This is a genomic window from Ferdinandcohnia sp. GQ5, from assembly GCF_059759275.1.
The window spans coordinates 1-57671 of sequence record NZ_JCAXEW010000015.1 but is presented as its reverse complement, the minus strand read 5'-3'; the positions used below and the strand labels follow the sequence as shown (position 1 = coordinate 57671).

General features: G+C 37.0%; 55 protein-coding genes. 41 read left to right on the top strand and 14 right to left on the bottom strand.

The window, feature by feature from the left end:
• The first annotated feature begins 76 nt into the window (after positions 1 to 76).
• Together AC6CHV_RS17855 and AC6CHV_RS17850 are read left to right on the top strand one after the other, a co-directional pair.
• Positions 77 to 742 carry a dienelactone hydrolase family protein gene (locus AC6CHV_RS17855; protein ID WP_498079347.1) on the top strand — a complete coding sequence of 222 codons (666 nt, stop codon included), beginning with the start codon at positions 77 to 79 and terminating at the stop codon, positions 740 to 742.
• Positions 732 to 1157: a DoxX family protein gene (locus AC6CHV_RS17850; protein ID WP_341332085.1), complete on the top strand. Its 426-nt coding sequence runs from the start codon at positions 732 to 734 to the stop codon at positions 1155 to 1157. Before AC6CHV_RS17855 ends, AC6CHV_RS17850 begins: the two co-directional genes overlap by 11 nt.
• A gap of 36 nt (positions 1158 to 1193) precedes the next feature.
• Here AC6CHV_RS17850 and AC6CHV_RS17845 read toward each other — a convergent pair whose 3' ends face one another.
• Positions 1194 to 2147, bottom strand: coding sequence for a metallophosphoesterase (locus tag AC6CHV_RS17845; RefSeq protein WP_341332084.1), 954 nt, complete (start codon positions 2145 to 2147; stop codon positions 1194 to 1196).
• Between the two features lie 501 nt (positions 2148 to 2648).
• Between AC6CHV_RS17845 and ltaS the strand changes: the two genes are divergently transcribed.
• The 7 genes from ltaS to AC6CHV_RS17810 all read left to right on the top strand — a co-directional run bounded on the left by ltaS (position 2649) and on the right by AC6CHV_RS17810 (position 11283).
• A complete protein-coding gene (gene ltaS, locus AC6CHV_RS17840; protein ID WP_341332083.1) occupies positions 2649 to 4604 on the top strand; it encodes a lipoteichoic acid synthase in 1956 nt (651 codons plus the stop codon).
• A 122-nt stretch (positions 4605 to 4726) separates the two neighbouring features.
• Positions 4727 to 5014, top strand: coding sequence for a YhdT family protein (locus AC6CHV_RS17835; RefSeq protein WP_341332082.1), 288 nt, complete (start codon positions 4727 to 4729; stop codon positions 5012 to 5014).
• Complete coding sequence (gene panF / locus AC6CHV_RS17830; protein WP_498079346.1) at positions 5011 to 6471, top strand: sodium/pantothenate symporter; 1461 nt, start codon at positions 5011 to 5013, stop codon at positions 6469 to 6471. Before AC6CHV_RS17835 ends, panF begins: the two co-directional genes overlap by 4 nt.
• A 193-nt stretch (positions 6472 to 6664) precedes the next feature.
• Positions 6665 to 7852, top strand: a complete 1188-nt coding sequence (locus AC6CHV_RS17825) for an enolase C-terminal domain-like protein (protein WP_498079345.1) — start codon at positions 6665 to 6667, stop codon at positions 7850 to 7852.
• 63 nt (positions 7853 to 7915) lie between these two features.
• Positions 7916 to 8605 carry an FCD domain-containing protein gene (locus AC6CHV_RS17820; protein WP_498079344.1) on the top strand — a complete coding sequence of 230 codons (690 nt, stop codon included), beginning with the start codon at positions 7916 to 7918 and terminating at the stop codon, positions 8603 to 8605.
• Between the two features lie 177 nt (positions 8606 to 8782).
• Positions 8783 to 9841 (top strand): tartrate dehydrogenase, encoded by a 1059-nt coding sequence (locus tag AC6CHV_RS17815; protein WP_498079343.1) that lies wholly within the window; start codon positions 8783 to 8785, stop codon positions 9839 to 9841.
• A gap of 116 nt (positions 9842 to 9957) precedes the next feature.
• Positions 9958 to 11283, top strand: a complete 1326-nt coding sequence (locus AC6CHV_RS17810) for a 2-hydroxycarboxylate transporter family protein (protein ID WP_498079342.1) — start codon at positions 9958 to 9960, stop codon at positions 11281 to 11283.
• 240 nt (positions 11284 to 11523) lie between these two features.
• Here the strand turns inward: AC6CHV_RS17810 and AC6CHV_RS17805 are convergent, their stop codons facing one another.
• Positions 11524 to 11964, bottom strand: coding sequence for a cell wall hydrolase (locus tag AC6CHV_RS17805; RefSeq protein ID WP_121445095.1), 441 nt, complete (start codon positions 11962 to 11964; stop codon positions 11524 to 11526).
• A 220-nt stretch (positions 11965 to 12184) separates the two neighbouring features.
• Between AC6CHV_RS17805 and AC6CHV_RS17800 the strand changes: the two genes are divergently transcribed.
• The 3 genes from AC6CHV_RS17800 (at position 12185) to AC6CHV_RS17790 (ending at position 15026) form a co-directional block, all read left to right on the top strand.
• Positions 12185 to 12673: a PH domain-containing protein gene (locus AC6CHV_RS17800; protein WP_498079341.1), complete on the top strand. Its 489-nt coding sequence runs from the start codon at positions 12185 to 12187 to the stop codon at positions 12671 to 12673.
• Positions 12673 to 14274, top strand: coding sequence for a PH domain-containing protein (locus AC6CHV_RS17795; RefSeq protein WP_498079340.1), 1602 nt, complete (start codon positions 12673 to 12675; stop codon positions 14272 to 14274). The genes AC6CHV_RS17800 and AC6CHV_RS17795 overlap by 1 nt, the downstream gene beginning before the upstream one ends.
• A gap of 98 nt (positions 14275 to 14372) precedes the next feature.
• Positions 14373 to 15026, top strand: coding sequence for an NAD(P)H-binding protein (locus tag AC6CHV_RS17790; RefSeq protein ID WP_498079339.1), 654 nt, complete (start codon positions 14373 to 14375; stop codon positions 15024 to 15026).
• Between the two features lie 169 nt (positions 15027 to 15195).
• On the opposite strand, the gene AC6CHV_RS17785 is transcribed toward AC6CHV_RS17790, so the two are convergent.
• Positions 15196 to 16179 (bottom strand): Gfo/Idh/MocA family oxidoreductase, encoded by a 984-nt coding sequence (locus tag AC6CHV_RS17785; protein ID WP_498079338.1) that lies wholly within the window; start codon positions 16177 to 16179, stop codon positions 15196 to 15198.
• Positions 16180 to 16510: 331 nt separating this feature from the next.
• Between AC6CHV_RS17785 and AC6CHV_RS17780 the strand changes: the two genes are divergently transcribed.
• The 4 genes from AC6CHV_RS17780 (at position 16511) to AC6CHV_RS17765 (ending at position 20576) form a co-directional block, all read left to right on the top strand.
• On the top strand, positions 16511 to 17821 hold the full coding sequence (locus AC6CHV_RS17780; protein WP_498079337.1) for a purine/pyrimidine permease: 1311 nt from the start codon (positions 16511 to 16513) through the stop codon (positions 17819 to 17821).
• Between the two features lie 111 nt (positions 17822 to 17932).
• The gene (locus AC6CHV_RS17775) at positions 17933 to 18736 is read left to right on the top strand and encodes an ABC-2 family transporter protein (RefSeq protein ID WP_121445090.1); all 804 of its coding nucleotides are present in this window, start codon (positions 17933 to 17935) and stop codon (positions 18734 to 18736) included.
• A gap of 3 nt (positions 18737 to 18739) precedes the next feature.
• On the top strand, positions 18740 to 19549 hold the full coding sequence (locus AC6CHV_RS17770) for an ABC-2 family transporter protein (RefSeq protein ID WP_498079336.1): 810 nt from the start codon (positions 18740 to 18742) through the stop codon (positions 19547 to 19549).
• A gap of 19 nt (positions 19550 to 19568) precedes the next feature.
• On the top strand, positions 19569 to 20576 hold the full coding sequence (locus AC6CHV_RS17765; RefSeq protein WP_121445088.1) for an ABC transporter ATP-binding protein: 1008 nt from the start codon (positions 19569 to 19571) through the stop codon (positions 20574 to 20576).
• A 191-nt stretch (positions 20577 to 20767) separates the two neighbouring features.
• Here AC6CHV_RS17765 and AC6CHV_RS17760 read toward each other — a convergent pair whose 3' ends face one another.
• Complete coding sequence (locus AC6CHV_RS17760; protein ID WP_498079335.1) at positions 20768 to 22129, bottom strand: nucleoside recognition domain-containing protein; 1362 nt, start codon at positions 22127 to 22129, stop codon at positions 20768 to 20770.
• Between the two features lie 210 nt (positions 22130 to 22339).
• Here AC6CHV_RS17760 and AC6CHV_RS17755 point away from each other — a divergent pair, with 210 nt between their 5' ends.
• The 7 genes from AC6CHV_RS17755 to AC6CHV_RS17725 all read left to right on the top strand — a co-directional run bounded on the left by AC6CHV_RS17755 (position 22340) and on the right by AC6CHV_RS17725 (position 27980).
• Positions 22340 to 22492: a hypothetical protein gene (locus AC6CHV_RS17755; RefSeq protein ID WP_165918078.1), complete on the top strand. Its 153-nt coding sequence runs from the start codon at positions 22340 to 22342 to the stop codon at positions 22490 to 22492.
• 211 nt (positions 22493 to 22703) lie between these two features.
• Positions 22704 to 23966 carry an ammonium transporter gene (locus tag AC6CHV_RS17750; RefSeq protein ID WP_498079334.1) on the top strand — a complete coding sequence of 421 codons (1263 nt, stop codon included), beginning with the start codon at positions 22704 to 22706 and terminating at the stop codon, positions 23964 to 23966.
• Positions 23967 to 24030: 64 nt separating this feature from the next.
• Complete coding sequence (locus tag AC6CHV_RS17745) at positions 24031 to 25002, top strand: DUF294 nucleotidyltransferase-like domain-containing protein (RefSeq protein ID WP_498079333.1); 972 nt, start codon at positions 24031 to 24033, stop codon at positions 25000 to 25002.
• A 15-nt stretch (positions 25003 to 25017) separates the two neighbouring features.
• Positions 25018 to 25746: an exonuclease domain-containing protein gene (locus tag AC6CHV_RS17740; RefSeq protein WP_498079332.1), complete on the top strand. Its 729-nt coding sequence runs from the start codon at positions 25018 to 25020 to the stop codon at positions 25744 to 25746.
• 144 nt (positions 25747 to 25890) lie between these two features.
• Positions 25891 to 26856 (top strand): bile acid:sodium symporter family protein, encoded by a 966-nt coding sequence (locus tag AC6CHV_RS17735; protein ID WP_121445083.1) that lies wholly within the window; start codon positions 25891 to 25893, stop codon positions 26854 to 26856.
• A 125-nt stretch (positions 26857 to 26981) separates the two neighbouring features.
• Positions 26982 to 27422: a GNAT family N-acetyltransferase gene (locus tag AC6CHV_RS17730; RefSeq protein WP_440274537.1), complete on the top strand. Its 441-nt coding sequence runs from the start codon at positions 26982 to 26984 to the stop codon at positions 27420 to 27422.
• Positions 27423 to 27461: 39 nt separating this feature from the next.
• Positions 27462 to 27980 carry a hotdog domain-containing protein gene (locus tag AC6CHV_RS17725; RefSeq protein ID WP_121445081.1) on the top strand — a complete coding sequence of 173 codons (519 nt, stop codon included), beginning with the start codon at positions 27462 to 27464 and terminating at the stop codon, positions 27978 to 27980.
• A 46-nt stretch (positions 27981 to 28026) separates the two neighbouring features.
• Here the strand turns inward: AC6CHV_RS17725 and mscL are convergent, their stop codons facing one another.
• Both mscL and AC6CHV_RS17715 read right to left on the bottom strand, forming a co-directional pair.
• The gene (gene mscL / locus AC6CHV_RS17720; RefSeq protein ID WP_121445080.1) at positions 28027 to 28404 is read right to left on the bottom strand and encodes a large conductance mechanosensitive channel protein MscL; all 378 of its coding nucleotides are present in this window, start codon (positions 28402 to 28404) and stop codon (positions 28027 to 28029) included.
• A gap of 70 nt (positions 28405 to 28474) precedes the next feature.
• Entirely contained in the window at positions 28475 to 28774 is a 300-nt protein-coding gene (locus AC6CHV_RS17715; RefSeq protein WP_498079331.1) for a hypothetical protein, read from the bottom strand.
• 173 nt (positions 28775 to 28947) lie between these two features.
• Between AC6CHV_RS17715 and AC6CHV_RS17710 the strand changes: the two genes are divergently transcribed.
• The gene (locus tag AC6CHV_RS17710) at positions 28948 to 29397 is read left to right on the top strand and encodes an SRPBCC family protein (RefSeq protein ID WP_341332063.1); all 450 of its coding nucleotides are present in this window, start codon (positions 28948 to 28950) and stop codon (positions 29395 to 29397) included.
• A gap of 157 nt (positions 29398 to 29554) precedes the next feature.
• Here AC6CHV_RS17710 and fdhD read toward each other — a convergent pair whose 3' ends face one another.
• Complete coding sequence (gene fdhD / locus AC6CHV_RS17705) at positions 29555 to 30364, bottom strand: formate dehydrogenase accessory sulfurtransferase FdhD (protein WP_341332062.1); 810 nt, start codon at positions 30362 to 30364, stop codon at positions 29555 to 29557.
• Positions 30365 to 30755: 391 nt separating this feature from the next.
• On the opposite strand from fdhD, the gene AC6CHV_RS17700 reads away from it, so the two are divergent.
• From AC6CHV_RS17700 to AC6CHV_RS17685, 4 genes are all read left to right on the top strand, one after another.
• Positions 30756 to 32021, top strand: a complete 1266-nt coding sequence (locus tag AC6CHV_RS17700; RefSeq protein ID WP_341332061.1) for an L-lactate MFS transporter — start codon at positions 30756 to 30758, stop codon at positions 32019 to 32021.
• 62 nt (positions 32022 to 32083) lie between these two features.
• Complete coding sequence (locus AC6CHV_RS17695) at positions 32084 to 32446, top strand: Na-translocating system protein MpsC family protein (protein WP_341332060.1); 363 nt, start codon at positions 32084 to 32086, stop codon at positions 32444 to 32446.
• A 441-nt stretch (positions 32447 to 32887) separates the two neighbouring features.
• Positions 32888 to 35251, top strand: coding sequence for an FdhF/YdeP family oxidoreductase (locus tag AC6CHV_RS17690; RefSeq protein ID WP_498079330.1), 2364 nt, complete (start codon positions 32888 to 32890; stop codon positions 35249 to 35251).
• Positions 35252 to 35345: 94 nt separating this feature from the next.
• Positions 35346 to 35777, top strand: a complete 432-nt coding sequence (locus AC6CHV_RS17685) for a hypothetical protein (RefSeq protein ID WP_341332058.1) — start codon at positions 35346 to 35348, stop codon at positions 35775 to 35777.
• 722 nt (positions 35778 to 36499) lie between these two features.
• On the opposite strand, the gene AC6CHV_RS17680 is transcribed toward AC6CHV_RS17685, so the two are convergent.
• Entirely contained in the window at positions 36500 to 37552 is a 1053-nt protein-coding gene (locus AC6CHV_RS17680; protein WP_341332057.1) for a YeiH family protein, read from the bottom strand.
• A 311-nt stretch (positions 37553 to 37863) separates the two neighbouring features.
• On the opposite strand from AC6CHV_RS17680, the gene recQ reads away from it, so the two are divergent.
• Positions 37864 to 39651, top strand: coding sequence for a DNA helicase RecQ (gene recQ, locus AC6CHV_RS17675; RefSeq protein ID WP_341332056.1), 1788 nt, complete (start codon positions 37864 to 37866; stop codon positions 39649 to 39651).
• A 42-nt stretch (positions 39652 to 39693) separates the two neighbouring features.
• On the opposite strand, the gene AC6CHV_RS17670 is transcribed toward recQ, so the two are convergent.
• A complete protein-coding gene (locus AC6CHV_RS17670) occupies positions 39694 to 39924 on the bottom strand; it encodes a hypothetical protein (RefSeq protein WP_341332055.1) in 231 nt (76 codons plus the stop codon).
• Between the two features lie 321 nt (positions 39925 to 40245).
• Here AC6CHV_RS17670 and AC6CHV_RS17665 point away from each other — a divergent pair, with 321 nt between their 5' ends.
• A complete protein-coding gene (locus tag AC6CHV_RS17665) occupies positions 40246 to 40746 on the top strand; it encodes a hypothetical protein (protein ID WP_440273356.1) in 501 nt (166 codons plus the stop codon).
• A gap of 107 nt (positions 40747 to 40853) precedes the next feature.
• Here AC6CHV_RS17665 and AC6CHV_RS17660 read toward each other — a convergent pair whose 3' ends face one another.
• Together AC6CHV_RS17660 and AC6CHV_RS17655 are read right to left on the bottom strand one after the other, a co-directional pair.
• Entirely contained in the window at positions 40854 to 41414 is a 561-nt protein-coding gene (locus tag AC6CHV_RS17660; RefSeq protein ID WP_498079329.1) for a thioredoxin family protein, read from the bottom strand.
• A gap of 75 nt (positions 41415 to 41489) precedes the next feature.
• The gene (locus AC6CHV_RS17655) at positions 41490 to 41768 is read right to left on the bottom strand and encodes a hypothetical protein (protein ID WP_498079328.1); all 279 of its coding nucleotides are present in this window, start codon (positions 41766 to 41768) and stop codon (positions 41490 to 41492) included.
• A gap of 338 nt (positions 41769 to 42106) precedes the next feature.
• Between AC6CHV_RS17655 and AC6CHV_RS17650 the strand changes: the two genes are divergently transcribed.
• The 9 genes from AC6CHV_RS17650 to AC6CHV_RS17610 all read left to right on the top strand — a co-directional run bounded on the left by AC6CHV_RS17650 (position 42107) and on the right by AC6CHV_RS17610 (position 53196).
• Positions 42107 to 42514 (top strand): VWA-like domain-containing protein, encoded by a 408-nt coding sequence (locus AC6CHV_RS17650; protein ID WP_099353639.1) that lies wholly within the window; start codon positions 42107 to 42109, stop codon positions 42512 to 42514.
• A 157-nt stretch (positions 42515 to 42671) separates the two neighbouring features.
• Positions 42672 to 44054: a cation:dicarboxylate symporter family transporter gene (locus AC6CHV_RS17645; protein ID WP_498079327.1), complete on the top strand. Its 1383-nt coding sequence runs from the start codon at positions 42672 to 42674 to the stop codon at positions 44052 to 44054.
• A gap of 82 nt (positions 44055 to 44136) precedes the next feature.
• Positions 44137 to 44889 carry a VOC family protein gene (locus AC6CHV_RS17640; RefSeq protein WP_498079326.1) on the top strand — a complete coding sequence of 251 codons (753 nt, stop codon included), beginning with the start codon at positions 44137 to 44139 and terminating at the stop codon, positions 44887 to 44889.
• Between the two features lie 317 nt (positions 44890 to 45206).
• The gene (locus AC6CHV_RS17635) at positions 45207 to 46481 is read left to right on the top strand and encodes an ATP-binding protein (protein WP_341332048.1); all 1275 of its coding nucleotides are present in this window, start codon (positions 45207 to 45209) and stop codon (positions 46479 to 46481) included.
• 138 nt (positions 46482 to 46619) lie between these two features.
• Complete coding sequence (glcT, locus tag AC6CHV_RS17630; protein WP_498079325.1) at positions 46620 to 47462, top strand: glucose PTS transporter transcription antiterminator GlcT; 843 nt, start codon at positions 46620 to 46622, stop codon at positions 47460 to 47462.
• 202 nt (positions 47463 to 47664) lie between these two features.
• Positions 47665 to 49698: a glucose-specific PTS transporter subunit IIBC gene (ptsG, locus tag AC6CHV_RS17625; RefSeq protein ID WP_440273353.1), complete on the top strand. Its 2034-nt coding sequence runs from the start codon at positions 47665 to 47667 to the stop codon at positions 49696 to 49698.
• 150 nt (positions 49699 to 49848) lie between these two features.
• Complete coding sequence (locus AC6CHV_RS17620; RefSeq protein ID WP_498079324.1) at positions 49849 to 50799, top strand: AAA family ATPase; 951 nt, start codon at positions 49849 to 49851, stop codon at positions 50797 to 50799.
• Positions 50799 to 51989 (top strand): DUF58 domain-containing protein, encoded by a 1191-nt coding sequence (locus AC6CHV_RS17615; protein WP_498079323.1) that lies wholly within the window; start codon positions 50799 to 50801, stop codon positions 51987 to 51989. The genes AC6CHV_RS17620 and AC6CHV_RS17615 overlap by 1 nt, the downstream gene beginning before the upstream one ends.
• The gene (locus tag AC6CHV_RS17610; protein ID WP_498079322.1) at positions 51979 to 53196 is read left to right on the top strand and encodes a hypothetical protein; all 1218 of its coding nucleotides are present in this window, start codon (positions 51979 to 51981) and stop codon (positions 53194 to 53196) included. The genes AC6CHV_RS17615 and AC6CHV_RS17610 overlap by 11 nt, the downstream gene beginning before the upstream one ends.
• A 42-nt stretch (positions 53197 to 53238) precedes the next feature.
• On the opposite strand, the gene AC6CHV_RS17605 is transcribed toward AC6CHV_RS17610, so the two are convergent.
• The 3 genes from AC6CHV_RS17605 to AC6CHV_RS17595 form a co-directional block, all read right to left on the bottom strand.
• Entirely contained in the window at positions 53239 to 53364 is a 126-nt protein-coding gene (locus AC6CHV_RS17605; protein WP_257215775.1) for a hypothetical protein, read from the bottom strand.
• A gap of 75 nt (positions 53365 to 53439) precedes the next feature.
• Positions 53440 to 54207 (bottom strand): alpha/beta fold hydrolase, encoded by a 768-nt coding sequence (locus tag AC6CHV_RS17600; RefSeq protein WP_498079321.1) that lies wholly within the window; start codon positions 54205 to 54207, stop codon positions 53440 to 53442.
• 100 nt (positions 54208 to 54307) lie between these two features.
• On the bottom strand, positions 54308 to 55105 hold the full coding sequence (locus AC6CHV_RS17595; RefSeq protein WP_498079320.1) for a Cof-type HAD-IIB family hydrolase: 798 nt from the start codon (positions 55103 to 55105) through the stop codon (positions 54308 to 54310).
• Positions 55106 to 55606: 501 nt separating this feature from the next.
• Between AC6CHV_RS17595 and AC6CHV_RS17590 the strand changes: the two genes are divergently transcribed.
• Positions 55607 to 55873 carry a phosphocarrier protein HPr gene (locus AC6CHV_RS17590; protein WP_099353628.1) on the top strand — a complete coding sequence of 89 codons (267 nt, stop codon included), beginning with the start codon at positions 55607 to 55609 and terminating at the stop codon, positions 55871 to 55873.
• On the top strand, positions 55873 to 57591 hold the full coding sequence (gene ptsP / locus AC6CHV_RS17585) for a phosphoenolpyruvate--protein phosphotransferase (RefSeq protein ID WP_341332039.1): 1719 nt from the start codon (positions 55873 to 55875) through the stop codon (positions 57589 to 57591). The genes AC6CHV_RS17590 and ptsP overlap by 1 nt, the downstream gene beginning before the upstream one ends.
• Positions 57592 to 57671: the final 80 nt, after the last annotated feature.

The following is a 57671-nucleotide window of genomic DNA, read 5'->3' as shown; positions in this document are numbered from 1 at the left end:
AATATTTTATTTCTATAAAAATATTACTCGATTAGATTACTAATTAGTAAATAACATCCAAGGAGGGGGACATTACTTGAATTCACCATTTACCTATGAACTTCGCCATCCTACAACAATTGATCCCGATAAAAAATATCCTGCTCTATTTTTAATGCACGGTATGGGGAGCAATGAACAAGATCTTCTTTCGTTAGTAAAAGGGTTGGAGGATATTTTTTATATATTTAGTATTCGTGGGCCATTAGCACAGCCACCAGGTTATGCATTCTTTACAATTGAGGGGTATGGCAAACCGCACAGAGAGGTATTCGACAAAAGCATTGGTCAACTAAAGAATTTTCTTGACTATGCTTCGAAAAATTATTCGATTGATCAAGAAAATATATATTTATTAGGATTTAGCCAAGGTGCCATTGTTTCAATGACATTAGGGCTCGCCTTAGGAAATCGTATTAAGGGTATTGTTACATTGAGTGGGTATATTCCTGCCTTCGTTAAAAAGGACTATGATATACAACCCGTCGAAAACCTTTCTATCTTCATTTCTCATGGGGAAAATGATCCTGTTCTTCCTTTTGAATGGGGAGTGGAGAGTAAGGAGTTTTTTGAAAAGCAAAGGGCAATTGTAAGTTTTCATTCTTATCCAGAAGGACATACCGTTTCATTACAAAATTATCGTGATTTAATTGAATGGATAACTAACATTCTAAAAAATGGGGGAAATACAAATGGAAAATAAATTTGAATTAGGTCAATTAATTATTAGAGTGGTTTTAGGTATTACGTTTTTTATTCATGGGCTAGATAAGTTCCAAGGAGGAGTTGAAAATACTGCTGGTTGGTTTGAGAGCATAGGAATTCCTGGTGTTGTGGCTTATGGTGTAGCAATTATTGAATTTGTTGGAGGACTTATGTTAGTTCTTGGCTTATTTAGTCGAATCGTTTCTATTCTTTTTGCTGTAGTCATGGTTGGAGCCATTGTGAAAGTAAAACTTGCAATAGGGTTTCTAGGAAACGGTCAGATGGCAGGTTATGAATTAGACCTAGCGTTTCTTGCAATGGCTATGATGCTCGCAATAACTGGTTCTAAGGCACTTGCTCTTGACCAATTTATTGGTAAAGGGAAAGAGAATAAGACAACATCAGTAAACTAATTAAAAGAAGCATTACCTCCTGTGAGGTAATGCTTCTTACTTAAACTTTACATTGATTACGACAACTTCAGATCTTGTTCCAAGCCTGAGGGGAGGACCCCATGTACCGAATCCAGATGACACAATTGAATTTAACTCTTCTTTTTTCAACAAGCCGTAATCATTTTCATAAAGCAGGTTGGTTAGTAGATTTCCAGGAAATAGTTGTCCTCGATGAGTATGACCAGACAGAATTAAGTCGATTCCGCTTTTCATGGCTTCATCAAGTTCATTTGGTTGATGGTCTAACATAATCAATGGTTTAGAATGTTCAAGGTGTGCAATAAGCTCGTTTATTCCAGCGCGATCATCATCAGTATCATCATTTCTTCCTATTAGATAAAAATCATTTTCTATCATGGTAACTTCATCTGTTAAAACCTCAATCCCGTGCTTTTCCATTTCTTCGACAATTTTTTCATCATCATTACCGTAATAATCATGATTTCCAAGTGTAGCATATACTCCAAGCGGTGCCTTGATTTCCGTCATGATTTTACCCATATTCTTCTGTAAAAATGGTTCAATATGATCGTCGATTAGATCACCAGGGATTAACACGATATCTGGACTAGTTTCTTCTACTAAATGGGCGAACTTTTTAAGATGGTTTTCACCAACAATACTACCCAGGTGAAAATCTGAAGCCATTAAGATTTTCAAATTGTCCCGTTCAGAGCTTTTGTTAATCGTAACTTCATAGTTCCTCTCAACTGGACTCCATGCATAGTAAGTTCCGACACTCAAAATAAGGACATACGTAAAAATTACACCAAAGCCAATTATGCGAATACCTTTCTTTTTAAATAGGAAGAATAATAGAATTGCAATGGGCAAAAGGACGAGTCCATAGCCTGTTAATGTTAACCAATAATAACCAATTGTCTGTAAGACTGCAGAGGAAGTTGAGTAACCCACAAAAATGCTTAATGATAAAACAAGTATAACCAATATGTATGTCTTTTTATGTCGAAATGAAAATGAGTGTTCAAGCCAGTTCCATCCCATATACCCAAAAAAGAAGCACATACCACAATAAACTAAGAGAAATAGGAAAATTGCAAGAAAAAACATAGTTCGAATAGCCCTTTCCAAATAAAGTAATTTCTATTACAGTAGTATAATTGAAAGAGATTGTTTCGTCTTTCAATTTGCTCTTTTTTGTAAAGGAAAAGTGGTCATAATTTTGAAGGATCTAACGTATTTTATAAAAGTTTGTAAAAATGGTGTACAGGCTGGATTGTAAGGGGATACATAAGTTGCAAGAAAATTTCGGGGTTTTTTAGGACTCTTGACATTTTAAAGAAACGTAGTAAAGTAAGTGAATGTACCGCAAATGTAAATTTTATTACGTATGTTAATAATTTGTTCATATTTACTTGATAGAATGGTTTTTGAGTTTTCGTAGAAGAGATAATAATTTTTTTGTTTATATCGAAGGTAGGTGCAATCATGAAAAAGAACATTCTAAAACGTGGTCAAAATATCTTCACTAGCTTTTTTGGCTTTTATTTATTAGCAGTTTTTCTCCTATGGATGAAAACATTTATTTCACAATCAACTGAATTTAACTTAAATATTGATAACTCTTTACAGACATTTCTATTATTATTAAATCCACTTGGATCGGCTTTATTTTTCTTAGGTTTTTCATTTTTGGGTAAAGGGAAGAAAAGATATAGAAGACTTCTTATTATCTATTTTCTAATGTCATTCCTTTTATACGCTAATATTATGTATTACCGATTCTTTAGTGACTTTATTACATTGCCAACATTGTTTCAAACTCAAAACTTTGGTGATGTAAGTGGAAGTATTACTTCTCTTTTAAAACCATATGATTTCTTGTTCTTTGTTGACTTTTTTGTATTGGTAGCACTTATGGTCTTCAAAGTTATCAAGGTTGAAACAACAACAAGCTTGAGAGGAATTAAAGTGGCTGCATTATTCGCTTTTGCGATTTTGATTTCAGCTGTAAACCTTACTCTTGCAGAGGCTGATCGTCCACAACTTTTAACACGTGGATTTGACCGCCACTACATTGTGAAATATCTTGGTATGTACAACTATACCATTTATGATGCTGTTCAAAGCACAAAAGCTTCAACTCAAAGAGCGTTAGCAGACAGCAATGACAGTATTGAAGTGATTAACTATACGAAGGCAAACTATGCTGAACCGAATCCGGAGTATTTTGGAGTAGGTAAAGGGATGAACGTTATTTACCTTCACCTTGAATCCATGCAGAACTTTTTAATTGACTACAAGGTGAACGGGGAAGAAGTAACGCCATTTCTTAACTCACTAACTAAAGAAGAAAATACAATGTATTTTGATAATTTCTTCCATCAAACTGCTCAAGGTAAGACTGCAGATGCGGAGTTTATTCTTGAAAACTCAATGTATGGTCTACCGCAGGGTTCAGCCTTTACAACAAAAGGTATGAACACATATCAAGCGGCACCAGCAATTCTTGGTCAGCAAGGCTATACGTCAGCTGTGTTCCACGGTAACTCAGGAAGCTTCTGGAACCGTAATGAAATTTATAAGTCTTTTGGCTATAATCACTTCTTTGATTCAAGCTTTTATCAAATGAATTCAGAAGATCTTGCTGAATATGGACTTATGGATAAGCCATTTTATGAACAGTCTGCGGATTTAATAGATACATTACCGCAACCATTTTACTCAAAATTTATTACAGTAACTCATCACTATCCGTACAAAATCAGTGAAGAGGATGCAACTATTGCGCCTCATACAACAGGTGATCGTTCTGTTGATGGATATTTCCAAACTGCACGTTATGCAGATGAAGCTTTAGAGCAATTCTTCAATGACTTAAAAGAAAAAGGATTATACGATAATTCGATAATCATTATGTATGGTGATCACTATGGTATTTCTGAAAACCATAATAAAGCCATGAAGCAAGTATTAGAAAAAGAAGAAATAACTGCTTTTGATAATGCATCTCTACAGCGAGTACCATTGTTTATTCGTGTTCCAGGAATGGAAGGTGGAGTTAAGCATCAATACGGTGGTCAAATCGACCTTCTTCCAACACTTCTACACTTACTTGGAATTGATACAAAAGAGTATGTTCAATTTGGAACTGATTTATTATCTGAACAGCATGATCAAGTAGTACCATTCCGTAATGGTGATTTCGTAAGTCCAACTATTTCATCAGTCGATGGTAAGTTTTATGATTCTACGACTGGAGTTGAAGTTGCAGAAGATCAATTAGATTCTGCAAAGAAACTTCAAGACATCGTTGAAGAAAAATTAGCCACTTCTGATAAAGTTGTAAATGGTGACTTGTTACGTTTCTATACACCACCAGGTTTTGAACCTGTTGATCGTTCAGATTACAATTATTTAATTGATGAAGAATCAGCTGAATAATAAGTAGAAGCTACCTAAGGATCGTTCTTAGGTAGCTTTTTTGATGGCAAAAGGGGATTTTGGGGCAGTATAGAGGATATGAAAATATGTCAATGTATTGATAATCGTAAGGAGAAGTCGTGATGAATAAGAGTAAACATTCAGGTGATAGTAGATACAAGGTTGCTAAAAAAGAGGCAGTTATTGGGATAGGACTAGCGGTTTTTAACTTCCTATGGTGGTTTGGTTTTGCATATGGTCTAGGGTCAAAGCCTGTTAAAGAGTATACATATATTTTGGGTTTGCCTAGCTGGTTTTTTTACAGTTGTGTGGTTGGTTTTTTAGTTGTTGTTATGTTAGTCATCATTCTTGTAAAAATGGTATTTAAAGAGGTACCGTTTGATGAAAACGAGGGAGGTGACTCCTTATGAATTGGGGAGTATTGATACCTTTCATAGCTTTATTAGTGATTATTTTTATTGTGGGTATATATGCAGCAGGCCGTTTAAAAGAGAGTACTGGATTTCTCCAAGATTATTTTCTTGGGAGTCGGGAGTTAGGTGGATTTGTACTTGCAATGACAATGGTCGCTACCTATGGAAGTGCCAGTAGCTTTATTGGCGGCCCTGGCGCTGCTTACACGATGGGGCTAGGATGGGTACTACTGGCGATGATACAAGTAGTTACCGGTTATTTTGTTCTTGCGATTTTAGGGAAAAAATTTGCGATTGTTGCACGAAAAATACATGCTGTTACACTCATTGATTTTTTAAAGGAGCGATACAAATCAAAATGGGTGGTTTTGCTATCAGCAGGCAGTATAATTATCTTTTTGTTTGCGTCAATGTCCGCCCAATGGGTAGGTGGGGGAAGATTAATTGAATCGTTAACAGGTTTGTCCTATACGAGTTCATTGTTCATTTTTGCAATTTCCATTTTAATTTATGTAACGATTGGTGGATTTCGAGCTGTAGCTTTAACAGAGACGATACAAGGGATCATCATGTTTATTGGGACTTTAATCATCCTAATTGGAACAATTATCGCTGGCGGTGGTGTACCAGCGATAATGAAAGAGCTGGTATCTGAAAATCCAAGTCTCGTATCACCGTTCGGCCATGATGGCTCCCTTACTCCCTTATATTTATCATCCTTTTGGATTCTTGTAGGGATTGGAGTTGTTGGATTGCCACAAATAGCTGTCCGAGCTATGTCGTACAGGCATTCAAAGGCAATGCACCAAGCGATGATAATTGGGACCATAGTTGTTGGATTTATTATGCTTGGTATGCATTTATCAGGGGTATTCGCAAGAGCCATTATTCCGGGGGTTGACGTTCCTGATACGGTTATGCCATTGCTTGCAATGGAAGTATTACCGCCTTGGTTAGCTGGAGTTGTTCTCTCTGCACCAATGGCAGCAATTATGTCTACCGTTAACTCCATATTATTAATTGTAGGTTCTTCGATTGTAAAAGATATCTATCTGAACTACATAAAACCAGATGCAACAGATTTAACAGTTAAAAGACTGAGTATGTCGGTCACAGGGTTGATTGGAATTCTTGTCTTTTTATTAGCAATCAACCCTCCTGATCTACTCATTTGGTTGAATTTGTTTGCGTTTGGTGGTCTTGAAGCAGCTTTTATCTGGCCAGTTGTACTTGGTTTATATTGGAGAAAAGGTAATAAATATGGGGCTATTTCTTCCATTCTTGTAGGAGTGGGAAGTTATATTCTAATTCATACAATCTCACCAGAACCATTTGGTATGCATTCAGTTGTCCTGCCAGTACTATTCTCCCTCATTTCGTACATTGGTGTGAGCTTACTGGTGAAGGAAAAAGACCTCGAACATTTATGTAATATGAGTGCGAAGTTTTATTAATCAAGAAGTTGTTTATTAAAAGATGTTGACTATTATATAGGTCAAGATCTTTTTTTATTTGGAATCAATCTAGTATAAAAATATTCTTTAAAGAAAAAAGGAGACGGTCGACCAAAATATTATTTTCAAAAAGGATATTGCTTTAATACTGTCGAAATGAATTAATAACAAGTTTCCAAAGGAGGAGAAAAAGGTGAAGATTACAGATGTTCAAGTTATACCAGTCAATCGTTTTCTATATGTAAAAGTATTAACTGATGAAGGGATTAGTGGAATTGGTGAATCAGGTGCTTGGGGGTTTCTAGATGCTTCATCTGAAGTTATTAAAACATTCAAATCTTATTTAATTGGAAAGGATCCACTACAAATTGAGCATCATTGGCAGTATATGTACCGAAGCTTTCATTTTAGAGGTGCAGCTATTATGGGGGCAATTAGTGCAATTGATATTGCATTATGGGATATAGCAGGAAAACAGTTCAATGTACCCACGTATGTCTTATTAGGAGGGAAATGTAGGGACAAAGTTAGAACATATTACCATGTTAGTGGAGAGACAACAGAAGAATTGATTGCTGATGTTTTAAAGGCGAAGGAGTTGGGATATACTGCTGTTGGCCATTTATCGCCTTTTCTTGATGAGCCTCGTAGTAAACCATATTTCCTACCATATGCTAAGATGATTAGTGACGCTGCGGAACGAGTCAGATTAATTCGTGAAGCAGTTGGTAACGAAATGGATTTATGCTTAGAATTACATAGAAGAATGAAGCCAGCTGAAGCTGTAGCTTTTGCAACAGAAGTTGAAAAATACCATCCATTTTTTCTGGAGGATCCAATTATTCCAGATCACTTTGATTCAATGGGATGGATAGCAAACAAAGTAAATGTACCAATTGCAACTGGAGAACGGATTCACACTATACAGGAATTTGAAATGCTCTTATCTCGTAATGCAATGGCTTATGCGAGAACAAGTGTATGTATATGTGGAGGGATTACTGGTACCAAAAAAATTGCAGCATTAGCTGAGGCACATGGTGTTCAGATTGTTCCACATAATCCGCTAAGTCCTGTAAGCACAGCAGCCTGTTTACAAGTATCAATTTCAACTGAAAATCTTGCCTTATTAGAATTACCTGATCATGAAGGATTAGCTGCAACTGAGAGGTTCACTAGTTCAAATGGCACAAAACAGAATAGCTTTAGACAAAGTGATATGGTAACATGGGTACCAAAGGCTACTAATGGATTTATTGAAGCGCCTACAAATCCAGGTTTAGGAATAGATTTAGTTGAAGATGTATCAACTAAATTTCCTTATAGTCGAAGAGATATAAATACGAGGCTCCATATTGATGGTTCCATCGTCGATCAATAACTAGAGGTTGGGATACTAGGGATAAATAGTATTCCTCCTTTTCTGTAAAAGGGGAAATAGGAAATGAGTGATTTTTCAATAGAAAAACCAGTGCCATATTATGAACAGTTTTATCACACTATAAAAAAAATGATCTTTGAGGGTAAATTTAAACCCGGGGAGCGTATTAATGAAACACAATTAGCCAAAGAATTCAATGTAAGCAAAAGCCCAATACGTGAGGCAATCCGCATATTAGAAAAAGAAGGACTCGTAATTGTTAATGAAAAATCAAGAGTTATAGTGTATGAACCTACTTTGAAAGATGTTGAAGAAATATATTTTTGTCGTAAAGCACTTGAATCTTTTGCTGTTGGATTAGCAACGGAGGTTGCTACCGACCAGGAAATTGAAGAGATTGAAAACACATTAAAAGAAACTGAGAATGCCATAGTGCTAGAAAAAAGCCCAGAATTGATTATCTCTCTAAATGAAATGTTCCATCATTTAATTATTGAATGTACAAGAAATAGTAGACTAAAAAAACAAATTGATGAATTAAAAGGGCTAATGAGGTACTTTCGTATACTAAATTTTGAGGGTGAAGATCGGGCAAGAACAATATTGAATCAACATCTTGAGATTTTTAAATATGTAAAATTAAGAGACAAGGAAAGTGCAGCTCGTGAAATGATTAACCATTTGGAGTTAGATACGAAGCACTTATTTGAGGTATTTGATCGAAAGTCCGGATTATTTATATCAGAAAAGTAGCAGTAAAAAGCCGTGCCGTCGGGTAAGGCTTTTTATTTTGGATAAAAAAATAAAATTTTAGAAAAAGTCAAAAAACTATTGTATCCTTTTATAAATTCTTGTAGAATCAAATTATTAAGAAGATACAGTCGACTGTCGTCTTAATTTCGAAGACTTACATAACGGGAGGCAACAAACATGAAAAGTTTAAAAATAGCATCAATACCTGGAGATGGAATTGGAAAAGAGGTTGTGCCTGCTGCCATCGATGTGTTGAAAGCGGTATCAGAAGTCCATGGCGGTTTGAAGTTTGAGTTTACTGATTTTCCATATAGCTGTGAATATTATCTGGAACATGGAAGTATGATGCCGCCTGATGGAATGGAAAGACTCAAGGATTTTGATGCCATTTTTCTAGGTGCGGTAGGAAACTTAAAGCTTGTTCCAGACCATATTTCACTCTGGGGATTATTAATTAAAATCCGTAGAGAATTCGAACAAGTCATCAATATTCGACCTGCTAAGCTTCTAAATGGAATTCGTTCTCCATTAGTAAATCCAAAGGATTTTGATTTAATCGTTGTTCGTGAAAATAGTGAGGGTGAGTATAGTTCAGTTGGGGGAAGAATTTATCAAGGTGAAGATGAGATTGCGATTCAAAATGCCATTTTCTCAAGACGAGGTACTGAACGAGCAATGCGCTATGCATTTGAATTAGCCAAAAAGCGAAAAAAGCATGTGACTAGTGCAACAAAATCAAATGGAATCTATCATTCCATGCCATTCTGGGATGAAGTTTTTAAGGAGGTTTCAAAAGATTATTCAGAAATAGGAACCGATTCACAGCATATTGATGCTTTGGCTGCGTTCTTCATTACTCATCCGGATAAGTTCGATGTTATTGTTGCTAGTAACCTGTTTGGAGATGTTTTGACAGATCTTGGTGCTGCAATAATGGGTAGTATCGGTATTGCACCTGCAGCCAATATAAATGTTAATGGAAAATATCCTTCCATGTTTGAACCGGTCCATGGGTCCGCACCTGATATTATTGGAAAAGGTATTGCTAACCCAATAGGTCAAATTTGGACCGCGAAAATGATGTTAGATCATTTTGGTGAAGAGGAACTTGGTTCTCAAATGTTAAGTGTAATTGAGAGTGTTACAAGTGATGGCATTTTAACACCTGATCTTGGCGGAAAACATAATACGGCTAGTGTTACGACTGAAATTATTAAAAGATTAAAAGCATTGTAGACGTAAAGATGTGCATGATCTCTCATTTGGGGATGGGAGATTCTTAATTAGATTATTATGATAGCGCTAACAATAAGTGTTTTGAAAAATCTAACCTGGAAGATAGGGGTGTTGGTATGAGCAATTTAAACGTTGAGTTAGGTGCAAAGTTGAATACAAACAAGATTAAAATTCTAGGAATTGATTTACCTATATTTTTAGGGGTTGCAGCTATTGTATTAATTGGAGTCTATATGGAGATTCTTCCACAGAACATCGCAAGTGGAATGGCAGTTGCAATGGTTTTAGGCGGCCTTTTCATGTGGATAGGTGATAAAATTCCCGTATTTAATACTTTCGGTGGTGGCCCGATATTATGTATTATTTTACCAGCCTTATTCTTATATTGGGGATGGTTACCAGAAAGTTTAGCAGTACTTACAGATAATTTCTATAATGAGTTCGGGTTTGCGGAGTTAGTTGTAACTGGATTAATTGTAGGTAGTATCTTAAGTATGGATAGGGATTTATTAGTAAAAGTAGGTGTGAGATTTTTTGTTCCATTAATTGGGGGAGTCATTGCTGCATTAGGTGTTGGTGGGATTGTTGGGCATTTATTAGGATTTGGATTTGCAGAAACAATCTTTTTTGTTGCTGGGCCAATTATGGGTGGTGGAATGGCTGCAGGTGCTGTACCAATGTCTGAAATTTATGCAGCGAGTGGAAATGGTGACCCAGGCTATTATTTAGCAAAATTAGCACCAGCGGTTATGGTAGGTAATATGATTTGTATTTTAATAGCGGGTGCCTTCAATGGATTAGGTAAGAGAAAAAATATGCCCAAATGGTTTTCGGGTGATGGCAAAATGTTACGAGTGAGGAATGAAAAAGTAGAAGGTGCGGAGAAGGAATCTAAGTTTCCTATTTCAATAAATAATTTAATTATTGGAATTGTAATTGCACTAGCATTATACATTTTTGGCCGAGTTGTAGCTGATATAATCCCTACTTTCCATTCATATGTTTATATTATTTTAGGGGCAGCATTACTAAAAATATTTAATGTTCTTCCTAATCATATTAATGATGCTGCTGGTGAGTGGTATGAATTTATTTCTTCAGCATGGGTTCCAGCAGTTTTAGTAACAATCAGTGCTGGGATGATTGACTTTAAAAGTGTTCTTGAATTAGCTACGGATCCAAGTTATATGACATTAACAGTCTTAACAGTTATATTAGCTGCAGTTGCTGCTGGATTTGTAGGTATGTTTGTTGGCTTTTATTTTGTAGAATCTTCAATTGCAGCCGGTCTTGGAATGGCAGATATGGGTGGTTCCGGGGATGTTGCGGTACTTAGTGCAAGTGAGAGAATGGGATTAATGCCTTTCTTACAAATCTCATCCCGTATAGGCGGGGCTTTAGTGCTAGTCATTTTATCAATTTTAGCTCCTATTTTGTTATAATATCTTGTTAAATGTGAGAACGCTGCTTTGTTTAAGTAGCGTTTTCAATCATTTTAATACAGTCCAAAGGGAACTACTGTAATTGCATTAGCCGGTGCAATATCACGTAATATGTCAACTTTACATGAACTAGAATTACATATAAAAATTTCGAATCATTATCCAGCCCAATCTTACGATTGACAAATTCCGTTAAAGCACTCAAAAATCTTTTAAAAAAACCCCCACGATAAATGGGGGTTAACCGCGATAAACACTATCACATGTATTTGCCTGTGGTTCGTAATAACAATGGTCTTTGAATTGTCCTGCAAATGGTTGACCGTACCAGGTAGGTGGACATGGAGCATATGGATTAAAATACCAAAGTGAATACTTTGAAGGATGCTCTCGCCAAAAAGTTAAGGTTTGCCTTGCCAATTTTCTTTCAACCTCTCTTGCGGGGTTATAGAATAGATTCCCTTTTTGTACCGCTTCAAAGGAAAAATTTCCTCCTTGTACTTGATAAATCACGTCCCTAATTGTTCTTACATCTTTAAAATCTAAACAATCCGCTACAGCTCGATTGACAATGACGTTACCAACCATAAGCATGCCTTGGCGACCTTCGCCTTCAGCTTCTGCCCTCATCATCCTTGCTACTAAATCAACGTCTTTGTTTGTATGTTTTACTCTTGCCATTTTCCATCACCTCTACAAAAATTGTATGAAAACTGACTCAAAAGATGTCGGTTTTCAATAAATTTAACTCCAATTTCCAAACTGAGAACCCACTGGTCACCAAAAATATGCTATTTTTGTTTATTGATTCAACTTCTATAAAAATAGGAAATAATGAAACTTTATTGATATTGTTATCGTAAATATGTTGAATACGATTTTTCATAAGGAGCTGCTAGAAGTGAGTGATGTAAAATTAGAAAATCAATTATCCCCCGCTTTTCCAAAAATTAGAATAATATCTGAATCGATTTCGAATAGTATCGGATTTTTGGTGCTGGGATTATTGTTCTGGTTGAATTATTATTTTTCCTGGCCAAATTGGGCCTTTTGGATTTTGATTGCTTTGCTCGCGTTTGCCATCCTCGGAGCGATTTGGTCATTTATTGAACCCCACTTGAATTATCGTAACTGGAGTTATCAATTTGATGATGAATACCTTCAAATGCGTTATGGAGTTCTAACGAAAGAATGGGTGACCGTGCCAATGACGAAAATCCAGTCCGTTTCGACAATTCAGGGTCCCATTCTGAAAAAATATCATGCACGTTCCATTAAAATCGAAACAATGGGTTCATCTCATACAATACCTGCTTTGGAAGAGGGAATTGCTCTCGAATTAAGAGAGAGATTAGCAGATTATGCAAAGTTAAAGGAAGCTGATGAATAATGAAATACCATCCACTCGGTATTGGTTTCAAGATCTATCAACTAATGAAGAACAACTTCATCTTGTTGGTACTATTGTTTGTTATTCAAAGGGATTCAGACTCTTGGTACTTTGTATATGGAAGGTATGCGTTTTTAGTGTTTGTTTTCTTGCGATTGCTTTACATAGTAGCTAGTTGGTTTGTGGAAAAATATGAGTGGAAAGACCGTACATTCCATATTCATAAAGGACTTTTTGTGAAGCGTACAAGCACTATTCCGTTTTCAAGAATCCAAAACGTCACACGAAAAACCACCTTCTTTCATAAAATTGTTGGTTTGACATCTCTTACATTTGAAACCGCAATGGACGGAGAAGATGATTCCATCCATTTTGACGTTATATCAAAAAAACATGCCGATTTTCTAATTGACCTTGTTCAGCCTGGTAAGGAGCAGACGGGAGAGTCACAACTTAAAAATGTAAAGTCAATTCATGAAAATCATGCACTAGTTGATAAAGATGAAAAGTTAGTAGAAAAATACGATGATGTTGTACAAGCATTCGTAGAAAGTGGACAACAAAATGACTTGGAAATAAGCCGTCATGTTCATTTTTCGCCAGAAAGGAAGGACCTATGGAAGGCTAGTTTTACATCCCTAAGCTTCCTAGCTATTATTCCGATTATTTTTGCTGGACTGGATACGTTAAGTACATTCTTACCTGATACCAATCAGCTGGAAGGAGTACTTGAGGTCTTGCTTGCAAGTAAATGGCTATTTGTTATTGTTCTGATTATTGCTATCATTATTGCCGTTACATTTGGTGTGGCACGAACATTTATCCGGTATGGAAAATATGAAATTTCTTCAGATGCACGATATATCTTTATAGACCGAGGGGTACTTGATGAAAGTTATTTTGCGATTGAAAAAATGAAAATTCAGGGTCTAGAGATAAGGCAAACGTTGTTGAAGCGAATATTTGGGTTAGCGGAAGTAAAATTAATCAGTTCTGCGAATCCAAATAAAGGCGATGAATCCATCAATGTGAATTCACTTTACCCATTTTTACCTCTCCAAAAAGCATATGAATTAATTGAAGAATTGCTACCAATCTATCAGGTGAAATTAAGTAAATTAGAAAGGTTACCTCGTAAATCGTTATGGGTAAAATTACTGAAACCAAGCTGGTTATGGCTTATAGTAACAATTGGTTTATTTTACTTTAAACCTGAACTTTTTGATATTAAGCAATTCTGGTGGATCTTGTCTGTTGTCTTCCTATGCATCATTGTCTTGCAAAGGTTTCTTGATTATCATCATACGAGATATGCTGTAAATGAGACCCAGGTACAATGGTGGCAAGGTGGACTAACAAGTCGCATGTTTATAACCAAAAGAAGACATTTGATTGAAATGTCCTACTCTCAATCTAGATTACAAAAACTTTTCCAAGTTGCTTCCATTACAACGATGAATCGTTCAATCCCAACACATATTGAGACCATTAAAGATATTCCATTACCGTTTGCTCAAGCATTTGAAGAATGGTACTTAAAGCGTCGGGAAGATGTTGATCTTGTTGAAGAACAAAGTAGCAACCAAACGGTATCTAAATAACCGGGGAAACCGTCCATTGAAATCAGAAGCCCTTTCATTTGCTATCTATTTCCTAACTTGTAATAATAAAGGAAGTGAAAAAGAAAGGGGCTAGATTGATGAAAGTTTGTGTAGTTGGTGCTAATGGTCAAATTGGAAAACAAGTGGTGGAGCTTTTAAAGGAAAGTAGTGAGCATACCCCCATTGCGATGGTGCGTAAACAAGAGCAAGAAGCCCATTTTGATAACTTAGGTGTTGAAAATGTTTTAGCAAGTATTGCAGATAGTGTTGATAAAATAGCAGAGGCCATTTCAGGCTCTGATGCGATTGTGTTTACTGCAGGCTCAGGTGGACATACAGGTCCTGATCAAACCCTGCTAATCGACCTTGATGGTGCTGTGAAGACTGTTGAAGCAGCAGAAAAGGCTGGCGTTAACCGCTTTGTGATGGTAAGTGCATTAGGTGCGAATCAACGTGAAAAATGGAATGAGGCAATTCGTCCATATTATGTAGCAAAGCACTATGCCGATCGAATACTTGAACAAAGTGATTTAACCTATACAATCGTTCGACCTGGTGGTTTGCTGAATGAAGAAGGCACTGGGAGGATTTCAATTGGGGAGAATTTGACAAGAAATACAATTCCTCGTGCGGACGTAGCAAAAGTGATTGTAGCTTCCTTATCTGAGGAAAATACATATTATCAATCATTTGATCTTGTAAGTGGAGATATTCCGATCGAAGATGCATTGAAAAATGTAAAAGGTGATTAAAAGAGACGCTTGCGACGGTTCGGTCGCAAGCGTTCGTTTTTTATTTCTAATTTTAGGCTCCACCAGTTCTCTAGTCAAAGACAATTGCTTCGGAGGGTAACAAGAATCTTTTGTCAGCACTTGTCATACCTTATATTTGTCGCCAACAAGCTCGGGCTCTGTACTTTTATCATTTATCAGCAGGAAATACTAACCCAATTTGCTTACGAGCTTCCTCTAATATTTCCATAACTGCAATCGAATTTGCATACGTGTTTACGTTGGACTCTAAGGAACCATTTTTAATAAGGTCGATAAATTCTTTTGTTTCGTAATACATAGTGTGCTGTTCTGGGATCTTAGAGATATCTTCAACTCGACCGTCACGATAGCGGATTTCTACTTTTTCAGGTTCTGAAATTTTATCGATGAGAATACTAGCCTGTTCACCCTGTATTTCAGAAGGGATATAGGAATTTGTAATTTTTGAAAACATTACCGTACCTTCCATGTCTTTATAATGGGCAAGTATGGCTCCTTCCCCATCGACACCAGAATTGAGCATAAACCCACTTGCTTTAATTGAATCTGGCTTTCCGAATAATTGTACCATTGGATAAATACAATACACGCCAATATCCATTAATGAACCATTTGAAAATTCAGGTTTAAAAGCATTTAATACATTTCCTTCCTTATAAGCATCGTAGCGGGATGAATATTGGCAATAGCTTGCGAAATAACGACGTACAGGTCCGATTTTATGTAAGTTCTCCCGAATGCTTGAATAGGATGGAAGAAAGCCTGACTTGAGTGCCTCCATTAACAACACATTATTTTCTTTTGCGGCCTTAATCATTTCCATTAGCTCACTCGTATTTGAGGCTATTGGCTTTTCACAAAGAACATGTTTTCCGTGTTTCAAAAGACTAATTGCATAAGAGGCGTGAAAGGAAGTGGGGCTTGCAATGTATACAGCGTCTAGTAAGTCAGATTTCGCCATTTCCTCAATTGAAGTAAAGGTATAAGGTGCATGGTGTTTATTAGCAAATACCTTTGCTCGCTCCTCCGTTCGTGAATAGACAGCTGTTAATGAAAAATCCTCAATTGTATTTGCTGCTCCTAAAAATGAATCTGTAATCCAGTTAGTTCCGATAACTCCAAAACGAATCATAAATTTTCCTCCAAAAGTAAAGTATATATATTCATTATAGCAAACATGCAAATTTATAAAATAATGGTAAAATGGGAGAGCACATAACTTTATTCAGCGGAAGTCCACAATTTGCTGAGATTAATGCAGAAAGAGTTACAAGGTGGTCAAACCGATAGTGAATAAAGTTATGGCCTCCGGCGGATGCCACGATTTTTCGGGGTAATTTTTCGAGCAGTAAGTCCAAAGACTAAGAACGCCACATCGTGTGGCAACGTCTTTATGAACCACTTCCTGTGGGCCTAAAAATCGGGCGCAAATACGCCAAGGCGCATTTGATAGTAGGATAGGGATGAGAAATTTGAAAGTTTTTTTTAGTTCATTACAATGGCTAGCCTTTATCATTGCTAGTTCTATAGTAGCACCAATTGCAATTGCGGCCCTATATGGAATGGACCCAGTTGAGACAGCGAGTTTTGTCCAAAGGACCTTCCTCGTATTGGGATTATCCTGTTTAATACAAGTGTATTTTGGACACCGTTTGCCGATTAATGAAGGACCTGCTGGTTTATGGTGGGGTGTATTTATTATCTATGCAAGCTTGGGTCCGACATTATATGGTTCAGGTGAAGAAACACTTCGGGCAATTGAAGCAGGTATTTTAGTGAGCGGGGTTCTTTTTATGCTCTTAAGTATTTTCGGGATTATTGATCGACTATCGAAATTATTCACGCCAGTTGTAACAGGCACTTATTTAATTTTACTTTCACTACAATTGAGTGGTTCCTTTTTAAATGGCATTTTCGGTGTTGGGTACCGTGGTGTAGAAACGGTTAACTTAAAAATCGCAGGTATTTGTTTATTTATTATTCTATTTACCTTTGTTTTTGCCGAAAAAGGACCTCGTGCTTTAAGACAATACTCCGTTTTAATCAGCTTGGCCCTTGGTTGGATTATTTTTGCTGTACTTGGATTAATCGAACCAACCAATGTTGCGTCAAATAAATGGATAGAGGTACCTAAAATCTTTCCTTTCGGTCAGCCGATCTTTGATAGTGGAATGATTACGACCTCAATCCTTGTGACACTGTTGCTTTTAACCAACCTTATAGCTAGTGTAAAGGTCGTTGAACAAGTGCTTCAGTCACAAAATGTATCATTAGAAAAAACTAGATTTCGTCCTGCAGGTTTTATGGCAGGAATAAACCAGATGATAGCTGGACTCTTCTCTGCGGTTGCACCTGTTCCGATATCAGGGGCTGCGGGCTTCATTGCCACTACGAAAGTTAATACAAGACTCCCATTCATTGTTGGAAGTTTCATCTTGGTCGGTATTAGTTTCCTTCCGAAAGTTATGAACTTCGTTTCAGGTTTGCCTGCACCAGTGGGATATGCAACGGTTTTTATCATTTTTGCTAACCTTATGCTTCCGTCTTTAGCAATGTTTGAAACTCTAGAAAACAAATATCAATCCAGACTGATAATCGTTTTTTCATTATTCGTTGGGGTAGGTGCAATGTTTGTTCCTTCAGAAGCGTTTACGGATGTACCACCCATTTTAACCTCAATCTTGAATAATGGTCTCGTCCTTGGAACTGTTGTGGCAGTCTTGATTGAACAAACCGTTTCAAGACTTGGGTCTAAAAAGAAAGAAAGAGTCTAGTCGGAAGTAGTAGAATTATGCTACTATAAAGAAAAATCAGTTAAAAAAGGTAAGGGAGTTCGTCATACTCTACTTTTATCTTGTGTTTCATAGTTTACTAGAGGTGAATGAATGGATACGGTAAAAATGTATACGGCTTTTACGAAGAAAGCCTTTATGAGATCAGCTGCATATCGCTTTGACGTATGGACAAGGCTGGTTTCAAATATCATCTTTTTGTTAATGTGGATGTCAATTTGGTTTGCGCTTTATGCTGGCAAAGAAGAGGCGAGTGGAATCTCCCTAACCGCAATGCTTACATATGTTGTTGTTAGTCAGTTTTTAACGGCAGTCAATGGTGCCGGAACGCCGCTGTGGGAACTGCAAGAAAAGGTACGAACTGGAGACATTGCACTCGAACTTATGAGGCCATTTGATGTACCGTTACGTTATTTATTTGCTGACTTTGGAAGTGTAGCTTTTTATATGCTGACTGCACTTGTCCCTTTATATGTTCTCTTGTTTTTCTTTGTTGATTTAAGCCTGCCTTCATCATGGATGACATGGATTTTATTTATTATTTCCGGATTTTTAGGATTTTTAATACGATACTGTATTGAGCTGACATTTGGATTATTTACTTTTTGGCTTATTGAAACAGGAGGAATAGAGGATATCTTCTATTTTTCTGTATCCCTTTTATCGGGTTCGGTCATTCCGTTGTGGTTTTTTCCTGGATGGTTGCAAACGTTTGCGACATATTTACCATTTCAAGGGATTTATTTTATTCCAAATGCGATTTTTATCGAAGAAATTAGCGGCAAAGATGTGTTTATTTCGCTTGGGATTCAGTTTTTTTGGGTAGCTGTGTCCTATGCAATCCTCCGTTTTGTTTGGCGAAAAGCATCAAACAAAGTGATTGTGCAGGGAGGGTAAAGGATGACAAAGATTATTGACTATGTTCGTTTGTATTTCCGACTAGTCGGAGCGGGAGTACGTGCCCAAATGCAGTATCGTTTTGCGTTCATAATGCGAATTGTTGGTATGGTCGCGGCCTATACGGGAACCGCTGTAACTATGTGGATCATGCTCTATCAATTTAAAGAACTTGGAAACTGGAATTTTTATGAGTTGTTATTTCTATTTGCGTTAGCTGTTCTATCGTGGGGATTCTGTATCATCCTCTTTTTCCATTTTAGAAGTTTGGACACTTATATTGTGAATGGGACCTTTGACCGTTTTCTTGTTCGTCCAATCAACCCATTTTTTCATTTTATGGCAATGAAATTTGATATTGGAGCTGCCGGTCAATTTATTTTTAGTATTCTTGTATTTATATGGGTTAGCAATGCTCTTGATATTCATTGGCAATTTGGAAAAATCCTCTTTTTACTTGGAGCGATTATTGGTGGGATTTTAGTTCAAGGAGGATTGCTTGTCTTCATTTCAGCCATTGCTTTCTGGACGACTAAATCAGAGCGTTTCTATTGGGTTGTGATGTATCCAGCTCGAAATCTAACGAACTATCCACTTGCTATCTATCCTAAGTTTGTTCAATGGGTAACGGCATTTGTTGTTCCTTTTGGGTTCGTCAATTACTTCCCAGCAGCGGTTATATTAGATAAGGATACACCTTATTTTTCTTCCTATATTGGATATTTCACACCGATTGTGGGAATTGTGTTTTTTGTCATGGCATATTATGTTTGGATGCTCGGCTTAAGTCGATATAAGAGTGCTGGATCGTGATTAAAGGGGTGAATGTGTCTTGGCCATAATTGAAGTAGAACATTTAAACAAAGAATTTAAAATTGCAAAAAGAGAAACAGGTTTTGTAGGGGTCTTAAAAAGTGTCGTAAACCGCCAGTTTGTCACGAAAGAAGCAGTAAAAGATATTTCCTTTTCCATCGAAAAAGGGGAAATGGTTGGATATATTGGACCTAATGGAGCAGGGAAATCAACTACGATCAAAATGCTTACAGGTATTCTTGTTCCATCAAATGGTTCCATTATTGTAAATGGGATTGTGCCATATGAAAAACGTAAGGAGAATGCGAAAAACATTGGTGTTGTGTTTGGTCAACGGACACAGCTGTGGTGGGATCTCCCGACAATTGAGTCATTTGAATTATTAAAGGAAATATACCGCGTTCCTGATGCGCGTTATAAAGAGAACATGAATACATTCTCGGATATTCTTGGCTTAGGCGAGTTTTTGAACACGCCAGTTCGACAGCTATCATTAGGTCAACGTATGAGAGCAGATATCGCAGCATCACTTTTACATGACCCTGAGATTTTATTTTTAGATGAACCAACGATAGGACTGGATGTTGTTGCAAAAGAGAAAATGCGTGAATTTATACAGGAAATTAATAAACTTCGCGATGTGACGGTGATCTTAACGACACATGATATGGAGGATATTGAAAAGCTTTGTAAACGAATGATTTTAATAGATCATGGTCAAAAGGTGTATGATGGTGATATAGCAGCAGTTAAGTCTCGCTTCGGAAAAATGCGGACTTTGATTGTTGATGTTGAAGAGAATGGCGTCGATTTACATGTTTCAAATGGGGAGCTCATGAAAGAGGAAGGGAACCGAAAGTGGATCCGTTTCAACCGAGATGATTTTTCAGCTTCGGACGTGATTTCGCAAATTACACAAACCCATAATATTACGGATTTAACAGTGGAAGAGCCGGAAATTGAGTCGATTATCAGCAGAATTTATCAAGAAGGATTTACTAAAGAAGAGGTTCCGGTGAAAGTTTGATATTTTTGACGTGTTTCAGCCCTTCGGAGGATTGTTCCGTGGGGCTTATTTTTGGATAATGGCCGATGAATTTGTGTTATGGCTGTTAATCAGAATTTATGGCTGATATCTCATTATTTTGGCCAATAATCGTGATTTATGGCTTTTACATAAAAAAGCCCCGAATCAGCTTCGGGGCTTAACCTATTATCTTAAAAAAACAAATATGCCATGCCTACAATGATTGGTAAGGTAATTAACGTACGCAGTAAAAAAATGAATACTAAGTCCAAAAAAGAAACCGGCAATTTTGAACCAAGTAATAATCCACCAACCTCTGACATGTAAATTAACTGAGTGATAGATACTCCTGCAATCACAAATCGTGTCAAATCATTTTCAATATCCGCACCAATAATAGAAGGTAAGAACATATCTGCAAATCCAATAACCATAGTTTGGGCTGCAGCAGCAGCTTCTGGCACTTGAAGAAGTGAGAGAATCGGTACAAATGGAGCCCCTAAATAGGTGAAAAATGGCGTGAACTCCGCGATAATAAGTGCGATGGTTCCGATTGCCATTACGACCGGTACAACGCCCAGCCACATATCTAATACGTTCTGAACTCCACCTTTTAACACTTTAGAAAAGTCTCCGCTTTTTCTCGCTTGAACGACTGCTTGTTCCATACCCCACTTAAATCGTCCTACATTTGCCGGAATGGTTTCGTCCGCCTTTTGAGTAGTGCCTTCATAGTACGTATCCGACTTCCTAGATAATGGCGGGATTCTTGGCATGATGATGGCCGCAACCAAGCCTGCAAATAAGATTGTGAAATAAAATGGTACAAACATATGCTCTAAACGCATTTGGGCTAAAATAACGACTGTAAACGTGATGGAAACTACCGAGAATGTCGTTCCAATAATAGCTGCTTCCCTTTTTGTATAATAGCCATCTTCGTATTGTTTATTGGTAAGAAGGACACCAACGGTTCCATCACCTAACCATGAAGCGATGGCGTCAACAGATGAACGTCCAGGCAATCTGAAAAGAGGACGCATTACCTTTGTTAACAATGCTCCAAAAAGCTCTAATAAGCCAAAATCGAGTAACAATGGTAAAAAAAGTCCTGCAAATAAAAATACGGAAAATAACACGGGAATCAAATCAAATAGCAAAGTTCCACCAGTTGTATCTGACCATATCGCGGATGGACCAACCTTGTATAATGTCATAATAGAGAAAATCATTCCAAGAATTCGTGCAATCACCCATATTGGAGATACATAAAAAAGTCCAGATAAAAAGGGAGATTTTGTAATGAATGATGGTTTTAAGAATACTGTCAAAATAGAAAAAATCCCTGTGATTGTAATTAATGCCGTCATAATATAAGGAATTGAACCACCTAATAAATCTTGAACAATGCCCGCCAAAATCGCAACAGGGATCGTGAATGAATCTTTATATTGAAACGGTACAATAAATAAAATAATACCGATTAAAGAAGGGATTAGGAATCTTAAATATTCTGTTACTGCAGTTTTTTCTTGTTGTTTTTGGATTGCCATGTTGTATCACCTCAAATACTATTCAGAAAAAGTCACAATGATTACTTTATAACAATTTGTATAAAAATGCGAGTGATTTTTAAATAAAAATGCTTCCAAACGTATAAAAATACTATTCTGAAAACGGTTATATCTACCAGCTTTTTTTGTAGCATTCCCAACTCAAACTAAAACATATATGGGACATTAAAAAGAAAGGAGTGGATACTGATGAAGAAACGCCAACAGAAGAACGATGCAACCATCGCAGTTGGAATGGACACAGAAAATGATTTACAAGAGGAAGCGACATCAGAAGAGATAGAAAAAGGCGATTACACACAAGTTACGACCCTGTCTTATGACGAAAATGATCCTAGCTGAAGAAGTCCTTAAGAAGCATATCACAGAGGTGATTATGCTTCTTTTTTAACTAATGTTATATTTTCTTACATAATTAATCTAATAATTTTAAAAAGTAGTTGATTTTAATCTATATTTTAGATTATTATTAATAATCATATACATGATGTTATATTTTCTAACATCTTATGTAGTGTATACTAACAATTTGTATAAAAGGGGGAAGATGAAAATGGACGTTTCTTATTTAATGAACAGTCTATGGGTAATGGTTGGAGCAATTTTAGTTATTTTTATGTTAGGTGGATTCATACTACTTGAAGCAGGTTCAACCCGAATGAAAAATGCAGGACATATCGCAGGTAAAACGATTTTTACATTCGGTCTTTCTTCATTAGTGTTTTGGGCAGTTGGATTTGGATTTATCTTCGGTGGCAACGCAAACTTTTTTGTAGGGTTATCAGAATTCTTTTATTCTGGAAAAGAACTCGAGTTAGGTCTTAATTCATCTGTTTTCTTTTTATTTCAATTAGCTTTTGCAGGAATAGCGATTACGATTGCAACAGGAGGTTTTGCAGAAAGAGCGAAATTATCAGTGTACGTTGTATTTACCATTCTTTTTGCAGCAATTGTTTATCCTGTGGTTGCTCACTGGATTTGGGGGGGCGGCTGGTTAGCAGAGCATGGCAAGCAAGACTTTGCAGGATCGACGGTTGTTCATTTAACAGGTGCAATGGCAGCTTTTGCAGCCACGATTTTATTAAAACCGCGTATTGGAAAATACAATAAAGACGGTTCATCGAATACTCTTTTTGGACATAACCAAGTGTATACAGCGTTAGGGGTATTAATTCTTTGGATCGGTTGGTTTGGATTTAATGCAGGCAGTACGGTATCTGTTGATGCTGGATTCTTTGGTTTCGTTGCACTAAATACGAATTTGGCAGCAGGGGCTGGAGTGGTAGCGGCATTATTCATTTCATGGATTGTATTAGGTAAATCAGATATTCCGACCATGTTAAATGGTGCATTAGCAGGTTTAGTTGCGATTACAGCATCTTGTGCATTTGTTGATACATGGGCAGCTGTGGTGATTGGTTTTGTAGCTGGAATCCTTGTTTTTTATAGTGCACGATTCTTTGAAAAGAGAAAGATTGATGACCCGATTTTTGCCTTATCAGTTCACGGAGCAGCTGGTATTTGGGGTACATTATCGACTGGATTTTTTGCAACACCAGAGCTTGCTACAGTTGGGCAGGCGGGATTGTTTTATGGTGGTGGATTCACGCAATTAGGCGTACAGTTCTTAGGAGTTGCAACATCAGGTCTCTATGCATTTATTGTTTCTTTTATCATTCTTGCTGTTCTGAAAAAGGTTATGGGTGGTCTACGCGTAACTGAAGAAGAAGAAATTATGGGCTTAGACATTAGCGAGCATGGCAGCTATGGTTATCCAGAAGTTTTCTTAGCTAAGGAAGATAAGTTAAGTTCGTAATCTAATATGCAAGCCCTCTAGTAATAGAGGAGCTTGCTATCATTATGGTTTAGGGGGTGTATCGATGAATAAGAACATGCAAACATATGATTCAATTAAAAATTTAAGGGAGAAGTTGATTTTCCAATATCAGATTGATGCAGATTCCCTAAACCATTTTCATGATAAGGTGATGAAATATGTTTTTCATTTGGCGCTAGAGCAACAGGTGCAAAAAACAAAAATTCCTCCCTGTGAATTTGTATGGTTTATTACTGGTAGTGGAGGTAGGTTGGAGCAAGGGTATGTAAGCGACCAGGATCATGGAATTATATTCGCCGAAAATTCAATAGAAGCTTCTCATTTTTTTTATGAATTAGGAAAAGAGCTTTCTTATGGTTTATACAAAATTGGATATCCATTTTGTGAGGGTAAAATCATGCCGTCCAATCCTTTATGGTGTAGCTCGGTAGAGGGTTGGCAACATCAGATATCATTATGGATGGAAGAGGAAAGCTGGGAGGCCATGCGATATTTGCAAATTTTTTATGATTCACGAGTTCTTGTAGGAAGTAGTCAATTATTAAGTGAACTTAAGTTCCATATTCTTGCCAATCAGGAGGCCAATACTAACCTGTTAAGAAGGCATATGGAAAACATTATGTTTGTCAAAAAAGCGATTGGTCCACTCGGTCAACTTGTGGGAGAAGAAAAAGGAGAATATGAAGGATCTGTCGATTTAAAGCAGACCGCTTTTCTACCTTATGTAAACGCAATTCGAGTGCTTGCGATAAAGGAAGGCTTATTAGAGACATCTACGATCGATCGTATTGAAGCTTTACTAAAGCGAGGGTATCCCCCTGAATTTAAGGGGTATCTTGAACATTTCAAGCTTTTACTTGAACTTAGGAATAATCTTTACAACCATACTCAGTCTTACGAAGCGAGTCATTTTATTCCAATTAAGAGTTTAGATAAAAGACGAAAAAAAGAACTCCGCGACATTTTGAAGAGTGGTTACAAACTACATCAGTATGTTCGTTCAATTATCGTGTAGAGGAGTGGTTGAAGTATGGCATTTGAACCATTTGTTCAATTTGTACGGGGGCTTCATGGAAAAGTAAATACAAGTGGAATGGGTGGAAATCAAGGCCTTAGCTTTCAACAGGTTGCTTTTCTACGTCAAATTCATAGAGATCTTCAGCAAGAGGATAAGTTGACAGTTCCGTTAGATGAGCTATCTGTTGTCGTGTTTGATATCGAAACAACGGGCTTCTACCCAGACCAAGGGGATGAAATTATTTCACTTGGTGCAATTAAAGTGGAGGGCGGCACAATTCGTGAAAATGAACTATTTTATTCGCTTGTATTCACTAAAAATGAGGTCCCTAAGAAGATTCAAGAATTAACGGGAATCAACTCTGAAATGTTAAAAAATGCCCCACTACTTTCGGAGGTTCTCATTCAATTTTTTGAATTTGCGAAAGGGAATCCCCTCGTGGCACACCATGCAAATCATGAAAAAGCTTTCATGCATACAGCAAGTTGGAAGCAATTTCGTACCCCATTTAAACATCGAATTATCGATACCTCCTTTTTATACAGGTTAGCAGAACCTGATTTACGATTGACTAGATTAGAAGATTTATGTGAATATCACCAAATCGCTGTAACTGATAGACATCATGCGTTAGGAGATGCTGTTTTAACAGCTAAGCTTTGGTCACTTTATATAAAAAAAATCCAAGCGTTAGGATGCCGGACATTAAGGGATGTTTATGATCGGCTAGCAAAACTTTAAGGAATTGAAGCACTCATTTAAGGTGTTTCTTTTTTTATGTTAATTTTACCCAAATTTATGTTGGACAACTACTGTCGTGCTAAAATTGTAGTATACTAAAATAACGGTCTTGTGAAACGATACTCAGTCCTTAGGAGAATGATAATGTTACAGAAACTTAATAAAAAACTAGAAAAACTTATGCCGCTCATTACACCTACAAGTGTAGTACTTGGTGTCTTATTAACTGCATACTTAGCGCCGTTTTCATATTTAGTACCATGGATTTTTGCATTTATTACTTTTTCCGGAGCGTTAAGTTCAAGTTTTAGTTCTTTAAAGAGAGCTCTCACTCATCCATTTCCAATCTTGATTGCACTTATTACTTTACATTTAATTATGCCTGCGTGGGCTTGGGTTGTCGGGCATTTATCCTTTCCGGGTGACAGTTTTACGATCACCGGAATGATTTTAGCAGTTGTGATACCAACGGGAATATCGAGCTTTATCTGGGTGGCGATGAAGCATGGCAATATTGCATTGACGCTTTCTATTATATTAATTGACACATTAATTTCCCCATTTGTAGTGCCATATAGTTTAACTTTGTTTGTCGGCAGTAATGTTGAAATGGATATTCTTAGCATTATGCAAGGTCTCCTTTTTATGGTCGTGTTACCCTCTATCCTTGGTATGCTTGTCAATCATTTTACTAAAGGCAAATGCACTAAAACACTTAGTCCGGCTTTGGCTCCATTTTCAAAGATTAGTCTCGGTGTCGTTGTGATGATTAATAGTGCAGATATTGCTCCTTATTTAAAAAATGTGGACTTGAAACTAATCATGACTGGCGCAGTTGTATTTTTTATTGCGTTTTGTGGTTATATGATTTCATGGGGGATTGGTCGCCTTCTAAAGCTAGAATCTGATGTCATTATCGCCCTTATTTTTACGGGAGGTATGCGTAATATTAGCGCAGGTGCCGTCATTGCCATTGCATTCTTCCCAGCCGAGGTTGCTGTTCCTGTCGTTGTAGGAATGCTCTTCCAGCAAATACTAGCTTCGATATATGCATTCTTCATTGATCGCGTATATTCATTTGAACGTGTTGAACAAAAATTCACCGCATAACAAACGTTAGTCATTTGGCTAACGTTTTTTGTTTAAAAAGATTGAAAAATTTAGTCCGAAAGCATACGATTATATGTTGGGAGGTCATAAAACCTCCTTATGCTAATGTATCGGGGGATACTCACTTGACAGTGACCTTACAAAAAATCACACGTGATAATTGGGAAGAATGTATTGATTTAAAAGTAAGTAAGGACCAACAAGGTTTTATCGCGTCAAATCTTTATTCACTTGCAGAGGTACAGTTTTTGCCAAACTTTGAAGCGCTCGCTATTTATGCCGATAAGAAAATGGTTGGTTTTACGATGTACGGTTTAGATGAGGATGATCATAATTACTGGATTTATCGTATTATGATTGATGAAAAATACCAGGGGAATGGCTACGGCACTAAAGCTCTATTACAGGTAATTGAAAATATCAAACTTAAACCAGATGCCAAAGAAATCATAATCGGGTATATCCCAGATAATATTGAAGCAGAAAGAACGTATTTACGTGCAGGCTTCCAATCAAATGGGTTAGCTCCTTGGGGAGAAAAACTAGTTAGTTTGAAATTGATCTAAAACGTGAAGAATATAAAAAAAACGAAGGAGGGCTTACATATGGAAGAGGCAAAGTATTGCAGAGAATCCTTTGTTGTGAAAACAAGTAATGTTTTTCCGCCTGATACAAATTATCATGGTACCATGTTTGGTGGTAAATTAATGGCTTATATTGATGATGTTGCTTCTATTTCAGCAGTGCGTCATTCACGTTCACCAGTTGTAACAGCATCAACAGATTCAGTGGATTTTCTTCATCCGATTAACGAAGGAAGCTCTGTTTGTTTAGAGGCTTTTGTCACCTACACAGGGCGATCATCTATGGAGGTTTTTGTGAAGGTGATTGCTGAGAACTTATATACGGGAGAACGACATATTTGCGCATTGTCGTTTCTAACCTTTGTTGCTTTAGATGAGAATGGGAAACCAAAACCTGTTCCAAAGGTCATTCCAAAGTCTGAGGAAGAAAAGATGCTACACGAATCAGCAAAAGATCGTGCAGAGAATCGGAAAAGACGTAAAAAAGAAAACGAAAAAATGGCGTCTAAATTTAGTATTGCATTACCATGGGAAGTATAAAAAAGGTTGTCCGGAGTCAATCACGACTCGGACAACCTTTTTTAAATTAGCTGCGTTGCTCTTTTAATAAATCACGAATCTCAGTAAGTAATTGCTCCTCTTTTGATGGAGTTGGTGCAGCAGGCTTTTCTTCTTCTTTTTTCTTAAAGCGCTGGAAAAAGCGAATAAAGAGAAAAATAGAAAATGAAATAATGATAAAGTCCACGACTGTTTGTAGAAAAGCACCGTACATAATTTCTTCACCATTAAAAGGGATAGAAGCTTTGGAAATATCAATCCCGCCTAATAAGAAACCAAATAGTGGCATTATGATATCATTCACTAGTGATGAAACGATTTTTCCAAATGCTCCACCGATGATAACCCCAACAGCAAGATCAATCACGTTACCTTTGAGGGCAAATTTTTTAAATTCATTAATCATGAGTAAATTCTCCTTTCAAACCATTTCTTATTTTACATAAATCATTGGAAAAGAAAATAGTACATAAGGCTTATCCCTTAAATCTTTCTAGCTGATGCAGCATGTTTTCATTTCTTAAAATTTCAATTTGTCTCTCACCTAATAAATCAAAGTGAGGAAATCCGGTCCGGTTATGAATGTATTTTGAAGGAATGCCGTATTGTTCGCCCCAGCTTTTAAGTTTTTTAAGGTCAGCACAGCCTACTTTTGTCACGGTCTTCATCCCCGGAAAACGGTCATCAATCCAATAATGTGTCAAAAATGCAATTTCTCCCTGTGAAACTTTACTTTTCCACTCGAGAAGTTCCTTGCGTCTAATTCCAAAAGCCATAAAAAGTCTCTCCTCTATACAAACATCTATTTTTATTTTACCCATTATACCAAAAAGAAATTTTACCAATAGACTATGACAGTTGTCTTACGATTTATCATTTTAGTTCTATAACAAATTTTTGCTAATAAAATTGTAACATCATCTTAGAAAAAATCGTTAGGAGTGGGATTTTGAAAAAAGCTGACAAATTTATCGTACATGCAGACCGAGAAAGTGTCTATTCTGTATTTATTGACCCAATGAAATTAGGCCCCTGTTTTCCTGGTTGCAAAAAAATTAAACAATTAAGTCCAACAAAATATGAAACATTGGTAGAGGTCAAGGTACAGTTTGTCCCAATCAAAATTCAAGGAATTGGAGAGTTAAAAGAAACAATTGAAAATGAAAAGATTGTCGTTGAAATGAAAGGGAAACCAGTTTCGCTTTCGGGTTCATTTACAAATACCCTTACGGCAAACTTAAAAACAATCGAACCGAATCAAACCCTTGTTGAATACGAAATGGATTTTGAGATGACCGGTAAATTAGCCTCAATTGGGGAGCTTTTGATGAAAGGGTCAAGCAATAAACAGTCTGAGGAGTTCATGAAAAACGTAAAAGAGCTGTTTCAACACACGTAAATGAGTGGTCTTTCCGATAATTGAAAAATATGGCTAATAATTTAAATTTATGGCTGATATCGTAAAAATATGGCTGATACTCAAAAAATATAGCCAATAGGTAAAATTAGTAACGAAAAAAGATTAGTAGGAGGAAACCTACTAATCTCTTTTCTGTTTATCTAGTAGCTTCAAACGATTCCTGAACAATTCTTTCTGGATGTGAATAGACATTCAGCTTACCTCCACGGATGAAACCAACGGCCGTTATATTCAGTTCTTCAGCCATCTTAATGGCCAAATCAGTTGGTGCAGATTTTGATAAAACAATCCCAACTCCAATTTTCGCCGCCTTTAACAATACCTCTGAAGAAATCCTACCACTAAACACAATCACTTTATCACGAACAGGAATTTTATGATTTAAGCAGTATCCATAGATTTTATCGAGGGCATTATGTCGGCCAATATCGGTCCGATTGATAATCATATCGTTTGGTGTGCAAAGTGCTGCATTGTGCACACCGCCTGTATCTTTAAAGACAATACTTTTTTGCTGCATTTCGTTCATTAAGGCAATGCATTCTTCAGGTGTGAGGGTAATGGTTGATGTTGAGGTTTTGGCTGTTTTCGAGTCATTCACAAAATAGAATTGCCTGCCTTTTCCACAACACGAACCGATAAAACGCTTTGAATAATATTCCTGGCTAGTTGTTACTTCAGTCATCGTATCGACATACGCATAGCCCTGGCCTTCGTCGATATGGAGACTTTTAATTTCGTCTCTAAAACGGATGACTCCTTCTGAAGCTAAAAAGCCAATTACCAGTTCATCAAGCTCTGAAGGGGTACAAACCATCGTTGCAAATTCCTGTTGGTTCAAGACAATCGTCAAAGGAAATTCGGTCACAATTTGATCTTCCTCGTCAAAAAGCTGACCATCTTCAAATTTGATAATCCCTTTTCTAACAGTAATGGAATCCACCATCTATACACCTCACTCTCCTAAAAAATCTATATAACGCATCTAGTTACTAAATATATAATCATACTTTTATTGGAAGGACAACAATAAAAATTTTTCACTACTCGAAATAGTTAAATAAAAGTTATTGTTTTATTTTGCTAGCTTTGGTAATATTTTATTATATAGTTCACAATATTGACACACTTTTGTCACAGGATAGCGTACCTGTCTCTGCTGCTAAAGGTGCAGTATTGGAAACGATAACTGTTAATTTTGTAGTAGCGATCCTGCTAGGTAAATTAACCGTCATCACCCTTTTTATGCTTATTTAAGCATTGGGCTGCTGGCGGTTTTTTGTTTTTACAACTACTGCAAAATATAACCTATCATTTCATAATAAAGGAGAGAAGAAATGGAAAAAACAAAAAATCGTTGGCTCATTGCTGCCTCTGCCGTTGGAATTCACTTATCAATCGGTTCTGTTTACGCTTGGAGTGTATTTACAAAACCACTACAATCAGAATTCGGATGGGATTTAACTGACATCAGCATGACGTTTAGTATCGCGATTCTTTTCTTAGGATTATCGGCAGCTTTCCTGGGGCATTTCGTTGAAAAATATGGCCCTCGAGCATCTGGAATTCTTGCTGCCATATTCTTTGGCGTCGGTATCACAGGATCTGGTCTTGCGATTAACCTAGAATCATTGCCATTATTGTATTTATTCTATGGTGCGTTAGGTGGAATTGGTTTAGGTGTTGGATACATTGCTCCAGTATCGACACTTGTAAAATGGTTTCCTGACAGACGTGGCATGGCAACGGGCCTTGCAATCATGGGTTTTGGATTTGCGTCATTAATCAGTAGTCCTATCATGCAAAAACTCATCGTTTCTGTTGGAATAGCAAATACGTTTTTTATTTTAGGAGTTTCTTATTTTGCCATTATGATAATTTCATCACTATATCTTGCCCCACCTGAAGCAGGTTGGATGCCAGCAGGATTTAAAGAGAAGGTCTCGAGTGGAGCTAAAAAGGTAAAACAGGATTTATCACAATTAACGGCAAACCAAGCGATAAAGACAAAACGTTTTTATTATTTATGGCTGATGCTCTTTATCAACGTTACGTGCGGAATAGCAATTATTTCTGCTGCTTCTCCACTTGCACAGGAGAGTGTAGGCTTATCTCCAGTTGCAGCTGCTGCGTTAGTAGGAGTTTTAGGTGCTTTTAACGGGCTTGGTCGTATTGGTTGGGCGTCGGTGTCTGATTATTTAGGAAGGCCCAATACATATACAGTATTTTTTGTTATCCAATTAATTGCGTTTCCATTACTGCCACATGTGTCGAACCCAGTGTTATTCCAAGTATTACTAGCCCTTATTTATACATGTTACGGTGGTGGTTTCTCTGCAATCCCAGCATACATTGGGGACTTGTTTGGAACAAAACAACTAGGTGCAATCCACGGCTATATTTTAACAGCATGGGCAGCAGCAGGTCTTGCTGGTCCAATGTTTGCATCTTGGATTCGGGACACAACTGGAAGCTATACACAAAGCTTAACGGTATTTACTGCGCTCTTTGCGGTGGCACTAGCGGTTTCCCTTTTAATTCGTTTGGATATAAAAAAACTACGTAAGCAGCAATCCGGAAAAGGGTCTGAGCTTGCTAGTTGACAATCATTGGTAGTTTGATTAACTTAAGGTTAATGAAGTTACTAGTAAAGGGTAGACATAAAATGAATAAATACGAAGCTGAGTTTAGTAATCTAGTAAGGTCGTTCCGTAAAAAGCACATGGGGAAAGGACCAAGCAAAATCACAACAACCTTTTGTAAAAATTGGGCCATATGTGAGATGGAAGGAAATCTATCTCCAGTTGAAAAGTTTATTGCCGGTGCAGATGAAGGAAAACAAATGCTTCGTGCGGCAAGAACCGAAATGGTAAAAGAAATGTACCGAAAAAATAGACCAGTTGAAATGGAAGAATTTTTAGGTTCAAATCTAGTAGATTTATTTGTTGATATTGATATTGATCGAGACTTCGGAATGTCAGTCTTTGTATTTGATCAAGATCTAGAGAAGAAATTTAAAATTAAATAACAATATAATGTGTTCAAAAGAAGGTTAAAAAGGACCGAGAATTCAAGGTGCGCGAGCTCCCGAGTACCAGAGCGAGGCAACTGCTTGAGTTAACTACATTGCAGCCTTGCGCTGAGGAATTTACTTCGTGAATAAACGAGTAGACGCAAGCGCATAACTTGGTTATTCACCCTGTTCTCGGAGCAATGTACGCAGAAATTTGATGCGTCATTTTAGGTCGAATTTTTGAACAACCTTATGTGTTGGCACTTGGTAGCGACCCTGCTAAAGACTAACCACCGTTCATTATTCTAACAACGTAGAATCATGTTTCGGTGGTTTTTTCTATAATTTTAGAGTTTTAGAAGGATTAAGCAGTTTAATGCCGAAAGCATAGTTAATATATGTTAACTTTGACCATAGACATAGTTATAACTGAATGTGTATAAGGAGGAGTTAAATTTGGGAGAAACAAAGCATCAGGGACCTATTAAATCAACAAAAATGCCACAACCAAAGCATTGGGTAAGTCCGATTCCATTTGGTTTAGGAAAAGTGAAGCCAAAACACATACGAGATACAATGAAAGTTGCTTGGGAAAACAAGGACAATCTAGGGTATGCGACACGTATTTTAACTCAAGGTGTTTGTGACGGATGTGCACTTGGTGTTTCAGGTCTTTATGATCAAACATTGACAGGTCCACATATGTGTACGACACGATTAAATGTACTGCGTTTAAGTACAATGCCGGCGATTCAATCAGATATTCTACATGCAGATATCGATGAGCTTCGAAAGCTTAATAGCACGGAACTAAGAAAGCTTGGCAGAATTCCATATCCGATGATTCGTCGTAAAGGAGAAAGAAAGTTTTCTAGAATCTCCTGGGATGAAGCGATGGACACGATTGCAAATAGAATGAAGAAGTTGAACCCGAAGCAGTATGCATTTTACCTGACTTCCCGAGGGATTACGAATGAATCTTATTATGTGGCTGCTAAGGTTTCTCGTTTCTTAGGGACGAACCATATTGATAACGCTTCCCGTATTTGTCATTCGCCTAGTAAAACAGCGATGAAGCGTTCTATCGGTGTTGGGGCATCGACTGCCAACTATCAGGATTGGATTGGTACAGACGTATTGGTATTCTGGGGAAGTGTTGCATCAAACAGTTCACCTGTTTCAACGAAGTACATGCTTGAAGCTAAAAAGCGTGGTACAAAAATTATTGTAATTAACCCACACAGAGAACCTGCAATGGATAAATACTGGATCCCATCAAATATGGAATCTGCCCTATTTGGAACAAAGCTCGCAGATGATTTTTACCAAGTTAGTATTGGTGGAGACATTGCCTTCATGTTTGGTATTATGAAGCACTGGTTTGAAATGGAGGAAAAGCAACAAGGTTCTGCAATTAATCATAAGTTCGTGAAGGAACATGTAAATGGGTATGAAGAACTGAAAGCGCACGCCAAAGCGCAAAGTTGGGATGAAATTGAAAAATCATCCGGTGTATCAAAGGAGAGAATCGGAGGACTTGCAGAACTTTTAGCTAAGAGTAAAAATGCCGTGTACACATGGGCAATGGGATTAACAATGCATTCATTTGCAACAGATAATATTTCACAAGTCGCCAATCTTGCCTTGCTTCGTGGCCACTTAGGTCGCAAGTATAATGGTCTTATGCCATTCCGAGGGCACTCTTCTGTACAAGGTTCTGGTGAAATGGGAGCAGATCCATTCGTGCTGCCAGGTGGCGAATTTGATGAAAAAAATAGGAAGCGCCTGGAAGAAATTTGGGGTTTTGAAATTCAAAAATGGCAAGGAGATATTGTGGGGGTTACTCTTGAAAATATCGTGCTCCCAGAGGACCATGAACGAAAGGTAAAGCTCTATTATATGTCTGGTGGCAATTTCCTTGAAACGATGCCAGACCCTAAGTTTGTCGAGAAAGCATTGTCTGAACTCGATATTCGTGTGCACCAAGATATTATTTTAAATACATCAACATTTGTGGATGCAAAAGAAGCGGTCATTGTTTTACCGGCTAAGACACGTTATGAACAAGAGGGTGGAGGAACATCAACATCAACAGAACGTATGGTTTATTTTTCACCTGAAATTGGAGGAAATAAAAATGAAATTGCTGAAGCTCGCGCTGAGTGGAAAATCTATGTAGACTTGGCCAAGCGGGTGAAACCTGAACACGCACATTTAATTGATTTTAAAAGCGGGCAGGAAATCCGCGATGAAATTGCCATTGCCAATCCGAACTATAACGGTATACAGCTCCTTAAGAAAAAAGGGGATGTATTCCAATGGGGAGGTGCATGGCTTTGCGAAGGTGGAGTATGCCCGACCCCGGATGGAAGGGGTAATTTAATTCCTGTTGATATCCCTGATTTCGGTAAGAAAGAAGAACAATTCGTACTCACGACTCGCCGTGGAAAGCAATTTAATTCTATGATTTATAAAGAAGTTGATCCATTCAATGGTGCCGGCCGTTATGATGTGCTGATCAATCCAATGGATGCGAAGGAGCTTCGTGTTACAGACGGGGAAGCAATCGTTGTCCACAATGGTTTTGGAGTCTTCCAAGGAAAAGCCAAATTTGCTGATATCGCCAGAAAAAATCTAGGCGTTCACTTCCCAGAAGGGAACTTTTTATTACCACGAGGACGTTATGAAAAATTTGCCGGTATTCCCGATTACAATATTGCGGTGTATGTTGAAAAAGCAGAGCGTTTCAATGCACGAAAAGATACAGAATATCAAGAAAAAGAAATCGCGGATGATTTAAATATTGATCCTCCAGCATAAAACTGTTGCCCCCAAGCCAAAATTGGGGGCATTTTCATGTGCAAAACTGGGAATGGCTAACAATATATTCTGATTAAATGAAGGGATGTTACAGTTGATTTCGTTTCGTGGAGATGCACATAAAATTTACCTTAGGCTAAAAAAGAATATTAATCATGATTCCACCTTCCACCATGTTAAAGAAATGGTAGAAGTTCGAGATATTAAGTCCTTTTATGAAAAAATTGATTCAAACACGTTACAAATCATTCATTACCGCATGTTAAAAGAGCAAAATGGTTCTGGCATCATTCCCATTTTAATTACGGCAATCCCTTGGTTTTTGTTTCTTTTTGCAAGCCAATTGCAAAAGTTTTTGTTTGGAAAAGGCTACTTGTATTTAATCCTATTTAGTATCATTTATTTTGCTTTGCTTTTCTTTAGTGTAATTCTTCATTTTCGTGAAAAAGCATGGGCTTCCTTTCACATCCAAATGATTAGTGACATCTTGGAGGAACGAAAAGAAGTTGGGAAACAGACTAGATAAAAAATTTGGTAATACACGATGCTTGGTTATTTTTATCAGGAACAAATAGATAAGATCTAACACGAAATTCAGAAGGGTAAGTCAAAAAGTCTATAGATTTTGACAGTCGTTGCAGGAAATTAACAAGTAGAGTTGAATCAGCGAGTGATTCGAACAGTCAACGTTTGAATTAATCAAGTAGAGTCTGAATTGGCTAGGGATTCTGACAACAATCCCCGGAACTTATGAAGTAGAGTCTGAATCAGCCATGGATTCTGACAGCCAACGCCTGAATTAATCAAGTAGAGTCGATATCAGGGAGGAATTCTGACAACCAACGTCTGAATTAATCAAGTATAGTCCGAATCAGCGAGTGATTCTGACAGCCAACGCCTGAATTAATCAAGTAGAGTCGATATCAGGGAGGAATTCTGACAACCAACGTCTGAATTAATCGAGTAGAGTCCGAATCAGCAAGTTATTCTGACAGTCAACGTCTGAATTAATCAAGTAGAGTCGATATCAGGGAGGAACTCTGACAACCAACATCGAAACTATTCTATATAAGGCAAAATTACCCCACAATCCCTACGATAAAGTAATAATAGAAACTGGGTTTAATTAAAATGCTTCGTAAAGAACATAAAAAAGCATGTCAACCTAATTAAAAGGTGACACGCATTTTTTTAACCAGAATATCACTTATTAACGTACTCCTCCGAAGGAAAACCTCACTTTCTTTCCTAATAGAGAAGTTGAATTATGGTTAGAGTTAACAGTCCCATCATGACAGATGATAGTAAACCTAGAAATAATGGACGAAGGCCAACTGATTTGATTTTTTTGAAATCAGTACCAAGACCCACACTTGCCATGACCATAAGGATTAGAAATTTGGCAACCCCATCTGTTATGCTTGTAATCGATGTTGGAAGCGAGAAGATGGTATTGACCGCCACCGCTCCAGCGAAAAATAAGATAAAAATCGGAAATACCTTACTTATCTTCACTTTGCTGCCCGCGGCTCCCTTTGATTTTATAGAAATAATGATAGATAGAATGAGAGTAACAGGCACTAGCATGAGTGTTCGGATCAACTTGATGATGACAGAAGTATCGCCAGCAGCATTGCTATAGCTATATCCAGCAGCTACTACCGATGATGTATCGTGTATTGCGACCCCTGCCCATATTCCAAAAATATGGTCTGGCATGGAAAAAAGTTGTCCTATTAATGGGTAGAATAACACCGCCAATACATTAAAAGCAAAGATGGTATTAATCGCATAAGCTGTTTCTTCCTCTTTTGCACGAACAATTGGGCTTGATGTAACAATAGCTGTTGCACCGCATATTGCTGTTCCTAGAGAAACCAGAATTGGAATATTTCCACTCAACTTAAAGAGTTTGGCCAATAAAAATGTAAAAAGAATTCCTGCTAAAACCGCTACAACAACTAATAGAATTGCTTCATACCCTAGTTGAAAAATACTGGCATAACTAAGACCAAAACCAAGAAGAACAATCGCAGTCTTAAGTAACATTTTTAACGTATAGGAAATTCCTTCCAAAAAAACAGTCGGTATTCCCAAAAAGTTTCGGATCATGATTCCGATGATGATTGCAATTACAGCTCCACCAATCAACGGAAAATCCTTACCTAATGAGTTCGCCAAAACGCCTATAATAAAAACGAGAGCTACACCAGGAAGCTTATTTCGGAGTGATTGTGTGTGCTCTAACAAAAAAGATCTTTTTTCGTAAGTTTGTGATACTTGTAGATTTGCATTACCCACGTGTTCCATCCCTCAATATATATAATAAGTTTTATCTTACCATATCGTGGACACCCTTCACACCTTAAAGTTCTTCCTTTATAATTTAGATAAGATGAATGTCTAATAATACAACTTCTTTGTGACCCATATCGTTGGAACAAAAAAGAGGAAGTGAATACTCACTTCCTAACACGAACAGATAAAGAATAAGGAGCTAACACCACACTGTATAGTATGCACAAGGTCATGCGGACATGTGGGGTAGTACACTACGTCAAACGCACATTTTTGCAGAAATTAGAAAAATAAAATTAAAAAGGTGTTTTTTTATGATTGAACAAGCAAAACAGGTATTACAGTCGTATTTTGGATATTCTTCCTTTAGACCTGGGCAGGAATCCATTATAGAGAACATTTTAGAAGGAAACGATACGCTTGCGATTATGCCAACTGGAGGCGGGAAGTCTTTATGCTATCAAATTCCAGCCTTGATTTTTGATGGAGTAACAATCGTCATTTCTCCTTTGATCTCATTGATGAAGGACCAGGTAGACACTTTGCTCGGAGTTGGAATTGCTGCAACTTATATCAATAGTAGTATTTCTTTGCAGGAAATACAGGAAAGACTGCAGGATGCAAGGCTTGGCCGTTTTAAAATTATTTATATTGCTCCTGAACGACTCGAATCCTCTCAATTTCGATCCCTATTATCTTCTATCCCAATTTCAATGATTGCTGTTGATGAAGCGCATTGTATTTCTCAGTGGGGACATGATTTCAGGCCTAGTTATCGAAACATCCAATATATGATTGCAGAATTACCGAAAAAGCCCGTTGTTGCGGCATTGACTGCAACCGCTACTGTTGAAGTTAAGGATGATATTTGCAGCCAATTGCAAATTACCCCATCTGCTGTTTTTATTACCGGGTTTGCTAGAGAAAATTTAACATTTAATATCCTAAAAGGTGAAAATAAGAGAGATTTTGTCAAAAGTTTTTTAAAAGAAAATAATAACCAATCCGGAATTGTGTATGCTGCAACGCGTCGTGAAGTTAATGAACTTCATTCGTTTTTAGAAAAAGAAGGACATTCAGTAGGAAAATACCATGCAGGCCTTTCCGATGAAGAGCGAAAAAGGGCTCAAGAGGATTTCTTATTTGATACTGTTAATGTTATGATTGCAACAAATGCGTTTGGGATGGGGATTGACAAAAGCAACGTAAGATTTGTCATTCACTATAACCTTCCGAAGAATATTGAAGCGTATTACCAGGAAGCGGGACGAGCCGGGCGTGATGGTGAAAAAAGTGATTGTTATCTATTATTTGCTTCACAGGATATCCAACTACAAAAGTTCCTGATTGAGCAATCAACAATGGATGAAGGTAAAAAAGAGCAAGAATATTACAAGCTACAGCAAATGATTGATTATTGTCATACAGAAAAATGCCTACAAACCTATATTTTAGAATACTTCGGAGAGAACGAAAGTCCCGAATGTGGTAGATGTTTTAACTGTACCGATAACCGTGAAAAAATAGATGTAACCACAGAAGCGCTAATGGTGTTTTCCTGTATTAAACGAATGAAAGAACGATTTGGAAAGACGTTAGTTGCTCAGGTGCTGAAAGGATCAAGAAACAAAAAAATCCTTGAATTAGGATTTACAACATTAACCACATATGGCCTGCTCAAGCAGTATTCCGAAAAACAAATTGTGGGTTTAATCGACTATTTAGCTGCCGAAGGATATGTCAAATTGACAAACTCTCAGTATCCAGTGCTGATTCTTGATGCAAAAGCACTTCCTGTCCTTAAAGGGGAAGTAAAAATTTATAAGAAGGAACAGGTGACGAAAAAACAGATTGTTACTGATAATACATTATTTGAAATTCTTCGAGAGGTCAGAAAAGAAATCTCTAGTCGAGATCAAGTGCCACCATATATCGTCTTTTCGGATAGTACATTACGTGAAATGAGTGAAGTGGCGCCGATTGATGAAAAAGAGTTGCTTGAAATTAAAGGCGTTGCTAAGACAAAACTGGAACGTTACGGGGAGGATTTCCTTTCTGTGATTCGCAAGTACGTTGAGGAGAAAAGTGCAGTGGTTAAATAAAATATAGACAAAAGGCACCACAGTAAGTTGTGGTGCCTTTCATTATGCTTGGAATAGTTCCACCATTGCAAGATTACGCTTTTGTTGTTCTTCTTCAGACATTAAATCATATTTCTTTAATAGGTGAAACAATTCATTTAATGTTAGTTGTGTTTGCCCATGCTCTAAAAACTGAGCAGCCTTGTGATAGAGCTCTTTGGGCAAAAAGCTTTCCTGGCTCTGGAGCTTTTTAACAACGTCATCTTTTGAATGATCGATATTACATGTAGACATCAAATTCCCTCCATTTTACTTATTTCTATATTAATTTTAGCACGTATGAAAGTAGATTAGGATGATAGAAACTAATATACAGCAAATGAGTAGCCACTGGGATGAAATTAGGAGAGAGCGAACCAGCAAACCTGGTTAACATCCTAGCACTCGAAAGAATTTAGGGGAGATTAAACCATCAAACCAAATCTATAATCCCCCACAGATGCAAAAAAATAGAAGAATTTGCTCCTGTACTACAAGTACATCTAGTGACATCACACACAACTAGTTTTCTTACTATCTGATAAAATGGGAACTAGATAGAAGGGGAGGTAAGAAATGGCCTATTATATTTGGATTATTATAAATGCGCTACTTGTGATTAGTACAATTATATATATATGGATTTTTAGGTTGCATGACTCGCAAATCATCACACTAGGGCAGGTTTTCGCTCAAATCGCAATCATCCTATTTATCATAAATGTGAATATGTATTTTATCTTTCTTGTCATCCGCAGGACGAAGGTACGGAAATTCAAAATAACACTTGCGAAAATGTCACGACAAATGATGAAATCTCATATCAAGCTTGCAATCATCGGTACGATATTAATACTGTTTCATGGAGGAATCATGCTCGTAAAGTTAGGGGAGCTAATAGGGTATGTAAATCCAAAGATGATGAGCGGGATGTTAGCTATTCTATTATTAGCAATTACTCTTTTTGCGGGATATCTACGTCATAAAAAATCCTCCGGTTTTCGCCGGAAGTTTCATTATACATCGGCTTTTCTTTTTACTATTCTCTTTATGGTGCATTTATTTTTACCCATTTAAACACATAAAGAGACCGCCCGCATTTCCGTTCTGGTTAGTCCCGCAACGATGCGAAGTTGGAAGTGGTGGACGGTCTCAAATATAGTATATGTTTTAGTGTTCAATAATTATGCGTTTTTTATTGTAGCAATTATGCTATTTTTAATATCTCTCCAAAGCACTTCGTCTGTAGTGATACGTTCTGTGAACGATTTAATAAATGCTTTGAAAGCCGCGTCGTATTGAGGAGAATCTTTATCAGGTACATTTGCCTTTAATTCATCAGCAACAGCTTGTGCCTCTGGAGATCTAGGTCCCCATTTACCAACCTCTTCAAACTCTTTATTAACGAAAATGATGATTGGAATCGAACGGGCTTTTCCATTTGTAAGGTATTGATCCATCAACTCTAAATTTTCATCACGGATTAGATAGCGAGTTTCAAGTAAAGCCTCGTCCGCAATTCTCATTAAAATTGGGAGATTGACCATTGCATCTCCGCACCAATCAGCTGCTAAAATGATTGCTTTTAACTCTTTTTCTTGAAGCAGATGCAGTAATTCCTTGTCAGCTTCGTCTAATTGAAACCCATTATATACTTTTAAGAGGTTCTCCTTGTGAACTTGCATGCTGTTAATGTATTCGTATTGGTTCATGCCTTTTTCAAACCATGGTTTTAAGTTTGTCATTATGTACTCCTCCTCCAAATATGATTTGTTTATATTTACTATAAATGAAAAAGGAAAATCTAACCACAAAGATGCTTATGAAAAGTCTGAAACCGTTTCGTAGAATTTATAGGAATCCTTAGTAGGAAAACTTGGTATAACCGGTTCCCCTTCTATAAGTACATCTGTTACCACGTTATAGTCCCCATTGGCTGATGGCATCTCTGTTTGTTCCCATCTCCAACATGCACCTGAAAAAGCGATTTGATGTCCAGCAAGGAGTCTAATTTCATGAAGTACCCCATTTAATTCAACAAATCCATATCCATTATTTAATTCAAGTTTTTGGACTAACTCTTGTTTCGAAGTTTTCATTTTTCATTCCCCCAATTATTGATAGTTTTACCTTTATGCACGCCTATAACCAATCCAAGTATTGTTATTTAAACTGTTCATATTTAGTCGAAAAACGTGACAAAATAGTGGAGCCAAGGAAGAAAACTGAAAGCGACTCGCCCAGAAATGAGAAAATTGGCCGATAAAGGCTCCAGGTCCTGTAGCAAATTCGGCACTAACATTCCTGTGCGTCGGAGATCCCGACAGAGAGGCGCCTTTTGCTTCTTTTCGAGGAGTTAAAATTTCTCTAGTTTCTAGTCGCTTAAACTAGACAAGTAATCATCCTTTGGTTATTATGCATGAGGAGTTGAGGATGCGTGAGATGGCAAAGGTCACTTATGGGTTTACTTAAGGATCGTAAAGGTAAAAAAATAGCATTAGCAATTGATACATCAACAAATCAGGTCCGTTCAGTTTTAATTAACAATATCATAAAGTTTTTTGGTGAAATGATCCCAGAAACTCAGCTTGTCCAAGCTGATTTTAAAATAAGAACCATCACACCGATTCAAAACCCTACCATTAAATATTATACGCATGGCAAGTCCTCCTATACTGAAGTGCTGGAATGGGCGGACGAAGAGAAAATTGATACTCTTTTTTATATAACCGATGTTACCGGTTATTTTTACGATGAGTTAGATGTAAAAGCTGAAGTGTTTTGGCTTGTTCCGGATGATTATGTACCAAAAGTCCCGTTTGGAAAGGCTATAAAAGTTGCATAAAGATTGGATGGCGTCTAGAATCATCAATTGATTCTAGACGTATTAGTTTTTGAGAGAAAATCCTTTTATATTTTTACTTAGGCAATTTTGTACTTGACGTATCGTGAGTAAGCAATTATATTTTAATACATTAGTAAATAAAAAGGGGGTAATACATATGAGTTTACTTGGTATTGTAAATATCGTTTTGATGGTCTTATTATTACTATTATTGTTTTATATGCAGAAAAAACATGTCTCATTTTCAAAACGTGTATTTGCAGCACTAGGACTAGGGATTGTCTTTGGTCTCGTCCTACAACTCATTTATGGTGTTGATTCAGAAATCATTTCCGAGTCAATTAGTTGGTTTAATATCGTCGGAAATGGTTATGTGAAGTTTTTACAAATGATAGTTATGCCACTAGTGTTTATTTCCATCGTATCAGCTTTTACAAAAATGAAGATGGCAAATAACATTGGAAAAATTAGTGTTTTAATCCTTGGAATTTTAGTGGGAACAACTGCACTTTCAGCACTTGTTGCAATTGGAACAACGGTTGCATTTGACTTAGAAGCTATTCAAATTGAAGCTGGAGAAGCAGAACAAGATAGAGGAGCATCGTTGGAGGAACGATATGCGGGTATTCAAGATAAAACATTCCCAGAACAGATTGTTGACTTATTGCCTGCAAATCCATTCTTAGATTTTACTGGTGCACGTTCCACATCGACTATTGCTATTGTTATCTTTGCAGCTTTCATAGGAATTGCATTCCTTGGAGTTCGTCGTAAAGATCCTGAGAATGCAGAATTGTTTGCGAAAATTATTGATGCATTTTACTCGGTTATCATGCGCGTTGTAACGTTAATTTTACGTCTAACTCCATATGGAGTTCTTGCGATTATGACACGAGTGACAGCTACGAGTGATTATGGTGCGATTTATAAGCTTGGTAAATTTGTTGTAGCATCATATGTTGCGTTATTGATTGTGTTTGCGATTCACTTATTGTTAATTACATTAGCCGGATTGAATCCAATTACGTATGTTAAAAAGGCTTTTCCTGTATTAACTTTCGCGTTTACATCTCGTAGTAGTGCAGGTACATTGCCACTTAACATTAAAGCACAAACAAATGATTTAGGTGTTCCAGAAGGAATTGCAAACTTCGCAGGTTCATTTGGACTTTCCATTGGACAAAACGGATGTGCAGGTGTGTACCCTGCGATGCTCGCGATAATGATTGCACCAACAGTGGGTATTAATCCGTTGGATCCAAGTTTTATCTTAACAGTGGTAGTGATTGTAGCGATTAGTTCCTTCGGTGTTGCTGGTGTTGGAGGAGGAGCAACTTTTGCTGCCATCCTCGTATTATCAGCACTTGACCTTCCAGTAGCATTAGCAGGTTTATTAATATCTGTTGAACCTTTAATTGACATGGGACGTACAGCACTTAACGTTAGCGGTAGTATGACAGCAGGTGTTCTTACAAGTAAAGTAACAAAAGAACTTGACACTGAAACCTATACAAATCCAACTCAACAACTAGGTGCATAACAGAAACGAAAATAAGACCCTGATTATAAGGGTCTTATTTTTTTGGTAAAATATAATAAAAATCCGCTAGGGGGAAGATTTGTTGGATATACGTTTTGACCATGTTGTCCATTATGTAAATGATCCATTTGAGGCAATGACAGCGTTTAAACTTCTTGGTTTCCATACGGCAAAAGGTGGTAATCACGAGAATTGGGGTACCTATAATACGTTATGTTATTTTAAGAATCTTACTTATATCGAATGGATTGGGATTAACAATCTAGAGGTTACAAAAGAAGGTAGCCACCCATTTAGTCGTCATTTATATGAGGATTACAAACGAGGAGAAGGACTATCACAAATTGCCTTCCGGACCAACTCAATCGATAAAACCAACCAAGAGCTTACACAAAAAGGCATCAAAACAATTGGACCCTTACCAGGCTCCAGAAAACGTCCAGATGGGACTATTCTCAAATGGTCGATGCTCTTCATTGATCATACCCGACCAATGCCATTTTTTATTGAGTGGAAAGGTGATGATAGAATTAGGGAACAAGAGCTTAATGAAATAGGGGTTTATGTTCCAGACTCAAAATCCATTTCCTTCATTGCATACGCTGTGAAACAACCGGAAAATCTCGCAGACATATGGGCGAAAGTATTAAATGGTAAAGTCCACATTTCAACACTACCTGGCACTGAACAAAAAGCATTTAAGGTCCATTTTGACACAATTGATGTGTATTTTAGCTTTAAGGACCATCCGAGAGGGGAACGCCCTTTTCTAGTTGGGATAGAACCAAAAGCAACAAGGGCGATTATTCTACATGGCGCTAAGTATTTAATGTAAAATAAAAAGAACCAACCATAAATACACGGGTTGGTTCTCACTTTTTGGGCGTAATAAAACTTTAGATACATAATTGATGATACATACATGCCGCGGTAGATTTGAAAATCTTAAACAACGAAAGCCCTACCTCTCTTTCGTCCTTTCGGCTCCGAAGCCGGTCCAGTGTGAATAAGTCTTTCTCAAATGTAAAAGATAAAACGTAAAATTAAATTTATCTATATCTATATATAATAATTATGTTAAAGTTAATAGGGAACAAATTTTTATTATACAGAAAAATATTCTTGTTGTCAAATGATAATGGGGTGCTTGTCATGTCTGTAAAAACACTTTTCAAGAAGAGATTGTTGCTTATCTATTTCTTGGCAAGCCTAATATGGATAACTTTCTCTGAATACGTAATTGATCGTTTTCCCTCTGAATATGCTAATTACTATCAAATTGGGAAGGGGTTAATTTTTGTCGCTTTCACGACCATACTAATTCATCTTATTATTGAGAAGAATGATGCATATGTTCATGCATTAGAAGAACAGAATGAATTGTCGACACTTATTAATGCGATGCCTGATTTTGTCTGTTTCAAAGATGGGAAGGGCAGATGGATTCGAGTGAATCGGTATGCAAAAGAACTATTCCAACTTGACTTTGAAATTTATAAAAACAAAACGGATTTTGAAATGGCTAAAATGTATCCAAGGTTTGAGAAATATCTAATTGAGAATGCACAATTAGATGAAGAGGCTTGGCAAAAAGGGATAAAGACCAGGGTAGAGCAAACCATCATGATCCCAAGTGAGGAACATAAGACTTTTGATGTCATACGAGTACCTTTATTTGAAGAGGGACAAAGAACGGGGCTAGTGCTAATTGGAAGGGATATTTCGAACTTAAAAGCCGCTGAAGAGCTTGCGCTTAGAAGGGAAAAACTTTCTGTAGTGGGTGAATTGGCAGCAGGAATAGCCCATGAAATCCGCAATCCACTGACAACGATTAAAGGCTTTGTTCAATTGCAAAAGGAAAAGAATGAATCAACATCTCAAATTTCTAATATTATCCTTTCTGAACTTGATCGGATTAATCAGATTGTTAGTGAATTACTCGTATTTTCCAAGCCGCAAAGTAAAATTTTAAAGGAATTTGAATTAAAAGAATTACTCGATTATGTCATCAAGCTCACATCACACGAAGCTACCCTTTATAATGTCAAGATTATCATTGAAAATGATGCAGATCATGCTGTTCTTTATGGAGATATGAATGAACTAATCCAAGTGTTTGTCAATGTCATTAAAAATTCAATTGATGCGATGCCAAATGGAGGAAGAACAAAAATTCGTACTAAAAGAATAGAGGACAAAGTTCAAATTGAAGTAATCGACACAGGGGTAGGTATCCCTAAAGAGCGCCTTGAAAAAATTGGAGAACCATTTTTCACATTAAAAGAAAAAGGAATGGGACTTGGGCTCACGATGAGTAACAAAATTATCCAAGACCATAAAGGAATATTTGAAATTAAAAGTAAGGTTGGGTTCGGAACAAAAGTCGTCATTACTTTACCTGTCAGACATCACAAAAAGGATAGTTGAATTAAACTCCTTTTTTTATTTGTACACTTTGTCTTCTTATGACTTACACAATTCATTAAAAGGTAAAATTATTGATTTCTTTTTCTTGCTCATATACGATATGAATTGTATGTCTAAGATAAAAAGTGGGGAATTAAGATGTCTGTCATTACTATATCTAAAGTGTTGAATAATAATGTCGTCATTGCAGATCACTCCGATTATGGGGAGGTCGTTTTAATAGGAAAGGGCATCGGCTTTAACCGAAGGCAGAAAGAAGTGCTCGATGCGGCTAGCGTAGAAAAGCTGTTCGTCCTTAAAAATGAAAAAATACAAACTAACTATATTAAGCTTCTACCATATTTAGAAGATGACTTACAGAGAGTGATTATTTCTGCCATTGAGTTAATCAAAAGCAGGACAGATGCTTCGTTGAATGAACATATCCATGTAGCCTTGACCGATCACTTGATGACTACTGTTGCCAGAGTTTCACAAGGGTTAGAAATCCGAAATCCCTTTTTAATAGAAACGAAAACCATGTATCCTAGGGAATACGATTTAGCAAAGGAAGTAATGAATTTATTTAAAGTAGAATGTAATATACACTTGCCAGAGGGAGAAGCTGGTTTTATTGCTCTTCACATCCACAGTGCAATAACCAATAAAGATTTATCTGAAGTAAATCAGCATTCTCAACTAATGACAAAATTAGTTCAATTGGTAGAGGAACAGTTGAAAATGGTGATTGACAAACAGAGCATTGATTATATGAGACTTGTACGACATCTGAGGTTCGTTATTGAACGTGTAAAAGTGGGAGAGAAAGTAGAAGAACCAGAAAAAATCACTTCACTCTTGAAAGAAGAATATCCATTATGTTATAATCTCTCGTGGAAACTCATTAAGGTAATACAGCAAGCGCTGAAGAAACCAGTTTTTGACGCAGAAGCAGTCTATATAACGATGCATCTGCAAAGGCTTCAGAAGAAAATTAAATAGTATACATTGTTTTTAACGTGTTACTGATTCGATCAGGCATGAGTAAAGAGAATGATTGAAGTAAGTTTAACAGGATATATTGCGCCCTTTATTGGGAGAATATTATTCATGTAACTTCTTTCGATTATCCTCTTTCTCATGCCTTTTTTATGTTTATGCGATTACCTCATGAGAATGAAAAATTAGTAGGGGGTTTTGAACCGTGTTTAAAAAAGTTTTTGGTGTCCTGCAAAAGATTGGTAAAGCGCTTATGTTACCTGTAGCTCTTTTACCAGCAGCAGGTCTTTTACTTGGAATAGGAAATGCGATGCAGCAAGAAACGATGCTTCAATATCTTCCATTCCTGGAAGCAGATTGGATTCAACTTATTGCTTCGGTGATGGAGGATGCTGGGGGGATTATATTTAGTAATCTAGCCCTTCTCTTTGCAGTTGGGGTAGCGATTGGTTTAGCTGGAGACGGTGCAGCAGCACTAGCTGCTTTAGTCGGATATTTAGTTCTAAATCAGGTAATGAGTTCATGGCAGGGAGTTACTCCTGATATGCTTACTGATAATCCTGCTTTTGCATCTGTATTAGGAATTCCTACATTACAAACAGGTGTATTTGGCGGAATTATAGTTGGTCTTATAGCTGCTTTTGCTTATAACCGCTTTCATGACATTGAAATGCCTTCGTTTCTTGGATTTTTTGCAGGGAAACGATTTGTTCCGATTGCAACTGCCGCGTTTTCTTTTATAGCCGGTCTTTTATTATTGGTCGTATGGCCACCAGTACAAGATGCAATGAATAGTGCATCACTTTGGCTGATAGAAGAAGGTACGTATTTTGCTGTGTTTTTCTTTGGATTTATAAAGAGATTATTAATTCCGTTTGGTTTACATCATATTTTCCATGCGCCGTTCTGGTATGAATTCGGTTCTTATACAACCGCATCTGGCCAAGTCGTCCGGGGAGATATGACGATCTTTTTTTCACAATTGAAAGATGGAGTGGAAATTACCGCTGGTAACTTTATGGCTGGTGAATTTCCAATTATGATGTTTGGTTTACCGGCTGCTGCGCTTGCTATGTATCATGCTGCACGTCCGGAAAATAAAAAACTTGTAGCCGGTTTATTAGGTTCAGGTGCCCTAACATCGTTCTTAACGGGTATCACAGAGCCACTTGAATTTTCATTTATGTTTGTGTCACCTATTCTTTTCTTAATCCATGCAGTGCTGGATGGATTATCATTTGTTTTAATGACAGCGTTGAGTGTTAATATAGGCTACACTTTCTCCGGTGGAGGAATTGACTTTTTCTTATTTGGTATATTGCCAGGTAGAGAGCCTTGGTGGATCGCAATATTATTAGGTCTCGTTTTTGCAGTTATTTATTATTTTGTTTTCCGTTTTGCAATAAAGAAGTTTAATCTCATGACACCTGGACGCGAAGTAAAAGGTGAAGAGGAAAAGAAAGGGCAGGCTGGAGATCTCGCTTATAACATTCTAAATGCAATGGGCGGACAAGAAAATATTGCCCATCTTGATGCATGTATCACCCGACTACGTGTTTCTGTGAACGATATTAAAAATGTCGATAAAGATGAATTGAAAAAACTAGGTGCAGCTGGTGTACTAGAAGTTGGAAATAATATTCAAGCCATCTTTGGACCACGTTCTGAAACCATTAAAAGCCAAATGCAAGACGTAATGAGCGGGAAAAAACCCCGTGAATTAGAAACGAACCAAATTGAAAAAACAAATCCAAATATAGTAAGTAATGAACAACAAGGTGCTGATCATTTTAATTCGCCTATTAAAGGTGAAATAAAGCCAATTACGGAAGTTCCTGATGCTGTGTTTTCTGGTAAAATGATGGGTGATGGGTTTGCAATTGTACCATCTGAAGGTGTCATTGTTTCACCTGTTGATGGAAAAGTAATCAACTTGTTCCCCACAAAACATGCGATTGGTATTCTATCTGATTCAGGCCGAGAAATTCTGATTCATGTTGGGATTGATACAGTTAATCTTAAAGGACAAGGGTTTGAAACGTTTGTGAGTGAAAATGATAAGGTCGAAAAAGGTCAACAACTTTTAAAAGTTGATTTAGACTTTATTAAGAAAAATGCAACGTCCATTATTACACCGATTGTCTTTACAAACCTTGCAGAGGGAGAAGAAATCGTTCTTAAAAAGCAAGGTAACATTAATCTTTCTGAAGAAAATATCATCGAGATTACAAAAGGATAATGAATTTAACAGGCAGACCATTGTTAATTCTAGGGGTCTGTCTGTTTTTATTTATAGTCCAAAATAATTATTTATGTTGGAAAACATCTATTTATTTGATAAATTTAAATTGTCACATGATTACCAATTCAATAAAAACAGGGGGCAATTATGTCTGCAAAAGAGAATGTTCTAAAAATCAAAGAGAATATTGGGAAAGTCATCATCGGGAAGGACGAGGTGATAGAACTTGTCCTAAATTCCCTTATTAATAAAGGTCATATTTTACTAGAAAGTGTGCCTGGTACGGGGAAAACGATGCTTGCTAAAAGTTTTGCAAAGTCTATTAGTGGTAATTTTAAGCGCATTCAATTTACACCGGACGTGCTACCTAGTGATATTACTGGGATTCAATTTTTTAATCCGAAAGAGCAGGAATTTCAACTGCGCCCGGGTCCGGTAATGACTCATATTCTATTAGCCGATGAAATTAACCGTGCAACTCCTAGGACTCAATCGAGTTTGCTTGAGGTCATGGAGGAGCGTCAGGTGACGATCGATGGAGAAACTTTAAAACTTCCATCACCGTTTGTAGTAATCGCAACTCAAAATCCAATTGAGTCACAACAGGGGACTTTTCCATTACCAGAGGCGCAAATGGACCGTTTCTTTGTCCAAATTGATTTGGGTTATCCAAGCTTTGAAGAGGAAAAGCAAATTATGAGAACCTATCGTCAAAATAATCCGATTGAGGAAATTTTGGAGGTCCTTACAAAAGAAGAGATTATATCGATGCAAGCTGAGGTCGGGCAAGTGAAGCTTTCCGATGAAGTAGAAGACTATTTACTTAGAATCGTACACGCAACAAGAAAGCATACGGATGTTGAAGTTGGAGTCAGTCCAAGGGGGACTCTAGCACTTATGAAGGCTGCTCAAGGAAAAGCGTATTTGGATGGGCGTATGTTTGTAACCCCTGAGGATATTAAATATATGGCTCCATATGTCATTTCTCATCGACTTGTGCTCACAATGGAGGGGTCACTTAAGAAAACGAATCGTCAGATTATACATGAACTGCTATCAACGGTTTCTGTCCCGGTGGAAGCGGGAGCAGTGAAGTAATGGACTGGAAACGGCAAATATCCATTGGAAATGAATTGTCGTATATGTCTTTTCTTTCTTCTGTTTTTATACTTGTAGGGATTCTTTCACAGGTGTTTTTGCTTCTTTTTGTAGGGGTATTGTTTCTTTTATATGTATTTGTGAACAAATATTATTTAAAACATGTTGGAAATAGAATCAGCGTTTCAATTGATAAAGAAACCGTAAAGCTCTTTAAAGGGGAAGATGATGATTTTTCACTAACATTAAAGCAAGATGGCCGTTTACCAATCATAAATGGCCAAATTCGGCTAACTGTAGATCATGTTGTAGGATTTCAGAATGAAAGAAAAATACTAGAGACAGAACAAATTGAACTAACCTTACCACTTACACTAATTGGAAGACAGGCTCAAACCACAGTCCTGCCTTTTGAAGGAAAGCAAAGGGGAGTTGCGAAAATACGTACGCTCGAGCTAAGAATTCCTCATTTATTTGGCTTTGGTGAGGCATATCTTCAATATACGAAACCGGTTGCCTTTGAAACGATTATTTATTCTTCCCCGGAAACGGTTGGAGGGATTGAAAAAATTGTTCCGAAAAATCAAGGAGAGTACCCAATTCGGAGTTCGTTTTTTGAAAACATGACACAAATAATCGGAACGAGAGGTTATGTGCCAACAGATCCATTTAACCGGGTGCATTGGAAAGCGAGTGCTCGTACGAATCAATTACAAACGAAGATTTATGATAAAACAGCTCAATTCTCTTGGACTATTATCATTAATGTGCGCGAACGAAAACTAGAAGAGTATTTAAGCGGGTTAACGTATATGCTTGAAGCAGCTACGTTAAAAAACATTCCATTTGAAGTGTATGTAAATGTCAGAAGGGCAGGGAGAACCCCTTTTATCCACCTACCAGTAGGAAAAGGAAAGGAACATTTAGCTAAAGCACTGGAATTAATTGCTCGTCTCAGTAAGCATAGTGTAACAATACCATTTCATTTTATGATTCACGCTATCGAAAGACAGCAACAACTTTCACCTTACTTCATTATGATAGGTGAAATAGAAGAAAATGAGGAACTGATTCTCAGTAGGTTTGCAAGAAAAGGTGTCGATTGTTTTAAACTAATTGAGAATAATGACTCCATCTTATTACAGAAGGCATCCTTGGCAATGAGGAGGGGGAAATCCCATGCGATATAGTCAGTCTTTACTGAAGTCGTATCAATACGTAATGGAGATGATCCTTCTCTATATTTTACTAATGTTGTTCTATATTCACACAGACTATTTGCCGCCCATTATACCATTTCTGTTTCTAACGGGCATCGGGGCAGTCATCATTGCATTCCTGTTATCACTGATGAAATCAAATACCCCGTATTTTTTCATTATGTTAATCGTTCCATTGCTTGCACTTGTTAGCAGTGAAATAAGGCTATCGTTTGGTCAAAGCATTGTGATTGCGGCTGTTGTTTGTTATCGAATCATTATCCATTACCACAAGAATCCTAAGCTGACGGAAGCTATGATTTTAAATGGTAGTTTAGTATTTGGTGGGTTAACTTATTTTGCTGCAAAGGTCCAAGGGTATGTCCACGGTGACCTTATCTTATATTTACTTGTGGCTCAATTGCTTTTCTTTATGATTGGAAAAATACTAAACAGTGTAAGTACAAGTTCACTCGTGAAGAAAACAATCGCTACAAAACAGAACTCCTGGTCCGTTGTCGGGCTGTTTAGTGGCTTGTTTGTGGGTGCTATTGGTGTCGCGGTTATTTTTCCAATCGTTCTTGTTAAGGGTTTGTCTTTGATTACATCCATTATCGGAACGGGCTTTTACTGGGTTTCAAAGCCACTTTTTAATGCTGTCGAAAATATCGATTCCTATAGAAGTTCTCAAGGTGAAAGTGTTGGAACTTTGAACTGGGAAGAAACAGAAAAGAAAAATACATTCTTTGAGTTGCTTGGCAGCTTTGATATTTGGTTTTATTTATCCATTCTTGGTTTACTCCTATTAGCAGTGATTCTTTTCTTACTAGCAAAAAAGAGATTTGTAAAAGAAGCTGCTGTGGTTGGCGACGTATACCAATATGCAACGATTACAGAAGGTGTTACAAGCCCTACTGCAAAATGGAGACGTTCAAAACGACAGACACCACAAGTAAAGGTACGAAAGCTTATCCTTGAACTTGAGGTGCTCTCAGCAAAGCATGGATTTGGACGATACCATCATGAAAGTGTATCAGAATGGTTAGGAAGAAATCATTTCCTTGACTTCCGACTTGTTGAACTCTATGAGAGAGTACGTTACGGGGATGAAGTATTAACCGATGAGGAAAACAAGGCTTGTGAGGAGATCGTCCAGAACCTAAAAGAGAAGATTAAATCGTTAAAGAAGTTGAAATGAAAGAAGAAGAACCTGGGTGTCCAGGTTCTTTTTTCATGTTGCTTATTTTTTCTTCTTTTTCTGTTTTTTAGGTGTTCCGCCAATTTCTTCGCCAAATTCTTCGTTATGTGAAACAGTTGGGTTTGCCACTTCTTGGCTTACCTTATTTTGTCTTCCTTTTTTAGCCATTATGTTGACCCCCTTATTTAAATTTTTGTTCGATTATTAGTATGTGTTATCTTACGGTATAAAATGAACGAACGATTATAGTTTTTCTATGAATGTTTCAATTAATTGATTGAATGTATGTGCATGTCTCGTCGGTACTTGATGTCTAGCTTTATTAACAAAGACTCTCTCTGCATTTGGAATTTCCTTCTCTAAAAAACGTTGATAGGAGTGCATGTAGAAATCGAAGGAACCATCAACTAATAGAACAGGGACTTTTATATCTTTTAATCGATGTGAACAATTATATTCGAGTCCTCTTATGTACATTTGATAGAGAATATTTACATTTGCTTTTTTTACATATTGTTCAATTTCCTTTTTATATTCTTTTGTTGTACCATGTGCCTTCCCTAATACCTTTGCTAAAACAGATAATCCTTTCATTTTAACGGTGGAAATTCCAAGCTTAAATTCTGACCGTAATAAAAATGTGTTCACCTCTGAAAAACCACCAATTAATATGATGCCTTCAACACGTTCGGGATTGGAAAGGGCAAATTCCAATGCAATGGATCCGCCATTGGAATAACCGCATACAACGACTTTTTCGAGAGCTAGTTGATCTATCAGTTGCAGAATATCAGTTGCTAATAATGAAATGGTGATATCCTCAGTTCCTGGATCACTATTCCCATTTCCACGTAGATCAAATGTAATAACTTGAAATTTTTTTGACAGGGGTTGTTGCAGTTTAAAGGTTACATGTCCCATTCCAGGAGGGTGAATGAAAACAATTGGTTTCCCTTCACCATGGGTTTCATAGTAGATTTGGGTCTGATTCGTACCTGTTATATATGGCATCTCTTTTTCCTCCAACAAATCAGTGCAAATGATTTTATTTAGTTTTTGGTTAGATGCATTCTTTTATAACATAAAAAGACCCGAATCTCTTCGAGTCTACTTAAACACTTTGTTTACTATTTTCTTTTAAGATCATTTCAACCGCTTCTGCCACAGATTGAACAACGAATTTTGCTTCTTTTTTCACTTCTTCATGTGCAGTCTTCATCACAAAACTGTAAGGAGTTAAGCGGAACATCGGAATATCATTAAAAGAATCCCCAATACATGCAATTTCCTCTGGATTTAAAGAAAGATCCTCGAGAAGTTTTATAATTGCATTCCCTTTGCTAATTTGCTTTGGCATAATATCCAAAACATGTTTCTCGGAAATGAACAAATCAATTTCATCGGAATAATCATTAGAAAGTGTTTCGTACGTCTCAACAATATCGTTTTCGAAACCAATCAGGGTAATCTTTGATGGTTTAATTTCGCTAAACTTCGTACTTATTTCTGGATCAATGATGATAGGATGGAACATTCTTTTTTGAACACCCTCAACATACTCATTATTTTCATGGGTGTAATTTGTGTCATAGCTACAGACAATCGTTACGAACTTCGGATTCAATACGTTATTATAGATTGTTTCTGCGATTTCGGTTGTGAAGGTACGAGAAAAAATGGACCGATCATCTAAGGTTGATGCAAATGCCCCATTTTGGCTAATTCGATGGAAGTTTTGCCCAATCGATTTTAATACTTCTTTTATCTCTGTATCCATTCGACCCGTGGCGATGCTAATTTGAAGTCCATCTTCTGCGGCCTTGGTTAATGCTTTAGTATCTTCAGGATTTACAGAATTGTCTTCCCGCAATAGTGTTCCATCTAAATCACTAACAATCAGTTTGATCAATGAAAGCACCTCCAACTTATTATGTAGATAAAATACAATATTTGCTTATTATACATGACTACCTTTAAGGATTGTAATCTTTAAATGCACTGTTTGTAAAGAATAGTACATTTGAATAATAAGTTATTGTTAATGAAAAACATTCTCAATTTTCGTTTTAAAACGATTATTTGCCTTTCTGTTGAAATAAGTTCTATTCCTATGCTATACTTTTTCGTGTAAAAGGTTAGGTATAAAAGGTAAGAGCATTTTAACCAAATCATAATCTAAAATTTACATAATTGTATGTATTACGTGTTACTGACTCGATCAGGCATGAGTAAAGTTTTGATAAAAGCTAGGCGAAAATTACATTTTTTTTGCATAGGTTTTATCGTCTTTCTCATGCCTTTATTTGTTACAATCAGGGAGCACAATAATACTCTTTCTTTACATATCTACCGGAAACGAACAAATACTACAAGTAATTATTTTTAAAATTAGTGAAAAGGGGAAATAAACATGGCAGAAAAAACATTTAAAATTACAAGTGAATCAGGTATTCATGCACGTCCAGCCACAGTATTGGTACAGGCTGCTAGTAAATATAACTCAGACATTCAATTAGAATACAACGGAAAGTCCGTAAATCTTAAGTCAATTATGGGTGTTATGTCTCTTGGGATTGGACAAGGTGCAGAGGTAAAGATTGTTGCAGAAGGGTCTGACGAAGAAGAAGTAATTGCTAACTTGACAGAAATTATGGCAAATGAAGGACTTGGTGAATAATGTCTGAAATGATTAATGGAATTGCTGCTTCAGCGGGTATCGCCATAGCAAAAAGCTTTCGTTTAGAGCATCCAGATCTAACCGTTGAAAAACTAACAATTAGTGACAAGGATGCTGAAATTAAGCGTTTTGAAGAAGCAGTTAATCAATCAAAAGAAGAATTAGAAGCGATTAAGAATCGAGCAAATGTTGAACTAGGGGAAGACAAAGCGGCAATCTTTTCAGCCCATCTTCTTGTTTTAAGTGATCCGGAACTCCTTAATCCAATTAAAGATAAAATAAGCTCTGAAAATGTGAATGCAGAGTTTGCGTTACAAGAAGTAGCGAATATGTTCATTACCATGTTTGAAGGAATGGAAAATGAATATATGGCAGAGAGAGCATCTGATATTCGTGATGTTACAAAACGTGTATTGGCTCATCTACTGGGTGTTACCATCTCTAATCCGAGTATGATTTCAGAAGAAGTCATCATAATTGCGGAAGATTTAACACCTTCAGACACGGCACAATTAAATCGAAAGTATGTAAAAGGCTTTACCACTGATATTGGTGGCCGTACTTCACACTCTGCAATTATGGCTCGTTCCATGGAGATTCCAGCAGTTGTTGGAACAAAAACGGTTACTTCTGATATTGAAACTGGGGTAATGGTTATTGTTGATGGACTTGATGGTGCTGTCATTGTAAATCCATCTGAGGAAGTTTTAGCTCAGTACCGTCAAAAGAAAGAGCAATATGAAGCACAGAAAGCGGAATGGGCTAAATTAAAAAATGAAAAAACTGTTACAAGTGACGGAGAGCACGTGGAACTTGCTGCAAATATCGGAACTCCTGAAGATGTAAAAGGGGTCATCGAAAACGGCGGAGAGGCGATTGGACTATACCGTACAGAGTTCCTTTATATGGGTCGTGACCAACTTCCATCAGAGGAAGAACAATTCGAATCTTATAAAACAGTTCTTGAAAAAATGGAAGGCAAACCTGTTGTTGTTCGTACACTAGACATCGGTGGGGATAAAGAGCTTCCATACTTAAATCTTCCGAAAGAATTAAATCCGTTCCTAGGTTTTAGAGCAATTCGTCTTTGCTTAGAGGAACAGGAAATTTTCCGTACACAATTACGTGCGTTACTAAGAGCAAGTACTTATGGAAACTTAAAAATTATGTTTCCAATGATTGCAACACTTGATGAGTTTAGACAAGCTAAAGCGATTTTACTTGATGAAAAAGAAAAGCTTGTTGCGAGTGGAACTTCTGTATCCGATACAATTGAAATTGGAATTATGGTCGAGATTCCGTCCACTGCTGTATTAGCTGACCAATTTGCTAAAGAAGTAGATTTCTTTAGTATTGGCACAAATGATTTAATTCAATATACAATGGCTGCCGACCGAATGAACGAACGCGTCTCATATCTTTATCAGCCATATTCACCATCAATCTTACGACTTATTTCAATGGTGATTGAAGCGGCACATAAGGAAGGCAAATGGGCAGGTATGTGTGGTGAAATGGCCGGTGATACGATCGCAATTCCAATTCTGTTAGGATTAGGATTAGATGAATTCAGTATGAGTGCAACATCAATCTTACCTGCAAGAACTCAAATTAAGAAGCTTTCTAAAGCTGAAATCGCAAGCTTCAAAGAAAAGATTCTTTCTATGAGCACAACGGAAGAAGTAGTTGAATTTGTAAAAGCTAACTTCATGAACTAAAGAAAAAATGAATCTACCTTTTATATAATGGGATTTCGATTCGGGTTCAAAACAAGTAAATCATAAATCATTTTTTTTGG

What these genes read in the sequence shown, in the direction of transcription:
- AC6CHV_RS17725 (WP_121445081.1), top strand. Translation starts at nt 27,462, where the DNA reads ATGGAAGAGGCAAAGTATTGCAGAGAATCCTTTGTTGTGAAAACAAGT.
- AC6CHV_RS17655 (WP_498079328.1), bottom strand. Translation starts at nt 41,768, where the DNA reads ATGAAAACTTCGAAACAAGAGTTAGTCCAAAAACTTGAATTAAATAAT.
- AC6CHV_RS17735 (WP_121445083.1), top strand. Translation starts at nt 25,891, where the DNA reads ATGTTACAGAAACTTAATAAAAAACTAGAAAAACTTATGCCGCTCATT.
- AC6CHV_RS17610 (WP_498079322.1), top strand. Translation starts at nt 51,979, where the DNA reads ATGCGATATAGTCAGTCTTTACTGAAGTCGTATCAATACGTAATGGAG.
- ltaS (WP_341332083.1), top strand. Translation starts at nt 2,649, where the DNA reads ATGAAAAAGAACATTCTAAAACGTGGTCAAAATATCTTCACTAGCTTT.
- mscL (WP_121445080.1), bottom strand. Translation starts at nt 28,404, where the DNA reads ATGATTAATGAATTTAAAAAATTTGCCCTCAAAGGTAACGTGATTGAT.
- AC6CHV_RS17620 (WP_498079324.1), top strand. Translation starts at nt 49,849, where the DNA reads ATGTCTGCAAAAGAGAATGTTCTAAAAATCAAAGAGAATATTGGGAAA.
- AC6CHV_RS17645 (WP_498079327.1), top strand. Translation starts at nt 42,672, where the DNA reads ATGAGTTTACTTGGTATTGTAAATATCGTTTTGATGGTCTTATTATTA.
- AC6CHV_RS17790 (WP_498079339.1), top strand. Translation starts at nt 14,373, where the DNA reads ATGAAAGTTTGTGTAGTTGGTGCTAATGGTCAAATTGGAAAACAAGTG.
- AC6CHV_RS17695 (WP_341332060.1), top strand. Translation starts at nt 32,084, where the DNA reads ATGAATAAATACGAAGCTGAGTTTAGTAATCTAGTAAGGTCGTTCCGT.
- AC6CHV_RS17815 (WP_498079343.1), top strand. Translation starts at nt 8,783, where the DNA reads ATGAAAAGTTTAAAAATAGCATCAATACCTGGAGATGGAATTGGAAAA.
- fdhD (WP_341332062.1), bottom strand. Translation starts at nt 30,364, where the DNA reads ATGGTGGATTCCATTACTGTTAGAAAAGGGATTATCAAATTTGAAGAT.
- AC6CHV_RS17660 (WP_498079329.1), bottom strand. Translation starts at nt 41,414, where the DNA reads ATGACAAACTTAAAACCATGGTTTGAAAAAGGCATGAACCAATACGAA.
- AC6CHV_RS17750 (WP_498079334.1), top strand. Translation starts at nt 22,704, where the DNA reads ATGGACGTTTCTTATTTAATGAACAGTCTATGGGTAATGGTTGGAGCA.
- AC6CHV_RS17670 (WP_341332055.1), bottom strand. Translation starts at nt 39,924, where the DNA reads ATGTCTACATGTAATATCGATCATTCAAAAGATGACGTTGTTAAAAAG.
- AC6CHV_RS17700 (WP_341332061.1), top strand. Translation starts at nt 30,756, where the DNA reads ATGGAAAAAACAAAAAATCGTTGGCTCATTGCTGCCTCTGCCGTTGGA.
- AC6CHV_RS17770 (WP_498079336.1), top strand. Translation starts at nt 18,740, where the DNA reads ATGACAAAGATTATTGACTATGTTCGTTTGTATTTCCGACTAGTCGGA.
- AC6CHV_RS17755 (WP_165918078.1), top strand. Translation starts at nt 22,340, where the DNA reads ATGAAGAAACGCCAACAGAAGAACGATGCAACCATCGCAGTTGGAATG.
- AC6CHV_RS17605 (WP_257215775.1), bottom strand. Translation starts at nt 53,364, where the DNA reads ATGGCTAAAAAAGGAAGACAAAATAAGGTAAGCCAAGAAGTGGCAAAC.
- AC6CHV_RS17590 (WP_099353628.1), top strand. Translation starts at nt 55,607, where the DNA reads ATGGCAGAAAAAACATTTAAAATTACAAGTGAATCAGGTATTCATGCA.
- AC6CHV_RS17795 (WP_498079340.1), top strand. Translation starts at nt 12,673, where the DNA reads ATGAAATACCATCCACTCGGTATTGGTTTCAAGATCTATCAACTAATG.
- AC6CHV_RS17835 (WP_341332082.1), top strand. Translation starts at nt 4,727, where the DNA reads ATGAATAAGAGTAAACATTCAGGTGATAGTAGATACAAGGTTGCTAAA.
- AC6CHV_RS17615 (WP_498079323.1), top strand. Translation starts at nt 50,799, where the DNA reads ATGGACTGGAAACGGCAAATATCCATTGGAAATGAATTGTCGTATATG.
- AC6CHV_RS17600 (WP_498079321.1), bottom strand. Translation starts at nt 54,207, where the DNA reads ATGCCATATATAACAGGTACGAATCAGACCCAAATCTACTATGAAACC.
- ptsP (WP_341332039.1), top strand. Translation starts at nt 55,873, where the DNA reads ATGTCTGAAATGATTAATGGAATTGCTGCTTCAGCGGGTATCGCCATA.
- AC6CHV_RS17740 (WP_498079332.1), top strand. Translation starts at nt 25,018, where the DNA reads ATGGCATTTGAACCATTTGTTCAATTTGTACGGGGGCTTCATGGAAAA.
- recQ (WP_341332056.1), top strand. Translation starts at nt 37,864, where the DNA reads ATGATTGAACAAGCAAAACAGGTATTACAGTCGTATTTTGGATATTCT.
- AC6CHV_RS17805 (WP_121445095.1), bottom strand. Translation starts at nt 11,964, where the DNA reads ATGGCAAGAGTAAAACATACAAACAAAGACGTTGATTTAGTAGCAAGG.
- AC6CHV_RS17715 (WP_498079331.1), bottom strand. Translation starts at nt 28,774, where the DNA reads ATGGCTTTTGGAATTAGACGCAAGGAACTTCTCGAGTGGAAAAGTAAA.
- AC6CHV_RS17635 (WP_341332048.1), top strand. Translation starts at nt 45,207, where the DNA reads ATGTCTGTAAAAACACTTTTCAAGAAGAGATTGTTGCTTATCTATTTC.
- glcT (WP_498079325.1), top strand. Translation starts at nt 46,620, where the DNA reads ATGTCTGTCATTACTATATCTAAAGTGTTGAATAATAATGTCGTCATT.
- AC6CHV_RS17780 (WP_498079337.1), top strand. Translation starts at nt 16,511, where the DNA reads ATGAGAAATTTGAAAGTTTTTTTTAGTTCATTACAATGGCTAGCCTTT.
- AC6CHV_RS17665 (WP_440273356.1), top strand. Translation starts at nt 40,246, where the DNA reads ATGGCCTATTATATTTGGATTATTATAAATGCGCTACTTGTGATTAGT.
- panF (WP_498079346.1), top strand. Translation starts at nt 5,011, where the DNA reads ATGAATTGGGGAGTATTGATACCTTTCATAGCTTTATTAGTGATTATT.
- AC6CHV_RS17745 (WP_498079333.1), top strand. Translation starts at nt 24,031, where the DNA reads ATGAATAAGAACATGCAAACATATGATTCAATTAAAAATTTAAGGGAG.
- AC6CHV_RS17760 (WP_498079335.1), bottom strand. Translation starts at nt 22,129, where the DNA reads ATGGCAATCCAAAAACAACAAGAAAAAACTGCAGTAACAGAATATTTA.
- AC6CHV_RS17820 (WP_498079344.1), top strand. Translation starts at nt 7,916, where the DNA reads ATGAGTGATTTTTCAATAGAAAAACCAGTGCCATATTATGAACAGTTT.
- AC6CHV_RS17850 (WP_341332085.1), top strand. Translation starts at nt 732, where the DNA reads ATGGAAAATAAATTTGAATTAGGTCAATTAATTATTAGAGTGGTTTTA.
- AC6CHV_RS17785 (WP_498079338.1), bottom strand. Translation starts at nt 16,179, where the DNA reads ATGATTCGTTTTGGAGTTATCGGAACTAACTGGATTACAGATTCATTT.
- AC6CHV_RS17810 (WP_498079342.1), top strand. Translation starts at nt 9,958, where the DNA reads ATGAGCAATTTAAACGTTGAGTTAGGTGCAAAGTTGAATACAAACAAG.
- AC6CHV_RS17775 (WP_121445090.1), top strand. Translation starts at nt 17,933, where the DNA reads ATGGATACGGTAAAAATGTATACGGCTTTTACGAAGAAAGCCTTTATG.